Below are 48921 nucleotides of genomic sequence, written 5' to 3' on the forward strand. Positions count from 1 at the left end.
GGAGCGGGGCCAGGCGCGGCGGCGCCACGGTGAGCCACCTCGAGCGCGGCCAGCCGGGGCGATCAGGCGGCCTCGGCGAGGCGGGCGGAGCGGCGCCAGGCGCGGCGGGCGGCGCCGAGCCATCTCGGGTGTGGCGGCGCCGAGCCACCTCGGGCGCAGGGCCCCGGCGATCAGCCGGTCTCGACGAGGCAGGCGGAGCGGCGCCCGGCGTGGCGGCGCCGGGCCACCTCGGGCGCGGTCGGCCCGGGTGATCAGCCCCACCCCGGCCAAGCGGGCCATACCGCCCAATCACCCCGCCCCGCCTCGGCGAGCAGACGCCCCACCCCGGGCCTTCCGATCAACCCCCGGCACTCAGCCCAAACACTCCAGCGCCGCCCGGACGTAAGCCTCCGAGCGGTCCGAGCCGATGACCCCCGCCGCCATCTTGTTCATCGCGTAGCTGATCGTCGTGCGGGTGTCGAGGTCGGCGATCACCAGCGAACCGCCCCAGCCGCCCCAGTAGCAGGCGCGGCCCTGCGGGACGTACGGCACCGTTTCGGTTTCGGGCAGCGCGTACCCGATGCCGAACCGCAGCGGGACGCCCAGCACGAGGTCCACGCCGTGGCTCTGCTCGTCGAAGATGATCGAGATCGTGTCGGGGGACAGCAGCCGCACCCCGTCCACGGTGCCGCCCCGCGCGAGCGCGCTGAGGATCCGCGCCAGCGACCGCGCGTTGCCGTGCCCGTTGAGCGCACCCAGCTCCGCGCGGCGCCACTCCGGGGTGTTCGCCAGCTCGGCGCTGACCGGCGACCGCATCAGGGTCTTGTACGCCGGGCTTTCCCGGTCCACCTGACTGAAATCGAAGTCCAGCGGAGGCGGCGGCGTGACCGGCGCGATGCGGGACAAGTCGGCCTCGTCGGCGCCCAGCCGGAAGTCCGCGCCCAGCGGGCCGGCGATCTCGTCCGCGATGAAGTCCGTCAGCGATTTCCCGCTGCACCGCCGCACCAGCTCGCCCACCAGGTGCCCCTGCGACTGCGCGTGGTACCCCGACGCGGTACCCGGCTCCCACCACGGCGCCTGCGTCGCGAGCCGCCGCGTCGCTTCTGCCCGGTCGTACATGTCTTCCGGCGCGAACGGCTCGTCCCAGCCGGAGACCCCGGCGGTGTGGCTCAGGATGTGCCGGACCTCGACCCGCTCCTTGCCGTTCTCGGCGAACTCGGGCCAGTACTTCGCCACCGGCGCGTACGGGTCGAGCTTCCCCCGGTCCACGAGCACCAGCGCGGCGAGGTTGGTGACCATTTTCGTCGAGGACCAGACGTTGGTGATGGTGTCGCGCGTCCAGGGCTCGTCCGCGGTCCGCCTGCCGCCCCAGATGTCGACGACCGTGCGGCCGTCGACGTCCACCACGATCCCGGCGCCGAGTTCGTTCCCGGAGTCGAGCTGCTCTGAAAGCGCTTGCCGAACCGGCTCGAAAGCGCTGTCGCACTGTCCCTGGACGTTCGCCACGGTCACCGGTCCCTTTCCGACGCCAAGATCACCAAGGCACAGTGTGACCGAACCGGTCGAGGTATTCCAGACCCGGTTTCCCCAGCCGCGACAGCAGGACGTCCACGACCAGGGGAATGGTCTCCTCGATGCTGAACGGCGCTTTCGACGTCCCGAGGTCCGTACGGATCCAGCCCGGAGCCATGAGCACGAACGCGCGGTCCGTCTCGGCCTGCCGGGCCGCGAAACTGCGCATGAACATGTTCAGCGCCGCCTTGCTGCCGCGGTACACCTCCCGCATACCGGTGGTGTTGTTGGTGATGCTGCCCTGCCCCGACGACATCGCCCCGATGAGCCCGTCCGGCGCCACCAGGTCTTCGAGCGCTTCGATGACGCGCATCGGGCTGAGCGCGTTGGTGACCATCACCTCGACGAAATCGGCCGTCGGCACCTGCCCGATGGGCGTCCCCTCGTTGTTCGTGGTCCCCGCGTTGACGAAGAGCATGTCCAGCGGCCCCAGCCGGTCGTGCAGGGGTGCGAGCTGGGCGGGCTCGTTGATGTCCAGGTGTTCGACGGTGACGCGGCCGCCGGAGCGGTCCGCGAGTTCGTGCAGGGGCGTCCGCGCGGTGGTGTCCCGGACCGTGCCGACGACGTTCCACCCCCTGCCGAACAGTTCGGCCACCAGCGCGTGCCCGAGCCCGCGCGACGCGCCGACGATCAATGCTGTTGGTGCTGTCATGGCACAAGTCTGTCCCCGTCATCGCGATCGGAGCACGGATTTCGTACGATTGCCTTCCTCAAGGGAGGCGTCATGGCTGAATCCGGCAGTTTGCACCCGGACGATGTGCGAATCATTCGTGCGCTCCAGATCGCTCCCCGCGCGTCGTTCGCCGCCATCGCGTCCGCGCTCGGGCTCACCGAAAGCGCCGTGAACCGCCGGTACCGCCGGCTGCGGGCGGACGGGGTCATCCGCGTCGTCGGCATCATGATCCCCGGGGCGCTGGGGCAGAGCGAGTGGCTGGTGCGGCTGCGTTGCCGCCCGGGCAGCGGCGTGGCGATCGCGGAAGCGCTCGCGAAACGCGAAGACGTCAGCTGGGTGGCACTGGTCGCCGCGGGCTCGGAGATCACCTGCGCCGTCCGGTCGAGGACTCCGGAGCAGCGCGACGACCTGCTGGGACACCAGCTCCCGCGCACCGCGGCCGTGCTCGACATCAACGCGGCCGCGATGCTCCGCCAGTTCCTCGGCGGCCGGGGCCACTACTGGGCCGCGCTGCAGGGCACGTTGACGCCCGAGCAGGAGGCCGCGCTGGGCAGCGAAGGCGGCCCGTTCACCGAATCCCCGGTGGTCGCCCGGGATCCCGTACCGCTCACGACCGAGGACGAGAAGCTGCTCGCCGCACTCGCCGAGGACGGCCGCGCCGGTCTCGTCGACCTCGCGGCGGCGGCGGACCTCACCCCGGGCCGCGCGTCCCGCCGGCTGCAGACCCTGCTCGCACACGGCGTCGTCCACATCGACGTCGAAATCGTCGCGGCGGCGCTGGGGTACCGCGCCGGGGCAAACCTCTGGCTGCGCGTGCACCCGTCGGCGGTCAAAAGCGTCGGCCGCACGTTGGCGGAGCTACCGGAGATCGGCTTCGCCGCGGCCGTCACGGGGCCCTACAACCTGCACGCCGTCGCGTACTGCCGGGATCTCGACGAGCTGTTCGAGTTCACGTCGGACCGCATCGGTTCACTGCCGGGGTTGCAGAGCATGGAGGTCTCGCCACTGCTGCGGCACGTCAAGCAGGCGGGGACGCTGCTGTCCGGCGGGCGGCTCGCCTAACCACCCGAGGGCCAGTACCGGCGCCAGCCGTCCGCTTCCAATGTGGACGGTTCAACGCCGGCCGCGCGGGCGTTCGCTTCCGCGGCGCGCACATCGGCGGCGAACTGCTTCGCCACGGCGCGGAGTTCGCCCTCCGGGTCCACGCCGGCACGACGTGCCGTCGCGGCCAGGACGAACAGGCGGCTGGCCGCGTCCTGCCCGGCGGGGAACAGGTCCAGCGGGATTCCCGCGCGCCCGCTGCGCTGGCCGAGCTTCCCGGCGAGCGCGGTCGCGGGCTGGCCGAGCGCCACACCGTCCACTATGGACTTGCGCTGCTTCTCGGCCTGCTTGAGCTCCTCCCACTTCACTTCCTGCCGCTCCGCGGTCGCGATGCGCTCCGCGTCGGCGAAGACGTGGGGGTGCCTGCCGACCAGTTTGGCCACCAGCTCCCCCGCGACGGTGTCGATGTCGAACGGGTCCCCCACGTGCTCGGCGGCGACGCGGGCGTGGAAGAGCACCTGCAGCAGCACGTCGCCCAGCTCCTCGCGCATCGCCACGCGGTCCCCGTCCTCGATCGCCTCCAGCAGCTCGTACGTCTCCTCGACGAGGTACTGCCGCAGCGATTCGTGCGTCTGCTCCGCGTCCCACGGGCAGCCGCCCGGCGAACGCAGCCGGTTCATCACCAGAGCGGCGTCGACGAGCTTCGCCCCGGACGGCTGGCCGATCACGACCGCGCCCGGCAGCACCCGCACCGCGGGGTCGTCCGTGGACGCGGCGAACAACACCACCGCGCCTTCGGCCGCTTCGGCGGCGAGCACCGCCGGGTCGGGCGCCGGTTTCGCGCCCAGCAGGTCGGTCACGTCCTCACCCAGCCCGCTCGCGTACACGGCACGGGCACCCCGCAGGTGCGGGAACGCCGCGGGCGGCACCCCCGCGGCGGCGGAGGTCAGGAGGACGACCGTGGCGGTCAAGGCTGGGCCCCCTTCCCTCGGACGACGAAGCCGGTGGTCTCGGCGGCGCTGGGCGCGACGGACATCGCCACCGGGTCCCACACACCGTAACGCGGGTTGACCTTCAGCCCGCCGTCGTCCGCGTACGGCTGCAGCAACCGCATCCCGATCGCGACCAGCTGGTTGGCCGACGGGTCGGAGGACTGGTCCCCCGCCTGCTGCGGGGTGGACAGGTCGCGCTGCCGGACTACCGCGATGATCCACCCGGCCTGCTCGCTGCTGGGCTGGAACGCCACGACGTCACCGGGCAGCGCCCCGAACACGACGGTCGCCGCGAGGTCCGGCGCCTGCACGGCGGGGATGCGCTCGCCCACGTTCGTCTGCGTGCCCGAGGCGGCGTCCTCCCGGATCACGCGCGTGGCGGCGTCCGGTCCCGCGGCCATCCGCTCGGCCTTGGCAAGCGCTTTCTCGCGCATGCTCTTCGGCTGGGCGCCGCCGTCGTCGGACACGACGGAGGTGTAGTCGAGCGTGACGGTCATGCGCGGGAAGTACTTCTGCGCCAGCGCCTGCATCAGCACCTGGTCGGTGATGGCCTCGCGGTGGTCCCGCGCGCGGTACGCGATCTGGCGCGCCAGCTGCGACGGGTCCACACCGGTGGTCGGCACCGGCACGGCGAGCGGGTCCTGCGCGAGCGTCCGCTCGACGAGGGCCTCGTCGACGACCAGCCCCTCCCGCTGCGCGGCCCTGCCGACCAGCTCGTGCAGCACGAGCTGCGTGACGACCTCCCGCCCCAGCAGGTCGAGCTTGTGCTGCTGGGCGAGCTGCTGCGCGGCGGGCTGGTCCCGCACCGCCTTGTCGATCAGCCCCTGCACCCTGTCCTGCGTGACCTCGCGGTCCCCGAGCAGGAACGCGGCGCCGACCTGGCTCGGCCCCGAGCCGCACCCGGCGAGCAGCAGGCAGGCGGCGAGAACGGCGATCAGCGCCCGCGGGCGCCCCATGATCCGCATCACACCCCGTACCCTCTCACAACCGCCGGGCTTCCGGGACCCCGGTCAGCCGACCGCCGCCGGTTCCTTGGTCAGGTTCGTCAGCAGCTTCGCGCACCACTCCAGCAGCGCCTCGTCCCGCAGCGGCGGCGCGCCGATCCGGCCGCCCGCCGGGCCCTCCGTCGGCTTCGGCACCGAGACCGTGTTCGTGACCGCCTTGAACGTCGCCTTCGGGTACAGCCGCTTGAGCCGGACCAGTTTGGACTCGGGCAGCGGCAGCGGCGCGAACCGGATCGTGTTGCCCTGCATGGTCACCTCGGTCACGCCGGCCGCGCGGCACGAGTGCCGGAACGCCGCGACCGCGAGCAGCCGCCGCACGGGCGCGGGCGGCTGGCCGTAGCGGTCGATCAGCTCGTCCTCGACCGCCGCGAGCGCCTCGCCGTCCGGCGCGGACGCGATCTTGCGGTACGCCTCCAGGCGCAGCCGCTCGCCGGGCACGTAGTCGTGCGGGATGTGCGCGTCGATCGGCAGGTCGACGCGGACCTCGCGCAGCTCCTCCTCCTCGGCGGACTCCACACCCGCGTTGCGGCGGAACACGTCCACGGCCTCGCCGACGAGCCGCACGTACAGGTCGAAGCCGACACCCGCGATGTGCCCGGACTGCTCCGCGCCGAGGATGTTGCCGGCGCCGCGGATCTCCAGGTCCTTCATCGCGACCGCCATGCCCGCGCCCAGCTCGGTGTTCTGCGCGATCGTCGCGAGCCGGTCGTGCGCGGTCTCCGTCAGCGGGGACTCCGCCGGGTACAGGAAGTACGCGTACCCGCGCTCGCGGCCACGGCCGACGCGGCCGCGCAGCTGGTGCAGCTGCGCGAGGCCGAGCAGGTCGCCGCGCTCGACGATCAGCGTGTTCGCGTTGGAGATGTCCAGACCGGTCTCGACGATGGTGGTGCAGACCAGGACGTCGTACTCGCGCTCCCAGAAGCCCTGGATGATCTTTTCGAGCTTCTCCTCGTTCATCTGCCCGTGCGCGGTCACGACACGCGCCTCCGGCACCAGCTCCCGCAGCCGCCGCGCGGCCTTCTCGATCGACGAGACCCGGTTGTGCACGTAGAAGACCTGGCCGTCACGCAGCAACTCGCGCCGGATCGCGGCCCCGACCTGCTTGTCGTCGTACGCGCCGACGTAGGTCAGGATCGGGTGCCGGTCCTCGGGCGGGGTGAGGATCGTGGACATCTCGCGGATGCCGGCCAGCGACATCTCCAGCGTGCGCGGGATCGGCGTGGCGGACATCGTGAGCACGTCGACGTGCGTGCGCAGCGCCTTGATGTGCTCCTTGTGCTCGACGCCGAACCGCTGCTCCTCGTCCACGATGACCAGGCCGAGGTCCTTGTACCGCACGCCGGTCTGCAGCAGCCGGTGCGTGCCGATCACGATGTCCACGTCCCCGGAGGCGAGCCCCTCCAGCACGGCGTCCACTTCGGACTTCGCGGTGAACCGCGACAGGCCCTTGATGGTCACCGGGAACGACTGCATGCGCTGGGCGAACGTGTTGAGGTGCTGCTGCGCGAGCAGCGTCGTCGGCACGAGCACGGCGACCTGCTTGCCGTCCTGCACCGCCTTGAACGCCGCGCGCACCGCGATCTCGGTCTTGCCGTAGCCGACGTCACCGCAGATCACGCGGTCCATCGGGACGCCGCGCTCCATGTCCGCCTTGACCTCGTCGATCGCGGCGAGCTGGTCGTTGGTCTCGGTGAACGGGAACGCGTCCTCCAGCTCGCGCTGCCACGGCGTGTCCGGCCCGAACGCGTGACCGGGCGCGGCCTGGCGGGCGGCGTAGAGCTGCACCAGCTCGGCCGCGATCTCCTTGACCGCCTTGCGTGCCTTGGCCTTGGTGTTCTTCCAGTCCGAGCCGCCGAGCTTGTTCAGCGTGGGCAGCTCACCGCCGACGTAGCGGGAGACCTCGTCGAGCTGGTCTGTCGGCACGTACAGCCGGTCCCCCGGCTGGCCCCGCTTGGACGAGGCGTACTCCAGCACGAGGTATTCGCGCGTGGCACCGGAAATCGTGCGCTGCACCATCTCCACGAAGCGCCCGATGCCGTGCTGGTCGTGCACGACGTAGTCGCCCTTCTTCAGGGCCAGCGGGTCCACCGCGTTGCGCCGACGGGACGGCATCTTCGCACCGAGGTCCTTTGTGGACGAACTGGCCGAGGCGCCGCGGCCCGTCAGGTCCGCCTCGGTGAGCACCACGAGACCCAGTTCGGGCGCGACGAAACCCTCCGTCAGCCCACCACACACGACGGTGACGACCCCGGGCGCCGGTGCCTCCCTCAGCCCGTCCCCGGCCAGCGTCGCGGGGACGTCGGCGCCGGACAGCTGTTCCACGGCTCGGCTCGCGGTGCCGTGCCCGGCCACCACCAGCACGCCCGTGCCGCTCGCCGCGAGGTGCGCACGCAGGTCGGTGACGGCGCGCTCCAGGTCACCGCGGTAGGCGGGCGAGGCCTCGATGGCCACCTGGTACACGTCTTCGCTGGTCAGCTGGGACAGCGTCCACCACGGCCGGTTCGTCTCACCCGCGTGCTTCGCCACCTCGGCGAGGTCGCGGTAGGCCGACGCGCCGAGGTCGATGGGCGCCTGCCCGCCACCGGCCGCCGCCATCCACGACGCCTCCAGGAACTCCTGCCCCGTGCGCACCAGGTCGTGCGCACGGGCGCGGATCTTCTCCGGGTCCGCGAGCAGGACGTGCGTACCCTCGGGCATCGCGTCGGTGAGCAGCTCCAGCTCGCCGTCGCACAGCACCGGGATCAGCGCCTCCATGCCCTCGGACGGCACCCCGCCCGCGAGCTTGGTCAGCATCTCCGCCAGCTGCGCGTCCGCCGCGTACTGCTCGGCCAGCTCGCCCGCCCGCGCCTTGACCTCGGGCGTCAGCAGCAGCTCGCGGCACGGCGGGGCGTGCACGGCCTGGATCTCGCCGGGCAGCGACCGCTGGTCCGAGACCGCGAACGCGCGGATCTCGCTGACCTCGTCGCCCCAGAACTCCACGCGGTACGGGTGGCTGGCGGTCGGCGGGAACACGTCCAGGATGCCGCCGCGCACGGCGAACTCCCCGCGCTTCTCCACCATGTCCACGCGCGCGTACGCCAGCTCGACGAGCCTGTCCAACACGCCCTCGAAGTCGTGCTCCTCGCCCACCCGCAGGTCGATCGGGCTCAGCGCGCCGAGCCCCGGCGCCATCGGCTGGATCAGGCTGCGCACCGTCGCGACGACCACGCGCGGCGCGTCCGGCCCGCGCAGCCGGTGCAGCACGTCGAGCCGGCGGCCCACGGTGTCCGCACGCGGGGACAGCCGCTCGTGCGGCAGCGTCTCCCACGACGGGAAGTCCGAGACCAGGTCGGGGCCGAGCAGGCTCGACAGCGCCGACGTCAGCTCCTCCGCCTCACGGCCCGTCGCGGTCACCGCGAGCACCGGGCGCTTGGCCCCCTCGTCGGCGGCGAGCGCCGCGACGACGAGCTGGCGGACGGTGGTCGGGCCCTGGAGATCGAGCAGCGGTGAGCCGGCCCGCTCCACCACCCCGCGCAGCGCGGGATCGGCGAGGACGGACGACAGCAGACCGGACAACACGCCGTCTGTCACGAAAAACTCCCCTGTACGCAGACATGCGGACGGACCCCTGCCCGGGACGAGACCGGCTGCAGAGGCTCTACCCCAGCCTACGTCTCAACACCGACAGAAGTTCCGCGGCCATCTCCAGTTGACCCGCGTAGGTGCCGGGATCGACCGCGGCGATCCGCAGCAGGACATGCCCGGCGCCCGCCTCGGCGAAACGCGCCAGTTGGGTCGCCAGATCGGGTCCGGTGAGCATCGCCTGGATACGACCGACGAAATCGAGCGGCCGCGCGTACACGGCCCGGCAGTACTCGTCGAGCGCCCGCGTGCCGCGCTCGGCGTCGTCGTCCAGGTACACCGTCGCGAACAACGCGGGCGTGACGTCCCGCCCGCCCTCCCGGATGGTCGCCAGGCCCTTCGCGTAGTCCGCGGGATCTGGTGGGTACGGCAACCACCCGTCATAGAGCTGCCCGGTGCGGCGGAGCGCGGCCGGGGTGATCCCGCCCAGCCACACCGGTGGTCCGCCAGGCTGCACGGGCCGCGGCACCTCGGGCAGCCAGTCGTAGTGCAGGACCTTCCCGTCGAACCGGGCCGGGCGCCCGGTCCACAGCTGCCGCCACAGCGTCACCGTGTCGTCGAGGTGCGAGAACCGGGTCTTGAACCGCACGCCGACCAGGTTGAACTCCTGCTCGCTGAACCCGGGGAACCCGGCCCCGACGCCCACCACCAGGCGGCCGCCGGAGAGCACGTCCAGCGAGGAGAGGGTGATCGCGGCCTGCACGGGGTGCCGGTGCGCCGGGATGAGGACGGCGGTGCCGAGCCGGACCCGTTCCGTCGCCTGCGCGACGGCGCTGAGCAGGGTGAGCGGCTCGAGCCGGGCACGCACCATCGAGTCACCGGCCCACACCGAATCGAAGCCGAGCCGTTCCGCGGTGACGGCGGTGTCGACGATCGCGCGGGACGGCACCTGGGCCGAACCCGAGGGGAGGAGCAGTCCGAATTCCATGATCCCCACGTTCGCCGCTGCCGGGTATCGCCTCAATTCCCCGGCGGGAATCGCCCGGGGTGCCAGGATGATCACGTGCACGAGTTCGGCCCGGCACTGCGGGAATGGCGGAGGCGGCGGCGGTTGTCGCAGCTGGAACTGGCGCTGCGCACCGGCACGACGCAGCGGCACGTCAGTTTCCTGGAAAGCGGCCGGTCCGCGCCCGGGCGGGGCATGGTCGTGCGGTTCGCCGAGTCGCTGCAACTGCCGCTGCGCGAACGCAACGCACTGCTGCTCGCCGCCGGGTACGCGCCCAGCTACCCCGAAACCCGGCTCGACGATCCCGCGCTGCGCCCCGTCCTCGACGGCCTCCGCCGCCTGCTCGACGGGCACCGCCCGTACCCGGCGATCGTGGTGGACCGCTTCGGCGACCTCGTCAGCGCCAACGACGGGCTCGGCGTGCTGACCGAGGGTGTCGCGCCGGAGCTGCTCGAACCGCCGGTCAACGTGCTGCGGCTGGCGCTGCACCCCGAGGGCATGGCCCCGCGGATCGTCAACTTCGACGACTGGGCGCGGCACGTGCTCGAACGCCCCCGCCAGGAGCAGGCCCGTGCCCCGCACGAACGGCACACCGAGTTGCTCGCCGAACTGGAGGGCTACCTGCCGCGTCCGGCGTCCCCGTCGGCCGACCACCTCGGCTTCGCGGTACCGCTGCGCCTGCGGTGGCGCGGCGGGGAACTGCGGCTGATCACCGCGATCACCACGTTCGCGACAGCCGTCGACGTGACCGTTTCCGAACTGCGCCTGGAAACGTTCCTGCCCGCCGACGAGGCCACCGCGGAGGCGCTGTCTCGGGCAGACTGACCGCATGCGCCGGATCGGAATCGTCCTGATCGCCCTGTTGCTGACCGCCTGCACCAGTTCGCCCGCCGCCGTGCGGCAGCAACCCGCCCAGCCCGGGAGCCTCCGCGTCGACGTGGTGGCGAGCGGGCTGGAGCACGGCTGGGACGTCGGGTTCCTGCCGGACGGCAAGCTGCTCGTGACGCAGCGCCCCGGCCGGTTGTCGCTGGTGGACGGCTCCGGCGCGCACGACGTGGCCGCGGATCTGTCCGACGTGTACGCCCGCGGTGAAGGCGGGTTGATGGGGCTGGTCGTGCACCCGGATTTCGCGCAGACGCGGCGGTTCACGATGTGCCACACCCACCAGGAGGGCGGCCGCGCGGTGGACATCCGGCTCACGACGTGGACGCTGTCGCCGGACGAGCGCGGTGCGACGCGCGTGCGGGACCTGCTGACCGGGCTGCCCGTGAACCCCAGCGGACGGCACTCCGGCTGCCGCCCCGCGGTGGCGGCTGACGGCGCGCTGCTGGTCGGCACGGGTGACACGGCGCGGGCTTCGGTCTCGCAGGACCGGCACAGCCTCGGCGGGAAGGTGCTGCGGATCGACCTCAACACCGGCGCACCGTTGCCGGACAACCCGTTCATCGCCTCGGCCGACCCGAACGAACAGCGCATCTACACCTACGGCCACCGCAACGTCCAGGGCGTGGCGGTCCGGCCGGGCACGGGCCAGGTGTTCACGGCGGAACACGGCCCGGCGTTCGACGACGAGGTGAACCTGTTGCGGGCGGGCGGGAACTACGGCTGGGACCCGTCGAAGGGTGACACGGAGACATCGTACGACGAGAGCGTCCCGATGACCGACACCGACCGCTTCCCCGACGCCGTCCGTCCACTGTGGACGTCCGGCGACATCACGGAAGCCATCTGCGGCGCGGCTTTCCTCACCGGCCGGCAGTGGGGCGCCCTCGACGGGCGGCTGGCCGTGGTGGCGCTGAAGGGGCAGAAGATGCTGCTGTTCGGCGTGGCCGGTGACGGCACGATCACCGAGACCACGCTGCCCCGGGAGTTCAACGACACCTACGGCCGCCTCCGCGCCGCCCGGACCGCCCCGGACGGCGCCCTGTACGTCACCACTTCGGACGGCAACGACGACAAGGTCCTGCGGATCACGCCGTCCGGTACCTGACGTGCGTCACGAGCGAGGTCGTCCGGCCCGACAGCAGTTCCAGCTCGCGGCTCGGCAGGCCCTCGAAAAGCCGTTCGCCGCCACCGAGCACGACGGGCGCGATGTGCAGGCGCAGCTCTTCGAGCAAGCCGGCCGCGAGGTACTGGTTGATCGTCGAAGCGCCACCGGCGATCGCGATGTTCTTCTCGCCCGCCGCCTCCCGCGCCTGCTTCAGCGCGGACTCGATCCCGTCGGTGACGAACGAGAACGTGGTGCCGCCCTCCATCACGATCGGCTCGCGCGGGTGGGAGGTGAGCACGAAGACGGGCGCGTGGTACGGCGGTTCGTCGCCCCACCAGCCCTGCCAGTCGAGGTCCCACTCGCCGCGGATGGGGCCGAACATGTTGCGCCCCATGATGTAGGCGCCTGATTCGAGGATGCCGTCCACCTCGGCCCTGTTCTCGTCGACCTTCTCGAACTGCCAGCGGTGCAGCAGCTCGCCGCCCTCGCCGAGCGGGTTCTCACGGCTCTGGTTCGGCCCCGCGACGTACCCGTCCGCCGACACCGACACGTCACACACGACCTTGCTCATGACCGGGCTCCTTCCCTGACTGATTGCGACTTGCAACCGGTTGCCGAGAACTGTACGCATCTCAGGACCGGTTGTAAACTGCAATCGGAAAGAAGGTGGGGTTCGCGTGGACGAACGGCGGTCGGGCTGCCCGATCAACCTCGCGGTCGAGGTGCTGGGCGACAAGTGGTCACTGGTGGTGATCAGGGACATGATGTTCGGCAACCGCAGGCACTTCCGCGAGCTGTTGCAGAACTCGGAGGAGGGCATCGCGTCGAACATCCTCGCGGCGCGGCTGCAGCACCTCACCGACCAGGGACTCGTGACGCGCGCGCCCGATCCGGGGCACAAGCAGAAGGTGGTCTACAGCCTCACCGAGCCGGCGATCCAGCTGGTGCCGGTGATCGCGCACCTCGGCGCGTGGGGCCGTCGCCACCTGCCGGTCACGCGGGAGCTGGCCGTGCGGGCGGAGCTGCTGGAGCGCGGCGGCCCGCAGCTGTGGGAGGAGTTCATGGACGAGCTGCGGGAGCAGCACCTGGGCGTGCCCCGCCCGGCGGGCCGCGAATCGGTGTTCGCCCGCCTCCGGGCGGCTTACGAGGCGGAGCTGGCCCGGGTCCCGGAGGAGCAGCTCGACTGACCGGCGAGGCCACCGCGCCCTCACCGGAGTTCGGCGGCCGGGCGGTGGTGGGCAGCCGCGCGAGAACCTCCCGCGATGACAAGCGCCGTGCGGCGGCACACCGGCGGGGCCCGCGCCCGCCTGCGAGGCGGAGCTGCCTCGCCCGGAGAGCAGTTCGACCAAGCCCACCCCCGAAGAAGCCCGCGCTTGGCCGCAAGCCGCCCCAGGGCGATGACAAGCCGGCCCCCGAAGGAGCCCGAGCGGCCTAACGCCCGAGGTGGGCCCCGCCGTTGAGGTGCAGCACCTGCCCGGTCAGGTGTCCCGCGCCGGGGCTCGCCAGGTAACCCACCAGCTCGGCGACGTCGTCCGGCTTGCCCGCCCGCTTCGTCCGGGTGTGCGCGATCAGCGTGCGCCGCCGCTCCTCGGTGAGCGTGCCCTGGAAGAACTCCGTGTCCTCGATCAGCCCCGGCGCGACGACGTTCGCCGTGATGCCGCGCCGCCCCAGCTCGCGCGAAATGCCCGCGGTCCACGACTCGATCGCCGCCTTGGCCGCGCCGTACGAGCCCGAACCGTTGCTCGCCGCGATGGAGCCGATGCTCACGATCCGCGCCCCGTCGGAAAACCGCGGCGTGAGCGCGGTCGTCACCAGCACGGCGGACAGCACGTTCGCCGCGAAGTTGTCCCGCCAGCTTTCCGCCACCGCGGCCAGATCGCCGATTTCCCGGTGCCAGTCGGTGTTCCCGCCCGCGTTGTTCACCAGCACGTCGACGCGTTCCGGCAGTTCGGGCAGCGCGGCCGTCACCGCGGCGGGGTCGCTCGCGTCGAACGGCACGTACCGCGCCCCGAGCAGGGACGCGGCTTCGAGCAGCACCTGCTCGCGCCTGCCGGTGATCGTGACCCGCTCGCCCGCCTTCGCGAACCACGACGCCACGGCGAAACCGATTCCGGTCCCGCCCCCGGTCACCACGACTTCCCTCGCCACAAGCAGATCCTTTACTGTTAAAGTACCTCGCGTGGCCGACGATACCGAGCAGCCGGAAATCCCGTCAAGCGACGGGGCGGACGCCATCCAGCAGGCGTGGGCCCGGGAACGCCCCAGCACGCCGGTCGGCTCGATCGGGGTCATCACGCGGATCTGGTGGATCGCCAAACTGCTCACCGACGACCGGCGCGCCACGATGCTGCGCCTGGACATGGACGCCGGCACGCTCGACCTGCTGTCCACGCTCCGCCGCGCGGGCCCGCCCTACCGATTGCCGCCGAGCGAGCTGGCGCGCCGCACACTCGTCAGCCCTGGCGCGGTTTCGCAGCGCGTGGCCCGCTGCGAGCGGGACGGGCTGGTGCGACGGCTCCGCTCCCCCGAGGACGGACGCGGCGTGCTGGTGGAACTCACCGAAGCGGGGCACGCGGAGATCGAACGCACGGTGGACGACCTGCTGACCCACGAGGAAGGCCTGCTGTCGGCGCTGACCCCGGAACAGCGCGACCAACTGGCGGGGTTGCTGAAGATCCTGCTGGCGGACCTGAACCGCCGCGCGGGGAACTAGTACAGCCGCAGCTTCGGCTTGTGCTCCAAATGCGACAACCCGTTCCACGCGAGGTTCACGAGGTGCGCGGCCACCTCGTCACGCTTGGGCTTGCGGGCGTCGAGCCACCACTGGCCCGTCAGCGCGACCATGCCCACGAGCGCCTGCGCGTACAGCGCCGACAGCTTCTCGTCGTAGCCGCGGGCGGCGAACTGCTGGCCGAGGATGTGCTCGACCTGGCTCGCGATGTCGTTGAGCAGCGTGGAAAAAGTGCCCGTCGAACTCGCGACGGGCGAGTCGCGCACGAGGATGCGAAAGCCGTCGTGCGAATCCTCGACGTAACCCAGCAGCGCGCTCGCCGCCTGTTCCAGCATCGCCCTCGGATGCCCACCGTGCAAAGTGGACACCATGCGGTCGAGCAGCAGCTGGGTCTCCCGGTCGACGACGACGGCGTAGATGCCTTCCTTGCCACCGAAGTGCTCGTACACCACGGGCTTGGAGACGTTGGCGCGGTGCGCGATCTCCTCGATGGAGGTGCCGTCGAAACCCTTTTCCGCGAACAGGGCGCGGGCGACGTTGAGCAGTTGCTGCCGCCGCTCCGCGCCCGTCATGCGGACACGGACGACCGGCTCCGGAGGCCGGGCGCCCGTGACAGCGTCCTTCTTGCGTCGTCTTCCCGCCACTGGGGCAGGCTACTAATAGGTGGTTATTCGGCGGCCAGGCGGGCGAGCCTCGTCGGGGTCGGCCAGCGCACGTCGTGCACCCAGCCGAACTTCTCGAACAGCCAGATCAGCCGCGCGGAGATGTCGATCTGCCCGCGCTTCACGCCGTGCCGCGCGGAGGTCGGGTCCGCGTGGTGCAGGTTGTGCCACGACTCGCCGAAGGACAGGATCGCCAGCGGCCAGAAGTTCGCCGACTTGTCCCGCGCCGCGAAGGGCCGCTCACCGATCATGTGGCAGACCGAGTTCACCGACCACGTCACGTGGTGCAGCACGCACACGCGCACGAGCCCGGCCCAGAAGAACGCCGTCACGCCGCCCCACAGCGACCACGTCACGAGGCCGCCGATGAGGCCCGGCACGACGAGCGTGAGCAGGGTCCACAGCCAGAAGTAGTCGTCGACCTTCTTGATCGCCGGGTCCTTGAGCAGGTCCGGCGCGAAGCGCTCGGCGTTGCTCTGGTCGCGCTCGAACAGCCAGCCCATGTGCGCGTGCCAGAAACCCTTGGCGATCGCGACCGGCGACGTGCCGAACGCCCACGGTGAGTGCGGGTCCCCGTCGCGGTCGGAGAACGCGTGGTGCCGCCGGTGGTCGGCGACCCAGGTGATGACCGGCCCCTGCACGGCGAGGCTGCCCGCGATGGCGAGCGCGACGCGCAGCCAGCGCTTCGCCTTGAACGAGCCGTGCGTGAAGTACCGGTGGTAGGACACGGTGATGCCGAGACCGCTGATGCAGTAGAAGACCACGAAGAGCGCGACGTCCACCCAGCTCAACCCCCACCCCCAGGCGAAGGGGACCGCGGCCAGCAACGCGACCAGCGGGAGGATCACTCCGAGGTACACCGAGAACTGGACGCCGAAGGGGCGTTGTCCACTGATGACCGGTTTCGGGCCTTTGGTGGGAGTGGGCTCAAGGGTAGCCGTCATGCGCAACCACTTCTTCCTGCGAGAACGACCTGTCACAGGGTCGCCTAACCTACGTTTCCGTAAGTTACGGTACAGGAGGTTTACCCCGCTGGGGAGTGCTCAAACGGCCGCCCAACCCCTCGCCCGCGCGGGGTTTCCGGCGTCGGTATTCTGACCAGGCACGATCCGCCGTAGTGTAATTGGCAGCACTTCAGATTTTGGTTCTGACAGTTCAGGTTCGAATCCTGGCGGCGGAGCTGGAGCGTGCCCGACCCCGACGAGCGAGGGGGTGCCCCCCTGCAAGGCGAAAGCGAGACGAGCAGAAGACCGGCTCTGGCCGAAATGTCGGATGCCTGGCTGGTGGGGCGCGCCCGGGAACTGATCGCCGCGGTCCAGCACACGGACCACGAGGAGCAGCTGGACATCGTCCGCACCCTCGACGAACTGCTCGACGAGACCCAGCGCCGCGGCGAACCGGTGCTGGTCGCGCAACTGCTGCGCGCCGCCGCGCTCGCCCGCCTGGTCACGCGGGGCTACGCCGCGGAAGCCGAGCCCCTGCTCGACGAGATGCTCGCGCACACGCGCCGTCACGGGCTGTCGCTGTACCGCGCGGACGCGCACGCGCTGCGGGGCCGCAGGCTCGTGCTCGCCGCGCAGGAGGACGCCGCGCTCACCGAGATCGCCCGCGCGCTGGCGATCCTGGACGACTCCGACCGGCCGGACATGCACATGCCGCGCCGGGAATGGGCGAAGACGCAGTCGAGCGCCTTCATCGACTGCTGGCTCGTGCTGAACCAGCTCGGCGTGTACGAGGCCGCCGAGGAGGTCATCGCGAGGGCGCACCAGGCGGTCCGCGAAACGGCGGGCCCGCACGAGATCACGCTGCAGCTGATCAACCGCGTCAAGATGCTGCTCGGCTGGGGGCTGCGGCTCGAACGCGTCGACCGGCACCGCGAGGCGGCCACGAAGTTCGAGACGGCCGCGTCGATGGCGGTCGCGGTCGAGGCGCCGTTCGCCGAATCCCTGTTCCCGCGCCGGATCGGCGTGCCCGCGGTCGACCAGGTCGGCGTGCTCGCGGCCGCGCTCGCGTTCGCCGGCCCCGACCCGTCGCACGTGGACCGGTTGCAGCGGCTGCTCATCGAGCCCGGCTACCCGCACGAGCAGGTCATCGTGACCATCGCGCTCGCCCGCTGCCTCGACATCGCCGGCCGCCGGGACGACGCGCTGAAGGCGTTGCAGGCCACCAGGTCGAGCCTGGACGAGGACAACTCGCAACCCTCCATGCGGCTCAACCTGATCCGCGAGCTCGCGCGGCTGGACTTCGAGGAGAACGCGGACCGGGACAGGCTGAACTCCGTCGTCGAGTACGCCACCGTGCTGGAGATGGAGCTGTGGTCGCTGCGCGAGTCGCAGATCGCCACGCTCAACACCCGCCGCGAGCACGAGCGGTTGTCGGCCCAGCACGGCGCGATCAGCCAGCAGGCGTTGCAGGACCCGCTCACCGGCCTGCCGAACCGCCGCGCGCTGGACGAGCACCTGCGCACGCTTTCCCAGTCCACCACGGCCCAGCCGCTCGCCGTCGCGCTGATCGACCTCGATGGGTTCAAGGGCGTCAACGACGAGCATTCCCACGCGGAGGGTGACGACGTGCTCCGCGTCGTCGCGAGCACGCTGCGGGACGCGTTGCGCGGGGACGACATCGTGGCGCGCTACGGCGGGGACGAGTTCGTCGCGCTGCTGCCGGGCGCGCCGGTGTCCGCCGCGAAGCAGGCCTTGATGCGTGCGGTCAACGCGGTGTCGTCCCTGCCACACCACCTCTCACACGGGGTAACCCTGTCGGTGGGCCTCGTTTCGCTGCGCCCGCAGGAGCGGGCCGACCAGGTCCTCGCGCGCGCCGATGCCGCCATGTACCAGGCGAAACGCGGCGGCGGTGACCAGGTGGCGACGGCGAACGCGGTGCCGGGGGACGGGGCGGGGCCGTGGGCGGAGACCGACCCGCCGTCGCTTTCCGAAGAGCTTCCGTAGGATCGGAGCGGCCCGGGACTCGCGCCCCGGTGAAGCAACGCCGTCTGCAGTTGGGAGTGCCGTGACCGGCCCCTTGAGCACACTGGTCCTCGCCGCGGGCGAGGGCACCCGGATGCGTTCCGCCACCCCGAAGGTCCTGCACCCCATCGCGGGCAGACCGCTCGTCGAGCACGCGGTGCGGGCCGCGGCCGGGCTGCACCCCGAGCACCTCGTCGTCGTGGTGGGGCACGGGCGCGAAGCCGTTTCCGCGCACCTGGACCAGCTCGGCAAGGCGCTGGGGCGGCCGATCACCACGGCGGTGCAGGAGACCCAGCAGGGCACCGGGCACGCCGTGTCGTGCGCGCTGGCCACGCTGCCGGAGGGGCTGACCGGCACGGTGCTGGTGAGCTACGGCGACGTTCCGCTGCTGGACACCGAAACGCTCGCGGCGCTGCTCGCCGAGCACCGCGACGAGGGCAACGCGATCACCGTGCTGACGGCCGTGCTCGACGACCCGACCGGCTACGGCCGCATCATCCGCGACGCGGACGGGGCCGTGCGCGGCATCGTCGAGCAGCGCGACGCGACCGAGGACCAGCTGGAGATCTCCGAGATCAACTCCGGGGTGTACGCCTTCGACGCGGCGCTGCTGGCCGACGGGCTGACGCGGCTGTCCACCGACAACGCGCAGGGCGAGCTGTACCTGACCGACGTGCTCACCAATGCCTGCGCCGACGGCCGCAAGGTCGGCGCGCTCGTGGTCGACGACCCGTGGCTCACCGAGGGCGTCAACGACCGCGTGCAGCTGTCGGTGCTGGGGGCGGAGCTGAACCGCCGCATCGTGCGCCGCTGGCAGCTGTCCGGCGTGACCGTCGTCGACCCGGCGACCACGTGGCTGGACGCGGGCGTCACGCTCGCCCGCGACGTGCGGATCGAGCCGGGGGTCCAGCTGCACGGCGAAACCAGCATCGGCGAGGGCGCGGTGATCGGCCCCGACACGACGCTGACCGACGTGAAGGTCGCCGCGGGCGCGAGCGTCGTGCGCACGCACGGCTCGGAGTCGGAGATCGGGGAGCGGGCCAGCGTCGGCCCCTTCGCCTACCTGCGCCCCGGCACGGTGCTGGGCGAGTCGGGCAAGATCGGCACGTTCGTCGAGACCAAGAAGGCGAACATCGGCAAGGGCTCGAAGGTCCCGCACCTGACCTACGTCGGGGACGCCACGATCGGCGAGCACAGCAACATCGGTGCCTCCAGCGTGTTCGCCAACTACGACGGCGTCCGCAAGCACCACACCACCATCGGTTCCTACGTCCGGACGGGCTCGGACACCACGTTCGTCGCCCCGGTCGAGGTCGGTGACGGCGCCCACAGCGGGGCCGGCACCGTGATCAGGCGGAACGTCCCGCCGGGGGCGCTCGCGGTCTCCACCGGACCGCAGCGCAACATTGAAGGCTGGGTGTCCCGGCGCAGGCCGGGCACGCCCGCGGCGGAGGCGGCGGAAGCCGCGCTCGCCGCTGAAGGGAAAACGGAAACCGAGCGGGAGTCGTCAGAATGAGTCCTAAGTCCGGCACGCCGAAGAAGAACCTGATGCTCTTCTCCGGCCGCGCACACCGGGAACTCGCGGAAGAGGTCGCCGAGCACCTCAACGTGACGATCACCCCGCAGACCGCGCACACCTTCGCCAACGGCGAGCTGTTCGTGCGGTTCGAGGAGTCGGTGCGCGGTACGGACGCCTTCGTCATCCAGAGCCACACCACGCCCATCAACGAGTGGGTGATGGAGCAGCTGATCATGGTCGACGCGCTCAAGCGCGCGAGCGCCAAGCGGATCACCGTGGTCATGCCGTTCTACCCCTACGCGCGGCAGGACAAGAAGCACAAGGGCCGCGAGCCGATCTCGGCGCGGCTGATCGCGGACCTGTTCAAGACCGCGGGCGCGGACCGGATCATGACGGTCGACCTGCACACCGCGCAGATCCAGGGCTTCTTCGACGGCCCGGTGGACCACCTGTTCGCCCAGAACCTGCTGGCCGACCACATCAAGAAGACCTACGGCGACGCGGACATCGCGGTCGTCTCCCCCGACTCGGGCCGCGTGCGGCTGGCGGAGAAGTGGGCGGCGCAGCTGGGCGACCGGCCGATCGCGTTCATCCACAAGACCCGCGACCCCGACAAGCCCAACCAGGCCGTCGCCAACCGCGTCGTCGGCCAGGTCGAGGGCAAGCTGTGCGTGCTCGTCGACGACATGATCGACACCGGCGGCACGATCGTGAAGGCGTGTGACGCGCTGCTGGCCGAGGGCGCGGCGGACGTCGTCATCGCCACCACGCACGGCATCCTGTCCGACCCGGCCACCGAGCGGCTGTCGGAGTGCAAGGCGCGCGAGGTCATCGTGACGAACTCGCTGCCGATCCCCGAGGAGAAGCGGTTCCCCGGCCTGACGGTGCTGTCCATCGCGCCGATGCTGGCCGAGGCCATCCAGCAGGTGTTCGAGGACGGTTCGGTGACGAGCCTGTTCGACGGCCACGCCTGAGCCTTCCGCCCGCGGCGAACGACCGGTGCGCGCCGGTCGTTCGCCGCGCTAGGTTTCCGGCATGGGCTTCCGGTTCGGGATCGCACTGGGCACGGTGGACGCGGGGTTCGCGGCGAAGTGCCGGCGCGCGGAGGAGCTCGGCTACGACGTCATCTCCATCCCCGACCACCTCGGCGCGCCGGCGCCGTTCCCGTCGGTGGTCGCCGCGGCGGCCGCGACCGAGCGCATGCGGGTCGGGACGTTCGTGCTCAACGTGCCGTTCTACAACCCGGCGCTGCTGGCGCGTGACATCCAGTCCACCAGCACGCTGACCGGCGGCCGGTTCGAGCTCGGCGTGGGCTCGGGCCACATGAAGAGCGAGTTCGACGACGCCGGGCTGCCGTGGTGGCCCTCGAAGATCCGCATCGGGTTCCTCGCGAAGACCCTCGAACAGCTGCGCGAACGCGTCCCCGACCTGCCGCCGCTGCTGATCGGCGGCCACGGCGAGGGGATGCTCTCGCTGGCCGCCCAGCACGCCGACATCGTCGGCTTCTCCGGCATCAAGCAGGTGCCCGGCAAACCGCCCGGCACGTTCGAGCAGGCGGACGCCGACGAGCTCGGGAAGCGCGTGGCGTTCGTGCGGGACAGGGCCGAGCGGGAGCAGGAGTACAACATGCTCATCCAGGGGGTCGTGCCCGAGGACCACCCCTACGCCGGCGCCCCGCAGGTCCTCACCGGCAGCCCGGAACGGATGGCGGAGGAGCTGCTCGCGCGCAGCGAGCGCTACGGCTTCACGTACTACACGGTCCTGGAGCCGTCGATGGAGGCGTTCGCGCCGGTCATCGACCTAGTGCGGCCGCGGCCTCGCGCTTGAGCTCGCCCGGGTCGACGGTCGCCACCGGTTCGGCGGTGACCATGGGCGCCGCGGCGACCTTCGCGGAACCGCCCAGGCGCGGCAGCGAGAACTTCACCGAGCACGACAGCGTCGTGCCGGTGTCGAGCGGAGCCACCAGTTCCTGGCCGCAGTCCTGCTCGCCGAGCTTCGGCGAGGACACCCGTGACCTGAGCACCAGCCGGGCCGAGGCCTTCGGCGCGTTCCCCAGCAGCTTGGTGTCCACGTGCACGGTGTCGGTGCAGGAGCCGGACGCGCCGCAGTCGAGCGTGTGCCCGGTGACCGTCGTCGTGACCACCGGTCCGGCGACGAACGGCTGCCCGAGGCTGTCCACGGCGTCGTCGAACTCGCGCCGCACCGCGCCGAGACCGGCACCCGGGACGGGCCGCACGCCGATCTGCGCCGGCCCGAAGGTCTGGTCCACGGCGGGCGCCAGCAACGCGGACGCGAAGCTCACCACCCGGTACGGCGGGATCGCCGTGACCCGCAGCCCGGACAGGTCGAACACGTCGAGCCCGTCGGCGAGCGTGGTCCGCACCGGCCGCACGACGTCCGGCACCGCCGCCCGCAGCGCCCGCGCCACCGCCGGCGGGGCGAACGTCCAGCCCGGGTCGAAGCCCAGCGCCGAGCGGGCCCACCGCGTCCCGTACTCGACCGCGCGGTCGGCGGCCATGCCCTGCGCCTGCCAGTGCGCGGCGGGCGCCCGGAGGTAGAGGTCGCCCCCGGCGCGCAACGCGCGGACCTGCTGGCCCCGGATCGGCAGCACGCCGCTGACGAGCCCGTTCCCGGTGACCGTGAACGCGGCTTCCCCGCCCGGCTCGTACGTCACGGCCGTCTCGTCGGCCAGCGCCCCAAGCGCGCCGTCCACCGCCGCACGCACGTCGGGCCCGGCGCCCGACGGCGAAGCCTCGCACGCCGCCAGCGTCAGCACCGCGACGAGAGCGAGAAAGGCGGTCACGGTCCAGCGCGACATTCGGACACCCCCTGACTCAAGCTTCCTACTGGGCCCAGCGACCCACCGCAAGCCCTCGGCCGGGGGTTGCTTACACTGAACAGGTTGTCTCGGCGAGGCGGGCACTCCAGGTACCCCCAGGGCCCGACGTGATCGACGCGGCGGCTTGAGTAGAGCCACGCGCTGTGCACGTTCCGGAAAGCTCGCCGCCGCAGACACCACCCGCCTGATCCCCGTGCGACCGAGTTCCACCGTTGAAGGAGTGCAAGACCGTGTCCGAGGTACGTCTGTCCGTCGAGCCGCGCACCGAGTTCGGCAAGGGCGCCGCGCGCCGCACCCGTCGCGCCGGAAAGATCCCCGCCGTGCTGTACGGCCACGGCACCGAGCCCCGGCACCTGGCGCTGCCGGCGCTGGAGTTCGCCCGCGTCGTCCGCGAGAACGGCAGCAACGCCGTGCTCACGCTGGACGTGGAGAACAACACCGAGCTGGCGCTCACCAAGACCATCACCGTGCACCCGCTGAAGAACTACATCGAGCACGTCGACCTGCTCGTGGTCAAGCGCGGCGAGAAGGTCACCGTCGACGTGCCGGTCGTCATCACCGGCGAGCCCGCCCCCGGCGGCCTGGTCAACCAGGACGTCGACACGATCTCGGTCGAGGTCGAGGCGCTGCACATCCCCGAGCAGTTCGAGGTCTCCATCCAGGGCGCCGAGGTCGGCACCCAGATCACCGCGTCGCAGGTGAGCCTGCCGTCGGGCGCCACCCTGCTGACCGACCCCGAGACGCTGGTCGTCGCGGTCACCGAGCCGCAGGCCGAGGCCGCTGACGAGGCCGTCGAGGGCGAAGGCGAAGAGGCCGCCGCGGAGTGACCACCCCCGAGCTGCCCGGGACCGGCGAGCAGGTGCTGCTCGTCGGTCTCGGCAACCCCGGGCCACGTTATGCCGGCAACCGGCACAACGTGGGTTTCATGGTGCTGGACGAGCTCGCGACGCGGGTGGGCGGCAGGTTCAAGGCGCACAAGGGCGGCGCGGAGGTCGTCGAAGGCCGGCTGGCCGGCCGCCGCGTCGTCCTGGCGAAGCCGCGCTCGTTCATGAACCTCTCCGGCGGGCCCGTCGCGGGCACCGCCAAGTTCTACAAGCTGGAGCCGGCGGGCGTCGTCGTCGTGCACGACGAGCTGGACCTGCCGTTCGGCAGCCTCAAGCTGAAGCTCGGCGGCGGCGACAACGGGCACAACGGGCTGCGGTCGATCACCAAGTCCCTCGGGACGAAGGAGTACTACCGGGTGCGCTTCGGCATCGGGCGGCCGCCCGGCCGGATGGACCCCGCCGATTTCGTGCTCAAGGATTTCTCGACGGTCGAGCGCAAGGAGCTCCCGTTCGAGGTCGACCGCTGTGCTGACGCGGTCGAGGCGCTGATCAGCAAAGGGCTGGTCGCGGCCCAGAACACCTTCCACGCTGGGTAGCGGCTCTTCACCCACACGCGTGGGCTGGTTCTCACCATCGAGTTCATGCGCCGGGCGAACCTTCCGACCGCGGCGTGGCGCGGCTAGGACTGTGTGCGGGAAGCGTCCCGTCCTAGCTGAAGGTGGAGAACTCTTCATGTCCCTTACCGCCGAAGACGTGTACCGCGTGGAGTTCGGCAACGCGCCGATCGGCCGCCGCGGTTACGCCAAGAACGAGGTCGACGCGTTCGTCCGGCGCATCGCGAAGACCCTCGAGGACCAGGACGACCTCACCGCGGCCGAGGTGCACCACGTCATGTTCGACAAGCCGCTGCTGGGCAAGCGCGGCTACGACGAACGCGAGGTCGACGAGTTCCTGGAGCGCGCCGAGGAGACGCTCGCCGCCCGCACGGGGCAGGCGCACCCGCTGCCGAAGGCGCGGACCGGGGCGGAGGAGCCCGGGGTGCACACCCCCGCGCCGCCGCCTCAGGGGGCGGAGTTGAGCAAGTTCTGAGGTTTTGAGGAGGCGGAGCAGGGGGCGGGGCGCTGGGGCGTTCCGCCCTCTTTGCTTGTGTCTGGGGGTGGGGTTGGGCTCTCGGCTTGGGGGCTGGGTCTGGAGCTGCGGCTGGAGCTGAGTTCGGGGCCTGGGGCTGGGTCTCGGCTCGGGGGCTGGGCTGGGCTGGTTCGGTTGGGCTGGTTCGGTTGGGCTGGTTCGGTTGGGCTGGTTCGGTTGGGCTCGGGGCCTGGGCTGCGGCTGGAGCTGGGCTCGGCGCCTTGCGACTTGGCCTGGGCTCTGGGCCCGGGCTCGGCTGGCGTTGCGCCTGCGGCTGGGATTGCGTCTGCGGTGGGGCTGCGGCAGGAGCTGGAGCTGCGGCTGGGGCTTGGCCTGGACTCGGCTGGCGTTGCGACTGCGGCTGGGGTCGGCGCTGGTGACCGGGCGTGGCCGCCCTGCTTGGGAGCCCCACCCCCGCCCCGATCCTTGAGTGTTCACGGCCGATCGAGGCGCGTAAAGAGCGCCTTCGGCGTCCCTTCGGGATGGCTTCGCCACTCTTGACACGCCGGATCGGCCGTAAGTGCGGCTGGGGATCGGGGCGGGGGTGGGTGCGGGCGGTGGGGCTTCGGTTGGTGCCTTCGGGAAGCGCATTCTGGGTGCGGTAGGGGCTTAGCCCCCGGCGCAGGTGCTGGTTGGCTCCGAGCAGGCAAGCTTCGCCGGAGTTGGAAAGCGCTTCCCCGCGCCGGAGCCAGGCCAGGCCAGGAGACCCAACCCCCGCCGCTCGGGAAAGCGCTTCCCCGCGCCGGAGCCCCGGCGAAGCCGTAGGAAGGCTCAACCTTCGCCGCGGGAAAGCGCTTCCCGGCCGCCTCACCAGCCCGCCACCGCCCCAGAAAGCGCTTCCCCACAGCTCCGCCTCAGCGCCCGGCCGACTGGTGGATCCGGTCGGCGAACTGCACCGCCGTCGCGGCGCGTTTCACCTTTCCTGAGGGGGTTTTGGGCAGGCTGCCGGTCGGCAGGACGACCACCGCGTACGGGCGCAGGTCCACCGCATCGCGGACGCGCGCCGCGACCTCCTTGGCCAGCGTGCGCTCCGCCTCCGCGTCACCGGCGAGCTTCGATTCCAGCACCACCGCGAACCGCTCGCGCCTGGTGCCCGCGTCGATCCGCACCGCGACCGCGTTCCCCGCCCGCACACCGGACACCGAAGTCGCCGCGCGTTCGATGTCCGTGGGGTAGATGTTGCGGCCGCCCATGATGATGACGTCCTTCTTGCGGCCGCAGATCACGATCTGCCCGTCCACCAGGTACCCGAGATCGCCCGTCGCGAGCCAGCCGTTCTCGTCCTGCGTCGGGACCGGGCCGTCGACCGTCAGGTACCCCGGCGTCACCGCCTCGCCGCGCAGCCGGATCTCACCGACCTCCCGCTCGCCCAGCCGCTTCCCCTCACCGTCGACGATCTCGGCTTCCAGCCCGTCCAGCGGCCTGCCGAGCACGGCGAACGACCGCACCTCGTCGGTCCCGCGGCGCGGGTCGTCCTCCGGCACCGGCACCGCCCGGTTGTCCGCCTCCAGCGCGTCCGCCTCGACGTGGTCCAGCGTCAGCCCGGTGAACAGCGGCGCGAACGACACCGCGAGCGTCGCCTCGGCCATGCCGTACGCGGGGAACACGCACTCCGGCGGCATCTTGAACCGCGCGCCCGCGTCGGTGAACGTCTTCACCGCCGTCTCGTCGATCGGCTCGGCGCCGTTCAGCGCGATGCGCAGCGTGGACAGGTCGTACGCGTCGTCCTCCTCGACCTTCGCCAGACGGCGGCCGACGATGGCGTACGCGAAGTTCGGGGCGGCGGTCGTCGTCGCGCGGTACTTGCTGATCAGCGCGGGCCAGATCAGCGGCCCCGACAGGAACTCGACCGGCGTGATCTTGATCAGCTCGACGCCGAACGTCATCGGCACGGTGAGGAACCCGACCATGCCCATGTCGTGGAACGTCGGCAGCCAGGACACCATGATGTCCTGGTCGAACACGAACTCCGCGCGGTCGACCATCGCCTTGATGTTGGTGTACAGGTTGCCGTGGGTGATCCGCACGGCCTTCGGCTCGGCCGTCGAACCGCTGGTCAGCTGCAGCAGCGCGAGATCGTCCTCGCCCACCGGCACGGGCTCGGCCAGCGGCTCGGCGTCGAGCAGGTCGGTGATCATCCGGAACGCGATGTCGTGCTCGGTCAGCACGGGCGCGAGCGCGTCGAACGGCTCACCCAGCAGCACCAGCCCGGCGCCGATCATGTTCAGCACCTTGACGGTGTCCCCGGCCCATTCGGCGAGGTCGGTGCGCGGCGTCGGCTGGTGCAGCATCGTGACGCTGCCACCCGCGAGCCACACGCCCTGCACGGTCGGCGCGATCAACGCCGGCGCCGCCGCCAGCACCGCGACCGGCGTGCCCGGCCGCAACCCGCCCTCGACGAGCCCGCCCGCCAGGCGCTTGGCCTGCTCGTGGACCTCGGCCCACGTCCGGCGCACCGGCTCCTTGGGCTCCCCCGTGACCATCCCCCGCTGCTGACCGCCCCCGGCCGCGGTGGCGACCAGGGTGTCGACGAACCTGCTCATGGGCAAGACAGTACTGCGACGCGCAGCGTCTCGATGAGGGGTGGCGGTCGGGCGAGGGGCCGGCCGGGACGTACGGCGAGACGGTCAACGAAGACCGAACCGCTCCCGGAAACGGGCGGTGAACAGATCCGCGCCCTTGCGCTGGGAAACCGTCTCGAACGTCGCCGGGGTGACGCCGTGTGCCGCCGGGAGTTGCCCGACTCCGCCACGCGTGCCGAGCGGCAGCAGGATCATCAGTGCCGGCATCGGCCGGTGCACGGCTTCCGCTCGTTCACCCGCGAGCTGCGCCCTGATGTTCCGCACCACCACCGGGGCCTGCGTCTGCGCGTAGGACGCCATCTTCGGGTCGGGGAGATCAGCGAGGTCGCCCAGCGCGTAGACGTGCTCGTACCCCTGGACCTGCAAGCGTTCGGTGACCGGAACCGTGCCACTGCCGGTGAGCGCCACGAGCTTGCCGTCCGCCAGGTAGTCGCTGTTGACCCGGACCCCGAACGCGCGGAACCAGATGTCGGCCGCGAGTTCGCCACCGTCGCCGGTGGTGGCGGTGAACGGACCGAACCGCCCGGGTTCGGTCGGGGGCAGCGCGGTCAGGCCGGTGTCCAGCCGCAGTTCCACCCCGAGTTTGTCGAGCTGGTTGCACAGGTCGTCCCGGACCTCGGGCAGCAGGCGCGGGATCAACCCGCCGGTCGGATCGACGACGGTCACCTGCTTCTCCGGCCAGACCTCCTTGATCTCCCCGGCCAGCTCCACGCCGACCGCCCCGGCGCCGAGGATCAGCACGCGCCCGGCGCGGGACAGCTCCCCGTGGCTCGCCCGGAGATCGGCCAGCGCGTCCACAGTGGACGCCTGCTTCGGCCGGATCGGATAGGGGTAGCTGGAACCCGTGGCGAGCACCAGGTAGTCGGCCTCGACCCGCTCACCCGAAGCGAGCTCCACCCCTCCCGGGTCGACGGAAACGGCTCTGTCGCGCACCACGCGCCCTCTGTCGAGCAATCCGTCGAAGGGGAAGAAGATGTTGGGCGCCCAGTCCGGCCGGGTCAGCGCCCGGAGCCCTCCGGCGACGTTGACGAACGCGTCCCGCGGGTCGACGAGGACGACCTCCGCGTCGGCGTCCAGCTCCTTGGCGACCAGGGCACCTCCGTAGCCCCCGCCGACCACCACGATCCGGCTCATTTCACCCTCCTGGAAGTTCGCACCTCGAACGATCTTAGTTCGCAGGATGAACGATATTAGTTCGTAGGTCGAACATCAAGGAGCAAGTTGGACAAAGCTGGGGCAGAGGTCAGGAACGAGGGGTCTCGGACGGCTCCATGAAGACCACCGACACCTTGTTGTCGGCCACGACCCGGCTGAGCAGCTGGGCGAGCGTGCGGCGTTCGGTCGCCGTCAACGAGATCTGGAGCTCCTCGATCCGCCGGTAGATGTCGGCGAAGAACGCCTCGGCGATCTCACGTCCGTGCTCCGTGAGCGCGACCCGGACCGCCCGCGAATCGCTCGGGTCCGGCTCCCGCCGGACCAGGCCGGGCCTCTCCGTCCGGTCGATCAGCCCCGTGACGGTCGATTTGGCCAGCCCGAGCACCGCGCCGAGCTCACCCATCCCCATCGGCCGCGACCGCAGCACGGACAACAGCTGCCCCTGCTGCGCGGTCAGCCCGTATTCGCGGCTCGTTTCGAGGTACGCCGCGTTCACCAGGAAACCGGTCCTGGCCAGGGCGGTGACGATCCTCAGCTGACCACCTTGCGCGCCCACGCGATCAGCATATCCCCAGCCTGCCGAGCCGCTCAGCCCCAGCGAAGACGTCGATCTCCGTGATCAGCCCGTTCGTGACGGTGAAGCCCATGACCACGACCGGCTTGCCGTCGTGCATGCCGACGACCCCCGCCGCGCCGTTGACCAGCGCCGGGACCGGCGCGCCACCGGCACCCGCCCGCGAGAACAGGAGCGCCTGCCCGGCGACCTGCGCGGCGCCCCGCACCCGGCGGCCGGTGCCGTCGTCGGCACGCAGCGCCACGTCGGGGTGCAGCACCGACACCAGCGCGTCGAAGTCGCCGTTCCGCGCGGCGGCGAGGAAGGCGTTCACCACCTCGCGCTGGCGGGTCAGGTCGGCGTCCGGCTCCGGCGCGCCCCGCACCCGCCGCCGCGCACGGCTGGCGAGCTGGCGCGTCGCGGCGGGTGAGCGGTCCAGGATGCCCGCGATCTCGTCGAACGGCAGGCCGAACATGTCGTGCAGCACGAACGCGAGCCGCTCGGCGGGGTCGAGCGTGTCGAGCACGACGAGCAGCGCCAGGCCGACCGAATTCGCCAGCACCGCCTGCTGTTCCGGGCCGTCGAGCAGCTCCACGACCGGGTCCGGCAGCTCGCCGGTCAGCTCCTCGCGCCGCGACTTGCGCGAGCGGAGCAGGTCGAGGCAGACGCGGCTGGTGACGGTCGTGAGCCAGCCACCCAGGTTCTCGACACCTTCGTCACCGGCTCGCGACAACCGCAGCCAGGCCTCCTGCACCGCGTCCTCGGCCTCGGTCATCGAGCCGAGCATGCGGTACGCGACCGCGCGCAGGTGACCGCGGTGCTCCTCGAAGCGTTCGGCCAGCCAGTCCTGTTCGGTCATCGAGCCCCCTCCGAATCGGTGTCACTCTCCCTGACGGACGGGGCGCCGCCGGTGTGACCGGATCACTCGACGAGTTCGGAGGTTTCCAGCCAGCGGGCCTCGACGTCGTCCTTCTCGGCCAGCACCGCCTTGAGCTCCGAGTTCAGCTCCACGAGCTTGCCGGGGTCGGTGGCGTGCGCGGCCAGCTGCTCGTGCAGCTCGGCCTCCCGCTTGGTCAGCACGTCGAGCCGCCGCTCCAGCCTGCCCAGCTCCTTCATCGCGGCGCGGTGTTCCGCGGCGGACGACGTCTTCGGCGCGGGCGCGGAGGCCGGCGCCGGTGCCACGACCACGGAGCGACGCGAGAGGTACTCGTCGATGCCGCCGGGCAGGTGCGTGATCCCGCCGTCGCCGAACAGGGCGTACACCGCGTCGCACACGCGTTCCACCAGGTACCGGTCGTGCGAGACGACGACCAGCGTGCCCGGCCACGAGTCGAGCAGGTCCTCCAGCTGCTGCAGGGTGTCGATGTCGAGGTCGTTGGTGGGCTCGTCGAGCAGCAGCACGTTCGGCTCGCCCATCAGCAGCCGGGCGAGCTGCAGCCGCCGCCGCTCACCGCCGGAGAGGTCCTCGACGGGCGTCCACTGCCGGGCCGCCGGGAAACCGAGCCGTTCCGCCAGCTGCGAGGCCGACATCTCCTGCTTGCCCAGCACGACGCGGCTGGAGATCTCCTCGACCGCTTCCAGCACGCGCAGCTGCCCCGGCAGCTCCTCCAGCTCCTGCGACAGGTGCGCGAGCCGGACCGTCTTGCCCTGCACGCGCCGTCCGCCCGCGGGCTCCGACTCCCCGGCCAGCAGCTTCAGCAACGTCGTCTTGCCGGACCCGTTGACGCCGACCAGACCGATCCGGTCGCCGGGCCCGATGCGCCACGTGACGTGGTCGAGCACCGGCTTGTCGCCCGCGGTCAGACTGACGTCTTCCAGCTCCAGCACGGTTTTGCCGAGCCGGCGCCGCGCGAAGCTCAGCAGCTCCACCGAATCACGCGGCTGCGGGACGTCGGCGATCAACGCCTCGGCCGCCTCGATCCGGTACCGCGGCTTCGACGTGCGCGCCTTGGCGCCGCGCTGCAGCCACGCCAGTTCCTTGCGCGCCAGGTTCTTCCGCTTCTCCTCGGCACTCGCCGCCAGCCGGGCGCGCTCCGCGCGGGCGAACACCCAGTCCGCGTAGCCGCCTTCGTACTGCTCGACGTTGCCGTTCGCGACCTCCCACGTGCGCCCGCACACCGTGTCGAGGAACCAGCGGTCGTGCGTGACGACGACGAGCGCAGTGCGGCGCGCCAGCAGGTGGTCGGCGAGCCAGCGCACCCCTTCGACGTCGAGGTGGTTGGTGGGCTCGTCGAGCACGACCAGGTCGAGGTCGCCCACCAGCGCGGCGGCCAGCGCGACGCGGCGCCGCTCGCCACCGGAGAGGTTCGCGGTCGGCGATTCCAGGCCCAGCGCGGTCAGCCCGAGGCCGTCCACAATGGACCGCACTCGCGCGTCGGCGGCCCACTCGTGCTCGGCGGCGTAGTGGGACAGCACGGCGTCCCGCACCGTGGTGCCCTCGCCCAGCTCGGTGCGCTGGGTGACCACGGCCATCCGCAGGTCGCGGACGCGGCTCACGCGGCCCGAATCGGGTTCGGCAATCCCGGACAGCACCTCCAGCAGCGTGGTCTTGCCGCCACCGTTGAGGCCGACGACACCGATGCGCTCCCCCTCGGCCACACCGAGGGAAACGTTGTCCAGCAACGGCTTGACGCCGTAGGACTTGCTGACGGACTCGAGGTTGATCAGGTTGGCCATTTATGCGTGCACCTGCGGAGGAGGAGTGGGACGAACGTCGTCACCGGTGACGAAACGGGCACCCGGCACCGGTCCGTGTGCCACCCGCGTCGTGCGGCACACGCCCGCGCCCGCCAGCTCGGCCGCCACCTCCAGCGCGGTTTCCGCGTCGGCGCACAGGAAGGCGCACGTCGGGCCCGAGCCCGAGACGGTGCCGGCGAGCGCACCGGCGTTGACGCCCGCGCGCAGCGTCCGGCGCAGGCCCGGCCGCAGCGAGACCGCCGCGGCCTGGAGGTCGTTGCCGAGCAGCAACGCGAGCTGCCGCGGATCACCGGAGGCCAGCGCCTCGACGACCGGGGCGTGCGAACCGACGCGGGGCGGGTTGCCGTTCTCCCGCAACCGGTCCAGCTCGCCGAACACGCTCGGGGTGGACAGTCCTTCGTGGTCGAACGCGAGCACCCAGTGGAAGGTGTGCCGGGACAGCACGGGCACGAGCTGCTCGCCGCGGCCGGTGCCCAGCGCCGTGCCGCCGTAGAGCGCGAAGGGCACGTCGCTGCCGAGCGTCGCGGCGATCTCGGCCAGCTCGTCGCGCCCGAGGTCCAGCTTCCACAGCGAGGACAACGCGACCAGGGTGGCCGCCGCGTCCGCGCTGCCGCCCGCCATCCCGCCGGCGACCGGAATTCCCTTGCGCACCACGACGCGCACCTTGGGATCGGTCCTGCCGACGTGCGCGGCCAGCGCCTCGACGGCGCGCCACGCCAGGTTGTCGGGACCGGTCGGCACGTCCTCGGCGCCTTCGCCGGAGATCTCCAGGCCCGGCTCCTCGGCGACCGCGACCGTCACCTCGTCCGACAGGGACAGAGCGTGGAACACGGTCGTGAGGTCGTGGAAACCGTCCTCGCGCAGGTCGCCGACGGACAGGTGCAGGTTGATCTTCGAAGGCACCCGCACGGTCACTGGTGGCGGTACGACGGCTAGCACCCGTCAAGACTACGTGGCGTCCCCGGCAGGCCGCCCGCGAGGAGAAACAAGGTCGAGCGCGACCTCCAGCGCGACCTTCCCGGGCTCCTCGACGGGGGTGTCCTCCCACATCTGGGGGGCGTTGCCCATGACGAGCGCGGCCAGCGCGAGCCGCCCGCGCAGCAGCGCCGCCGGATCGCGCTCACCGGCGGTGATGATGGTCATCAGTTCCTTCATCCGCGCGACCAGCGGGTTGCGGTCGTGGAAGTCCTTCAGCGCGGGCTGGTTCTCCTGCCACAGCCGCATCACGGCGCCGTACCGCCCCCCGATGAGCGCGGCCAGCCGCCGGATGAGCTCCTGCCGGGTCCCCGCCGGGTCCTCCTGCGCACGCGCCCACTCCAGCACCTCGTCCACCGAGACGGCGAGGTCGTCCAGGAGGCTCGCGACGATGTCCTCCTTCGTGCGGAAGTGGTAGTACAGCGCGGCCTTGGTGACCTCCAGCCGTTCCGCGATCTCCCGCAGCGACGTCTTCTCGTACCCCTGGTGGACGAACAGGTCGAGCGCGACCTGCTGGATCCGCTCCCTCGTGTCGCTGCGACGCCCCGCCATCGCCCACCCCTTCCTGAGAACTTCTCAAACTGACTTGACGCCCGGCTAGTTTTGAGCTTACCTTACGTCCGGCTAGTTAACTTGTCGGCCGTCAAGTAATGCCGACGCCAGCCTACTGCTTGAGGGGAACTCCATGACAACCACACTCGCGGCCCCCGAGGGGGCCAGAACCGACCAGCGCCGGTGGTGGGCGCTGGTCGCGATCGGACTGGCCCAGCTGCTGGTCATCGTCGACACCACGATCGTCAACATCGCACTGCCGTCCGCCCAGCACGAGCTGGGCATGTCCGACGCCGCCCGGCAGTGGACGATCAGCGCGTACACGCTGGCCTTCGGCGGCCTGCTGCTGCTCGGCGGCCGGCTCGCCGACCGGCTCGGCCGCAAGAACACGCTGATCGTCGGCGCGATCGGGTTCGCGCTCGCGTCGGCCGTCGGGGGCGCGGCGAGCGGACCGGGCATGTTCATCGCGGCCCGCGCGGCGCAGGGGGTCTTCGCCGCGATGCTCGCGCCGTCCACGCTCTCGCTGCTCACCGTCACCTTCACCGAGGCGAAGGAACGCGCGAAGGCCTTCGGCATCTTCAGCGCGATCATGATGTCCGGCGCCGCGCTCGGGCTGCTGGCCGGTGGCGCGCTCGCCGAGTACCTCGACTGGCGCTGGTGCCTGTACGTGAACCTGCCGCTCGCGGCCGTCGCCGCCGTCCTCGGCTGGTTCGTGCTGCCGAAGGTCGAAGGGCACCGCGAGACGAAGCTCGACTGGATCAGCGCGATCCTCGGCAGCGGCGGCATCGTCTCGCTGGTCTACGCGCTGTCCGAGGCCGCGACCCGCGGCTGGGGTTCGGGGCTCGTGCTCGGCTTCCTCGCGGCCGCCGTCGTGTTCGTCGTGGCGTTCGTGGTGCGGCAGACCAGGGTTGCGAACCCGCTGCTGCCGCTGCGGATCCTCGCCGACCGCACCCGCTCGGCCGGCTACCTGACGATCGCCGGTGCTTCGTTCGGCATGTTCGGGATGTTCCTGTTCCTGACCTACCAGCTGCAGGCGATCATGCACTACAGCCCGTTCCAGGCGGGGCTGGCGTTCCTGCCGTTCCTGCTGGGCAACGTGCTCGTCTCGACGCTGCTGTCGCGGCGCCTGCTGCCCAGGACGGGCCCGCGGCCGCTGCTGGTGATCGGGCTGCTGCTGATGGGCGCGGGACTGGTGGTGCTGACCCAGCTGACCCCGGACTCGTCCTACTGGGGCCTGATCCTGCCGGTCGAGCTCGTGGTCGGCGCGGGCGGCGGGTTCGCGATGCCCGTCGTCATGAACACCGCGACCGCGGGGGTCGAGGCGCGGGAATCCGGGGTGGCGTCGGCGTTCATCACCACCTCGCAGCAAGTGGGTGCCTCCCTGGGCACGGCGTCGCTGAACACGATCGCCTCCAGCGCGACGGCGTCGGCCGCCGGACTGGGCACCGTCGGTGCCACCGTGCACGGCTACGCGGTCGCGAACGGCTGGGGTGGGGCGATCGTCGCCGCCGTCGCCATCGGGGTGGGGGTGCTCGTCGGGCCGAAGAAGGCCTGACGAGCAGAAGCCGCCCCACAGGTGGGAGGACCTGTGGGGCGGCTTCGCCTGTCTCAGGCGGCGACGAGGTGCTTCGCCGCGCCGGTCAGGTGGGTGACGTGGGCACCGTGCTCCGCGATCCACGCCAGCGCCGGGTCGGCCTGCTCGCCGCGGACCCCGACGCGGAAGCGCGCGACGGGGGTGTCGCCGATGCGGGTCAGCCCGCCGCCGATGGTCGCCAGCTCGACGTCGAACCGGCTCGCGGCCTCGGGCAGCAGGGCGCCGACCGCGGCGAAGCCGATGAGCACGACGTCCGCGGCCCGCTCGTACGCCGCGAGCTGCGACTGGGGGGTGTCGATGGCGGGCAGCAGGGTGTCGGCGATCCGGCTGCCGGGGTCGGTCAGCAGGCCGAGCAGGTTCCCGTGCTCGACGACGCGGCCCGAGTCCAGCACCGCGACCTGGTCGCACACGCGGCGCACGACCCCGCCGTCCTGGGTGGTGAGCACGACCGTCACGCCCAGTTCGGCGCGGGCCCGGTCGAGCACGGTGAGCACCGAGCCGGCCTCCTCGGGGGCGATCCCGCCGGTCGGGTCGTCGGCGAGCAGCACCGCGGGGCCGGTGGCGAGCGCACGGGCCAGCGCGACGCGGCGGCGCTGCCCCTCGGTCAGTTCACCGGGCTGCAGCGTCGCGCGCTGGGTCAGGCCGACGAGGTCGAGCGCACGGCCGACGCGGTTGCGGCGCTGCGGGCCGTCGACGCCGAGCTGCTCCAGCGGGGCGGCGACGTTGCCTGCGACGGTGCGCTCGGCGTGCAGCGGCGCGGCGCCGTCGAGGACGGCGACCTGGCGGCGCACCTCGCGCAGCCGACGCCCGTCGAGCGCGGCGGTGTTCAGCCCGTCGAGCCGCACCGTGCCGCGGTCCGGTTTCTCTTGCAGGGCAACGACCTTGGCGAGCGTCGACTTACCGGCACCGGCCGGGCCGACGACCCCGTACAGCGAACCGGCCCCGATCTCGAGGCTCACGTCGCGCAGGGCGAGGACGGGGGAACTCTTGCCGGGGAAGGACTTGGTCAGGTTCTCGACAGTGATCAACGAAAGCTCCATGGTGTGTGCGCGCGTCGCGAAGAACCGTCCACAGAGGACGGCGGCGGAAGAGAGGATCGAACTCAGCGAAGAGAACGGTCAGCGACGACACGCACACACGGTGCGACGGCACTCATCGACGACCCGGCGCCTGGTGAGCATTCGCGTGCGGTACACAGGTTCCTCCATCGATCCTGGCGGTAGCACCTGCCCTCTCGGGGGGTGGTTGCTGCGACTTCGGCGAGCCAGGTCTCTCAGTCGCTCGGGATGGATACCCTCAAAGTAGAACGGATGTCCTGTGTTCCGCGCAAGTATCCGGGGTCAGATCACACCGCCGGTTCACACGGACGGCAGAGTCTGGGCCAGCCGCTTCGCCCGACCGCCACCCCCCACGGTGACGCTACGCGACGCTGTGTCGTCGCTCCGCGATTTGCGCAAACTCACGGACGGTCAGCTGCTCGCCGCGAGCACCCGGATCGACGCCAGCCGCTTGGAGCAGCTCCCCCGCGCGAGCGGCGGAACCCGCCCACGAAGCGAGTGCGGCCCGCAACGTCTTGCGCCGCTGGGCGAACGCCGCGTCGACGACGGCGAAGACCGCGTCCCGGTCGGCCGACGTGACCGGCTCGGCGGCGCGCTCGAAGGAGACCAGCGCGGAATCGACGTTCGGCACGGGCCAGAACACCGACCGCGGCACCGCGGCGACCTTGCGCGCCGTGCCGTACCACGCGAGCTTCACGCTCGGCACGCCGTAGATCCGGCTGCCCGGCCCCGCCGCCATCCGGTCGGCGACCTCCGTCTGCACCATCACCAGCGCGCGGGCCAGCGACGGCAGCTCGGCGAGCAGGTGCAGGACGACGGGCACGGCGACGTTGTACGGCAGGTTCGCGACGAGCGTCGAAGGCGGCTCCGGCAGCTCCTCCGCACGTAGCCTGAGCGCGTCCCGCTCCAGCACGGTCAGGCGCGCCGCGTCCCCGGGCGCCCGCTCGGCGACCGTCTCCGGCAGCCGCGCGGCGAGCACGGGGTCGATCTCGACGGCCGACACGCGGGCGCCGGCGGCCAGCAGACCCAGCGTCAGCGAGCCCAGTCCGGGCCCGACCTCCAGGACCGCGTCCTCGCCCGCGACCCCGGCCAGCTCCACGATGCGGCGCACGGTGTTCGGGTCGTGCACGAAGTTCTGCCCGAGCTTCTTCGTCGGCCGCACGTCCAGCTCGGCGGCCAGCCCGCGGATCTCGGCCGGACCGAGCAGTGTCGTCACAGCCGGACAGCGTACCGGCAGGCCCCGGGAACGCCGCCGGGCGCCACCCGCGAGGGGTGGCGCCCGGCGAAGAGGCGAAAGGGAGGGAAGGGGTCAGGCGCGCTGCCCGCAGATCGGCCAGGCGCCGTAGCCGCCGCGGTCGTCGCGGACCTTCTCGGCGATCGCGATCTGCTGCTCGCGGGTCGCCTGGCTCGGCAGCGGCGCGTACGCCGTGCCGCCGTAGGCCGCCCAGGTCTGCTTGTCGAACTGCAGGCCGCCGTAGTAGCCGTTGCCGGTGTTGATCGACCAGTTGCCACCGGACTCGCACTTCGCGATGCGGTCCCACACCGAGCCGTCACCGCTGATCGTCGGCTGCTTGGTGCCGACGCGGACGATCTTCGGCTTGGCCTCGGTCAGCACCTTGACCGACAGCTGCTCGCGCGCGGTCTCCTGGCCGTTGCGCTTGGTGATCCGGTAGGTCACCAGCTGCTTGCCGGGCGTGCCCTGGTCCTGCACGACCTGCTTGCCCGCGTCCAGGGTGTTGTCCTGGACCTGCTGGACCGGCGGGTCGATGTCCTCTTCCTGGTTGATCACGGAGATGCCGGTGCGGCTGATGTGCACCTCGGCCCCGTCGGTGAGCTTGAACTGCAGCCCGCCCTCGACCTGGTCGTCGGGGCCGAGCGACAGGTTCTGGTCCCTGAGGAAGTCCGCCGCCGTGATCGCGGTGGTGGTGACCTGGCGGGGCGCGGCGTCCCCGTCGTAGACCGTGACGTGCTTGAGCGTGTTGATGGTGACCGTCGAGCCCGACAGCGGCAGCTCGGCGGTGGGGGCCATCGAGAAGAACGTGCCCTGGCCGAACTTGCCGCTCAGGCCCAGCTGGTCGAGCGCCTCGGCGAGCGTGTCGGCGCGGACCCAGGACTCCTTGGCCTCGCCGTCGACGACCAGGTTGAGGTGGCGGCCCCGCTCGAGCTTGATGACGCCGCCGTCGCCGACCGGCGCCTGCGGGGACGGGGACAGCGCGTCGTGCTCGCCGACGGTGAGCCCGGCGTCCTCCAGCACCTCGCCGACGGTCTTGCCGAAGCTGTGGACCGTCTGCGTGTGGCCGTCGACGTCGACCGTGACGCTCTTGTTCATCGCCAGCGCGGCCGCGCCGCCACCGGTGATGCTGATCAGGAGGGCCAGGACCGAGCCGCGGAGGAACCGCTTCTTCCAGGTCTTGACCGCGGAGACGAGCGCCTTCTCGGGCTCCGCCTCCGCCGTCGCGGTGCGGTCCTCGGAGGCGAGGTCCGGCAGCGCGAGCGCCGGGAGCATGGTGGTCTCGGCGTTGATGAGCCGGATCAGCTCGTCGACGTCGAGCTCGGCCTCGGCCATCAGGTCGTCGGCGTCGGGGCCCAGCACCGTGCGGACGTCGTGCTCGGTGATCGCGAGGTCGTCCGAGAAGTCCCAGTCGTCCTCGGGGTTCGGCCAGTCCAGCGTGCCGACGCCACCCTGAGCGGACCTGTACCAGTCCATCGTGTCGTCCAAGCGCGCGTGAGCCTGTCTACTACCAGTCACAGCAGGTCGTTCCCTTTCGCACTAGCGGCTCCGCCGTCTCTGTCATCCCCGACCCCGACCTGCACTGACAGAACTGCGGAGGTGCGCAACCGATTAATCGGCCGGCACGATCACGGGACAGTAACGGGTCTGGCGGGGTTGCGCAAACACCCCGCGGAATCTAGTGGCCTTCGTCACTCCTCCGTGTGGCGGGTCCCGCTCCCCGAATGTCGCAATCCGTCAAAGCCGTTGTGACGGAAGGCAACCGGAACACGTCCTCGGCGTTCCGGCAAGCCGCCGAAGCGATCTCTTCGACGGGCTGTTGCCGCAGTTCAGCGAGGTACCGGACGGTGTAGGCCGTGCAGTAGGGCTCGTTGGGCCTGCCGCGGAACGGGTGCGGTGTGAGGAAGGGTGCGTCCGTTTCGACCAGGAACTGCTCCGAAGGGACCAATTTCGCGGCCTCCTGGAGCGCGGTGGCGTTCTTGAACGTCACGGTGCCCGCGAAGGACAGCACGTACCCCGCGTCGACGCAGCGGCGCGCGAAGTCCGCGTCACCGGAGAAGCAGTGGAACACGACCCGCTCCGGCGCGCCCTCCTCGGCCAGGATCCGCAGGACGTCCTCGTGGGCGTCCCTGTCGTGGATCATGAGCGGCTTCCCCAGCCGCTTGGCGAGGTCGATGTGCCACCGGAACGCGTCCTGCTGGGCGTCGTGCGGGGCGTAGTCCCAGTAGTAGTCCAAACCGGTCTCACCGATCGCCACGACGCGCTCGGCGGCCGCCAGACGCTCTATTTCGGACCGCTCGGCATCGCCGAAGTCCTTGGTGCGCGTGGGATGGATCGCCACGGCGGCGAACACCCGGGAGTCCCACGTGGACGCGTCGGTGACCCACCGCGCCGAGGCGAGGTCGTCCGCGACGGTCACCACGCGGGTGACCCCGGCGGCCTCCGCACGGTCCACCATCGCCGCCACGTCCGCCGCGGTCTGCGCGCCGCAGGCGTCCAGGTGCGTGTGTGCGTCGACCACCGGCGCCGGAAGGCGCTCCGGCACCGGCGGCCGCTCCTTCTTATTCGGCACGCTCGATCGGCGCCCACTCCGGGCCGGTCTCGCCGAGCTTCGGGTCCAGCTTCGCGAACAGCGGGGTCGGCTTGGCCAGCGGACGGCCGACCTCGACCGGCGTGGACTCCCAGCGCGCCTGCTCGCCCGCGTAGTTCCCGGTGAGGATCGGGTTGACGCGGCCGGGGATGTCGAGGTCCTCGACGTCCTTCAGCTCCGGCTGCGCCGCCCACACGCCCGTGCCGCCCAGCGCCTCGTGCACCTTCTGCGCGGCGTGCGGCAGGAACGGCGTCAGCAGCGTGTTGGCGTCCGAAACGACCTGCAGCGCGGTGTGCAACACCGCGTCACGGCGCTCCGGGTCGTCCTTCAGCTTCCACGGCTCCTGGTCCGACAGGTACCGGTTGGCGGCGCTGACGACCCGCATGGCCTCCGTGGCCGCGAGCTTGAACCGCGAGCGGCTCAGGTGCCCGCCCACGGTCTCGAACGCCCGCCGGGACACGGCCTTCAGCTCCTCGTCGGCCGGCGCCGGCTTCGTCGGCGCCGGGATCGCACCGTTGTTCTTGTGCGCCATCGAGATGGACCGGTTGACCAGGTTGCCCCACTCGTTGGCCAGCTCGAAGTTGGTGCGCCGGACGAACTCGTCCCACGTGAAGTCGGTGTCCTGCGTCTCCGGGCCCGCCACCGAGATGAAGTAGCGCAGCGAGTCCGGCCCGAACTCACGCAGGAAGTCGTGCACGTAGATGACCGTGCCGCGCGAGGTGGAGAACTTCGAGCCGCTCATGGTGAGGAACTCGCTGGAGACGATCTCGTCCGGCAGGTTCAGCGTGCCGTACTTGCCGATCTCCCCGCCGCGGTCGCCCGCGCCGTTGTGCCCCAGCAGCAGGGCCGGCCAGATCTGGGCGTGGAAGGTGATGTTGTCCTTGCCCATGAAGTAGTAGCCGCGGGCGTCCGGGTTGGTCCACCACTGCTGCCACGCGTCCGCGTCACCCGAGCGGCGCGCCCACTCCACGCTCGCGGAGAAGTAGCCGATGACCGCGTCGAACCAGACGTAGAAGCGCTTGAGCGGCTGGTCGCGCCAGCCGTCCAGCGGAACCTTCACGCCCCAGTCCAGGTCACGCGTGATCGGCCGGGGCCGCATGTCGTCGACGAGGTTCTTGGTGAACTTCAGGACGTTCGGCCGCCAGTCGGTGCGGGTGGACAGCCACTTGCCCAGCGTCTCGGTGAACGCGGGCAGGTCGAGGAACAGGTGCTCGGTCTCGACGAACTTCGGCGTCTCGCCGTTGATGCGCGAGCGCGGGTTGATCAGGTCGGTCGGGTCGAGCTGGTTGCCGCAGTTGTCGCACTGGTCGCCGCGCGCACCGTCGTACCCGCAGATGGGGCACGTGCCCTCGATGTAGCGGTCGGGCAGGGTGCGGCCGGTGGACGGGCTGATCGCGCCGGTCGTGGTCTTGGGCACGACGTAGCCGTTGCGGTGCAGCGCCAGGAAGATCTGCTGCGTGACCTCGGCGTGGTTGCCGGTGGTGGTGCGGGTGAACAGGTCGTAGCTCAGGCCCAGCCCCTGCAGGTCGGAGCCGATCTGGCGGGTGTACTTGTCCGCCGTCTGCTGCGGGGTCAGCCCCTCCTTGTCCGCCTGGACGGTGATGGGGGTGCCGTGCTCGTCCGTCCCGGACACCATGAGCACCCGGTTGCCGGCCATTCGCTGGTAGCGCGAGAAGACGTCCGACGGGACGCCGAAGCCGGACACGTGGCCGATGTGGCGGGGGCCGTTGGCGTACGGCCAGGCCACCGCCGTCAACACTGGGGTGCTCATGCTTTATTAGCGTACGGGGACTGTCGCGTCCGTTATTGGGAGGTGCTGGTGTCGGCGACCCGGCTGCTCGTGCTCGGCGTGGTCCGGATGCACGGCAGCGCCCACGGCTACCAGGTCCGCCGCGAACTGCTCACGTGGTCGGCGGACAAGTGGGCCAACGTGCAGCCCGGCTCGATCTACCACGCGCTGAAGAAGATGACGGCCGAGAAGCTGCTGGAGCAGGTCGAGACGGAGAGCGGCACGGGCCCGGACCGCACCGCGTACCGGCTCACCGAGGACGGCGAGACCGAGTTCCAGCTGCTGCTCGCGAAGTACCTCTCGCAGTCCGGCGAGCCCGACTCCTCCCAGGACGCCTACCGCCTCGGCGCGGCGCTCACCTTCCTGCCCGCGCTCCCCCGCGCGCGGGCCATCTCGTTGCTGCGGCAGCGGGCGACGCAGATGGAAGCGCAGCGGGCGACGGTCGCGGGGGTGCTGGAGCACGGCACGGACTGGGGACAGCCCGCGCACGTCAGTGAGCTGTACCGGCTGTGGGGTGCGCAGGTCGGGGTCACCGTGGAGTGGGCCCGTGACCTCATCGCCCGCCTTGAAGCGGGCGAGTACGTCATGGCGGACGATCCCGGACAGTCATTCGGCCAGCGCCCGGCGTAATCAAGTTTGACCAGCTCCCCATGCTGATGGGTAGAGTGCTGCGCACTTGCTAGTCAAATTTGACTACCGGAAGGGGAGACCATGATCAGGGCACGCGGTCTCGCGCGGCGGTTCACCGCGCGCGGCCGCACCGTCGACGCCGTCAGGGGTGTCGACCTCGACGTGGCCACGGGGGAACTGGTCGGCTTCCTCGGCCCGAACGGCGCCGGGAAGACGACGACGCTGCGGATGCTCACGACCCTGCTGCGCCCGACCGCCGGGGAGGCCACGGTCGGCGGCTGCGACCTGCTGACCGACCCGGCCGGGGTGCGGCGGCGGATCGGGTACGTCGCGCAGAGCGGCGGCACCGCGGCCGAATGCCGGGTGGGCGAGGAGATCGAGCTGCAGGGCCGGCTGTACGGGCTCACGAAGGCCGACGCGCGGAGCCGCGGGGCGGAGCTGACCGAGCAGCTGGACCTCGCGGGGCTCGACCAGCGGCTGACCAAGACGCTGTCGGGCGGGCAGCGGCGGCGGCTGGACATCGCGCTCAGCCTCGTCCACGACCCCAAGCTGCTGTTCTTCGACGAACCGACCACGGGCCTGGACCCGCAGAGCCGGGCCAACCTGTGGCAGCACATCCGGCGGCTGCGCGACGAGCACGGCGTGACGTTGTTCCTCACCACGCACTACCTGGACGAGGCGGACGCGCTGTGCGACCGGATCCTCGTGATCGACAACGGCGAGATCGTCGCGGAGGGCACGCCGGACTCGCTGAAGGCCCGCGTGTCCGGCGACGGCGTGACCGTCGGGGTGGCCGAGGAGCAGGTGGCCGGTGCCGCGGAGGTCGCGGCCAGGCTGCCCGGCGCCCACGAAGTGACCACAGTGGACTCCGCGGTGTCCTTCCGGGTGCCGCGCGGGGACACCGCCATGCCGGAACTGCTGCGGGCGCTGGACGCGGCGGGGATCGCGATGACCTCGGTGCGGGTGCAGCGGCCGACGCTCGACGACGTGTTCCTCACGCTCACGGGCCGCAGCCTGCGGGACGCCGAGCAGGGCACCCCGGCGGGGCAGGAGGCCGTCCATGCGTGAGACGTGGTTGATCTTCCGGCGGGACCTGCTGCTGTCGCTGCGCAACCCCGCCTGGCTGATGATCGGGATCATGCAGCCGGTGCTGTACCTGGTGCTGTTCGGGCCGCTCATGGAAAAGGTCGTCGGGAGCACGCCCGGTTTCCCGCCGGGCAGCAGCTGGACCATCCTGACCCCGGCGCTGATCGTGCAGCTGGCGTTGTTCAGCTCGTCGTTCGCGGGGTTCGCGTTGCTGGCCGACTACCGCAGCGGCGTGCTGGAACGGCTGCGGGTCACGCCAGCGAGCCGGATCGGCCTGCTGCTGGGCAAGGTGCTGAACAACGCGGTGCAGGCGGTGGTGCAGGCGATCCTGATCACGGTGCTGGCGTACGTGGCCTTCGGGCTGGACGCCCCGCTCGGCGGGGTGCTGCTCAGCCTCGTGATCGTGGCGCTGGTCGCGGTCACCCTCGCTTCGGCGTCGTACGCGGTCGCGCTGACCGTCAAGAGCGAGGAGGCGTTCCCGGCGCTGCTGAACGCGGTGCTGATGCCGGTGCTGCTGTTGTCGGGCATCCTGCTGCCGATCACCAGCATCCTGGCGCCGGACTGGCTGTACTGGCTGTCGCGGGTCAACCCGTTCACGCACGTCGTGGACGCCGAGCGCGCCACCTTCCGCGGCGATTTCACGTTCGACGCGCTGTACTTCGGCGGACTCGTGCTGCTGGTGATGGCGGTGCTCGCCGTGTGGTGGGGCGCCCGCACCTTCCAGCGGGAGAACGCGTAGGAACCGCGGGCGGCGGCCGGTTTTCCGGTCGCCGCCCGCGGTGTGAGGTGAATCGGTTCCGGGTGCGTCGGTCCCGCGCCCCGGCGTTTTCGCACCTAGAGTGGCTGCACGACGCCACGGGGAGTGCGAAGGTGGAGGTTTGACCGAGGACGAGACGGCGCGTGGGATCAACCTGTCGCTGCACGCGACCGTGGCCGACTGGGACACGGTCCGTTCTGCCGCGGTCGTTTTCGCCTCGATCACGGTGACGGAGAACGTGAACTGGGCCGACACCGGTGCGCAACGGCAGATCGCGGCCGCGCAGGAGGCCGGCGTGCGCGCGGGGATCCGGCACTACGCCCGGCCCGGTGCCCCGCACGACCAGGCCGAGCACTGCGTGCGGCTGGGCAAGCAGCTCGGCGTGTTCGGCCCCGGTTCGCTCGCCCCCGCGCTGGACGTGGACGCCGTCGGGGTCGACGACCGGTTCGTCAAGGCGTGGATCAAGGGGGTGCGGCAGGCCGCGGGCATCCGGCGCGTGCTCGTCTACGCGCCCTACGACTCGTGGCTGCACCACCTGAACCCGGACAAGTGGGCCGACTCGGACGTGGTGCTGTGGGTGCGGCGGCACAACGGCATCCCCGGCCGCCCCGGCTGGTTCCACCCGCGGCTGGGCGTGCACCAGCACCGCGCGGCGCCCATCGCCCCCGGCCTGTCCGGCCCGATCGGGCTGGACGCGCTCGTCTACCCGTTCACGCTGGCGGACATCCTGTTGTGAGGCGCTCAGCCCGCCAGCCGTGACCGCATCAGGAACACGTTGTACGGCCCCCACTGCGACATGAGGTAGTAGATGTCGGGACCGTCGAGGGCCCACGGGTGCAGGTAGCCGCCGTAGAGGCCCGGGTACTGTGCGCCGGGCACGGCGACCTCGCCAGGAGACCACGGACCGGTGAGCCGGTCGGCGGTGCGGAGGAGGATCGCCCCGCGCGGGTCGTCCAGGTGCAGGGCGAGCCACCGTCCGAAGTGGACATGGTACGCGATGGACAGTTCCCCCACCGGTCCGCTCAGCACCGGGACGGCGGCGAACTCGTCACGGCTCCAGCCGGCGCCCGTGTAGTACTCGTACGCGGAGGCGTCCAGCACCTCGGGCACCCGCGCGCGAGCGAGGTAGGCGTCGCCGTGGCGGCCGTTGGTGGTGCCGAACAGGTACACGTGGTCGCCCTCGCGGGCGAAGGCGCACATCTGGAACGGGTCGTCGCGGCGGCTGGCGCGGTTGATCCAGCGGGCGCCCTCCGGCTTGTGCCAGGTGACCCCGCCGTCCGGCGAGACGGCGATGCCGCCGTAGTTGGTGTGCCAGTGCCCGGGCGGCCCCCACTCGCGGACGGACATGTACTGCACGTACTGCACCCCGTCGATCGCGATGCCCGAATTCGGGATCACGGTCACCTCGTCACGACGCGGGTCGCGCGGGATGACCTGTGCCGCGGTGCCGTCGGCCCGGGGGACGAAGCCGTCGAGGACGAGACCGCGGGAAAGGTCCCTGGTGCGGGAGAAGCCGAGGGCGTTGCACCGCCAGTCCGCGCTGTTCGGGCCTCCCCCGTCCCCGCCCCAGCCCTCGCCGAAGGTGTCACCGAACAACACGAACACGCGCCCGTCGCCGCCGTCCCACAGGATCCCGAGATCGGTCCCGTGCACGGCGAAGCGCTCGTCGGTGTGCCCAGGCCCGGTCACCTTCGCGACCAGCTCCGTCCCCTCGACCTCCATGCGCTCCAGGCTAGGTGCCCCGCCGGTCTGCCACAGCGAGGAATTTCGTGCGCGCTGTCCTTCCTCCCCCGTTCGCGGTAGGGGCGAAGAATCACGCGAAGAACCCCCGCCTGGCGATCGCATTACCCACCGTCCGCAGCGGAGTTCCGTGGGGACTTCCGCCTCCTTGAGGCACGCACGGGCGGGGTGTGTGCTGGCTCCTATGACTCCTTCGACGGTCGAGGCCCTGCGTGAGCGGATGCGCGGTGAGGTCATCACGCGCGACGACGAGAACTACGACGAGGCGCGGAAGGTCTACAACGCGATGATCGACCGCTACCCGCGTGTGGTCGTCCGGCCGGTGAACGCGGGGGACGTCATGGTGGCCGTGGACTTCGCGCGGGACACCGGCGCGGACCTCGCCGTGCGCGGCGGCGGGCACAGCGTGCCCGGCTTCGGCACCTGCGACGACGGCGTCGTGATCGACCTGTCCGCCATGCGCGGCGTCCGCGTCGACCCGGAAAACCGCGTCGCGTGGGCGGAAGGCGGTGCCACGTGGGGCGACTTCAACGCCGCCACGCACGCCTTCGGCCTCGCCACCACCGGCGGAATCATCTCCACCACCGGTGTTTCCGGTCTCACGCTCGGCGGCGGCATCGGCTACCTCGACCGCGGCGCCGGGCTTTCCTGCGACAACCTCGTGTCCGCGGACGTGGTCACCGCCGACGGCCGGTTCCGCACGGCGAGCGAGCACGAGAACGAGGACCTGTTCTGGGCGCTGCGCGGTGGCGGCGGCAACTTCGGGGTCGTGGTGTCGCTGGCGTTCCGGCTGCACCCGGTGCGCGACGTCTACGGCGGGCCCATGCTGTTCGAGCTCGAGCACGCGGCGGACCTGCTGCGGTTCTACCGCGAGTTCATCGTCGACGCGCCCGAGCAGTTCGGCGGTTTCCCTGCGTTCCAGATCGCGCCGCCGCTGCCGTTCATCCCCGAGGAGCGCCAGGGCGAGCCGTTCGCGTTGTTCGTGGCCTGCTGGTCCGGTCCGGTGGAAGAGGGCGAGCAGGCGCTCAAGCCGCTGCGCGAAGTCGCGCCGACCGTGGCCGAGCACGTCGGCCCGATGCCGTACCCGGCGCTCAACAGCGCCTTCGACGGGCTCGTCCCGCCGGGCCTGCAGCACTACTGGAAGGCCAACTTCGTCACGGAGCTGGCCGACGACGCGATCGCCGCGCACGTGGCCCACGGTCCCCGGCTCCCCGCGCTCAACTCCACCATGCACATCTACCCGATCAACGGCGCCTGCCACCGGGTCTCCCCGGACGAGACGGCCTTCGCCTACCGCGACGCGAACTTCGCCGCGGTCATCGCGGGGATGTGGCCGGACCCGGCGCGCAACGACGAAGGCATCCGCTGGGTGCGGGACTACTACGCCGCGATAGCCCCCCACTCGGAGGAGGGTGGCTACGTCAACTTCATGGCGGGCGACGACCAGGACCGCGTGCGCGCGAACTACCGCGGCAACTACGACCGGCTGGCCGAGGTGAAGAAACGGTACGACCCGGACAACCTGTTCCACCTCAACCAGAACATCCTGCCGTAGGCCGCCACGCCTAGGCGCCGCGCGTCTTCGCGTACCGGCCCGGCGACACGCCGGTCACGCGGCGGAAGGCGTTGCTGAACGCGCTCGCCGAGCCGTACCCGAGTTCGTGCGCGATGCCGTCGATGGTCCGGTCCCCGCGGACCAAGGCTTCCCTGGCCAGCGCCATCCGCCAGGCGAGGAGGTACTCGATCGGGGTGACGCCGACGCGTTCGGCGAAGCGTTCCGCGAACACCGACCGCGACAACCGGGCCGTGGCCGCCAGTTGCGCCACCGTCCACGGGCGGCGGACGTCGGCGTGCAGGGCACGCAGCGCGGCCGCGATCGGCGGGTCGGCCAGCCCGCGCAGCAGCCCTTCCGGCGGGGTGCCCGAGGAGCCGGAACTGCGCACGGCTTCGACGAGCAGGACCTCGGCCAGCCGCGGCAGGATGTACGCGCCCCCAGGACGGTCCGAAGTGGACTCGTCTCCGATCAGGCCGAGCAGCTGGGCGATGCGCCGCGTGCCGGGGTCCCCGTCGCGGAGGTGCACCCGGCCCGGCATCAGCTTGGTCAGCATGCCCGCGTTCGCCGGATCCACGAGGAAGTCGCCGCCCACCAGCGTGACCGGCTCCCCGTCACCGGAGCCGAGCACGACCTGCCTGCCGGGCGCCTCGGCCAGCAGCCGCTCCCCGTCCACGGGCGCGGCGTCCGGCTCGCTGGCGAACACGAAGGGACCCGAGCCGGCCAGCAGGAGGAAGTCACCCTGGGCGAGTTCGAGCGCGGACCCGCCTTCGAGGAGCAGGCAGCGGCCGCGTACCACGGTGCCGAAGACGATCTCGCTGTGCGCGGGGAAGCCGATGGCCCACCGCCCCGCGCCTTCGATCCGCTTCCACAGCACGGCGTGCGGGCGCGTGAGGCCGATCAGGTCGGCCAGGGGATCAGTCATCCGGACGCTCTCTCATCTTTTTCGGTCTCTCAATCATAGACAGTCCGAACCCTGGGCCGGAAGCTGGAGGCATGACTGAGCGAGCACCGAAAACGGTCCTGGTGACCGGCAGTTCCTCCGGTTTCGGCAAGGCCGCGGTCACGGCGTTCCTGGCCCAGGGCTGGCGCGTCGCGGCCACCGCCCGGCGCCCCGACGCGGAGCAGGACACCGAAAACCTCTTCACGTGCAGGCTGGACCTGCACGACCCCGATTCCATCGAGAGCGCGGTCGCGGCCACCGTGGAGCGGTTCGGCACGCTGGACTGCGTCGTCAACAACGCGGGCGCCGGGCTGTTGTCGGTGTTCGAGACCACGCCGATGGAAACCGTGCGTGAGCTGTTCGAGACCAACGTCTTCGGCGCGATGCGGGTGATCCAGGCCGCCCTGCCCCGGTTCGCCGACCAGGGCGGCGGGCGGATCGTGAACGTCTCCTCCACCGCCGGTCTCGTGCCCGAGCCGTTCATGTCGGTCTACGCCGCGACGAAGTCCGCCGTCGAAGCCCTCACCGAAGGACTGCGCTACGAACTGGCGGCCCGCGACGTGGTGGTCAAGCTGGTCGAACCGGGGCTGGTGCGGGACACGAACTTCGTCCAGGCCACCGCTGAAGCCTCACTGGCGCTGCCCGTCCCGGACGCGTACCGGGCCGCGGTGGACAAGGTCATCGCCGGTTACCAGGCGGAGTACCCGCACCGGCTGGCCACCGAGGCCGAGGTCGCCGACGCGATCGTCGCCGCGGCAACGGACTCCGGTACGCGGCTCCGCTACCTCGTCGGCGAGGACAGCGAAGCAGCGGCCCACATGCGGTGGTCGACGAGCGAGGAGCAGTACAACGCCTGGGCGCTGGAGCGGTACTCGATCCACTCCTGACCGGGCTAGACGAGTAATGCGTAACTCGGTCAGTGGTCGTAGGCGGTGAGGGATCGGGTGACG

At 71.3% G+C, this 48921-nt stretch carries 44 protein-coding genes, 1 tRNA gene and 1 riboswitch; of the genes, 20 read left to right on the forward strand and 25 right to left on the reverse strand.

Translation table 11 applies throughout. The features are described 5' to 3' along the window. Positions 1 to 351: 351 nt before the first annotated feature. Both ABFX51_RS38675 and ABFX51_RS38680 read right to left on the reverse strand, forming a co-directional pair. Positions 352 to 1485, reverse strand: coding sequence for a serine hydrolase domain-containing protein (locus ABFX51_RS38675; protein WP_346056808.1), 1134 nt, complete (start codon positions 1483 to 1485; stop codon positions 352 to 354). A gap of 28 nt (positions 1486 to 1513) precedes the next feature. Continuing rightward, positions 1514 to 2203 (reverse strand): SDR family NAD(P)-dependent oxidoreductase, encoded by a 690-nt coding sequence (locus ABFX51_RS38680; RefSeq protein WP_346056809.1) that lies wholly within the window; start codon positions 2201 to 2203, stop codon positions 1514 to 1516. A gap of 105 nt (positions 2204 to 2308) precedes the next feature. On the opposite strand from ABFX51_RS38680, the gene ABFX51_RS38685 reads away from it, so the two are divergent. Continuing rightward, entirely contained in the window at positions 2309 to 3286 is a 978-nt protein-coding gene (locus ABFX51_RS38685; RefSeq protein ID WP_346056811.1) for an Lrp/AsnC family transcriptional regulator, read from the forward strand. Here the strand turns inward: ABFX51_RS38685 and ABFX51_RS38690 are convergent. From ABFX51_RS38690 to ABFX51_RS38705, 4 genes are all read right to left on the reverse strand, one after another. Further along, the gene (locus ABFX51_RS38690; protein ID WP_091511118.1) at positions 3283 to 4236 is read right to left on the reverse strand and encodes a nucleoside triphosphate pyrophosphohydrolase; all 954 of its coding nucleotides are present in this window, start codon (positions 4234 to 4236) and stop codon (positions 3283 to 3285) included. The genes ABFX51_RS38685 and ABFX51_RS38690 overlap by 4 nt on opposite strands. Next, entirely contained in the window at positions 4233 to 5213 is a 981-nt protein-coding gene (locus ABFX51_RS38695) for a hypothetical protein (protein WP_342743515.1), read from the reverse strand. Before ABFX51_RS38695 ends, ABFX51_RS38690 begins: the two co-directional genes overlap by 4 nt. Before the next feature lie 54 nt (positions 5214 to 5267). Continuing rightward, the gene (gene mfd / locus ABFX51_RS38700; RefSeq protein ID WP_091511209.1) at positions 5268 to 8816 is read right to left on the reverse strand and encodes a transcription-repair coupling factor; all 3549 of its coding nucleotides are present in this window, start codon (positions 8814 to 8816) and stop codon (positions 5268 to 5270) included. Positions 8817 to 8898: 82 nt separating this feature from the next. Further along, positions 8899 to 9810, reverse strand: coding sequence for an LLM class flavin-dependent oxidoreductase (locus ABFX51_RS38705; protein WP_091511206.1), 912 nt, complete (start codon positions 9808 to 9810; stop codon positions 8899 to 8901). Between the two features lie 75 nt (positions 9811 to 9885). Here ABFX51_RS38705 and ABFX51_RS38710 point away from each other — a divergent pair, with 75 nt between their 5' ends. Then, positions 9886 to 10653, forward strand: coding sequence for a helix-turn-helix domain-containing protein (locus ABFX51_RS38710; RefSeq protein WP_091511112.1), 768 nt, complete (start codon positions 9886 to 9888; stop codon positions 10651 to 10653). A gap of 4 nt (positions 10654 to 10657) precedes the next feature. Next, the gene (locus ABFX51_RS38715; RefSeq protein ID WP_091511111.1) at positions 10658 to 11818 is read left to right on the forward strand and encodes a PQQ-dependent sugar dehydrogenase; all 1161 of its coding nucleotides are present in this window, start codon (positions 10658 to 10660) and stop codon (positions 11816 to 11818) included. On the opposite strand, the gene ABFX51_RS38720 is transcribed toward ABFX51_RS38715, so the two are convergent. Then, positions 11799 to 12389 carry a dihydrofolate reductase family protein gene (locus ABFX51_RS38720; RefSeq protein WP_091511108.1) on the reverse strand — a complete coding sequence of 197 codons (591 nt, stop codon included), beginning with the start codon at positions 12387 to 12389 and terminating at the stop codon, positions 11799 to 11801. The two genes, ABFX51_RS38715 and ABFX51_RS38720, sit on opposite strands and share 20 nt — an antisense overlap. 106 nt (positions 12390 to 12495) lie before the next feature. On the opposite strand from ABFX51_RS38720, the gene ABFX51_RS38725 reads away from it, so the two are divergent. Next, positions 12496 to 13005, forward strand: coding sequence for a winged helix-turn-helix transcriptional regulator (locus tag ABFX51_RS38725; protein WP_091511105.1), 510 nt, complete (start codon positions 12496 to 12498; stop codon positions 13003 to 13005). Between the two features lie 244 nt (positions 13006 to 13249). Here the strand turns inward: ABFX51_RS38725 and ABFX51_RS38730 are convergent, their stop codons facing one another. Further along, on the reverse strand, positions 13250 to 13972 hold the full coding sequence (locus ABFX51_RS38730) for an SDR family NAD(P)-dependent oxidoreductase (RefSeq protein ID WP_177228827.1): 723 nt from the start codon (positions 13970 to 13972) through the stop codon (positions 13250 to 13252). Positions 13973 to 13997: 25 nt separating this feature from the next. Here ABFX51_RS38730 and ABFX51_RS38735 point away from each other — a divergent pair, with 25 nt between their 5' ends. Then, entirely contained in the window at positions 13998 to 14531 is a 534-nt protein-coding gene (locus tag ABFX51_RS38735; RefSeq protein WP_091511203.1) for a MarR family winged helix-turn-helix transcriptional regulator, read from the forward strand. Here the strand turns inward: ABFX51_RS38735 and ABFX51_RS38740 are convergent. After that, on the reverse strand, positions 14528 to 15121 hold the full coding sequence (locus ABFX51_RS38740; protein ID WP_091511103.1) for a TetR/AcrR family transcriptional regulator: 594 nt from the start codon (positions 15119 to 15121) through the stop codon (positions 14528 to 14530). The two genes, ABFX51_RS38735 and ABFX51_RS38740, sit on opposite strands and share 4 nt — an antisense overlap. A 95-nt stretch (positions 15122 to 15216) precedes the next feature. Continuing rightward, entirely contained in the window at positions 15217 to 16155 is a 939-nt protein-coding gene (locus ABFX51_RS38745; protein ID WP_091511101.1) for an acyl-CoA desaturase, read from the reverse strand. Between the two features lie 164 nt (positions 16156 to 16319). On the opposite strand from ABFX51_RS38745, the gene ABFX51_RS38750 reads away from it, so the two are divergent. The 5 genes from ABFX51_RS38750 to ABFX51_RS38770 all read left to right on the forward strand — a co-directional run bounded on the left by ABFX51_RS38750 (position 16320) and on the right by ABFX51_RS38770 (position 21523). Continuing rightward, positions 16320 to 16391: transfer RNA gene (locus ABFX51_RS38750), tRNA-Gln, on the forward strand. Between the two features lie 85 nt (positions 16392 to 16476). Continuing rightward, the gene (locus tag ABFX51_RS38755) at positions 16477 to 18159 is read left to right on the forward strand and encodes a GGDEF domain-containing protein (RefSeq protein WP_091511099.1); all 1683 of its coding nucleotides are present in this window, start codon (positions 16477 to 16479) and stop codon (positions 18157 to 18159) included. Positions 18160 to 18220: 61 nt separating this feature from the next. Beyond that, positions 18221 to 19693 (forward strand): bifunctional UDP-N-acetylglucosamine diphosphorylase/glucosamine-1-phosphate N-acetyltransferase GlmU, encoded by a 1473-nt coding sequence (glmU, locus tag ABFX51_RS38760; RefSeq protein WP_346056815.1) that lies wholly within the window; start codon positions 18221 to 18223, stop codon positions 19691 to 19693. Beyond that, complete coding sequence (locus ABFX51_RS38765; protein WP_091511093.1) at positions 19690 to 20670, forward strand: ribose-phosphate diphosphokinase; 981 nt, start codon at positions 19690 to 19692, stop codon at positions 20668 to 20670. The genes glmU and ABFX51_RS38765 overlap by 4 nt, the downstream gene beginning before the upstream one ends. Before the next feature lie 61 nt (positions 20671 to 20731). Beyond that, on the forward strand, positions 20732 to 21523 hold the full coding sequence (locus ABFX51_RS38770; RefSeq protein WP_346056817.1) for a TIGR03621 family F420-dependent LLM class oxidoreductase: 792 nt from the start codon (positions 20732 to 20734) through the stop codon (positions 21521 to 21523). Here the strand turns inward: ABFX51_RS38770 and ABFX51_RS38775 are convergent. Continuing rightward, the gene (locus ABFX51_RS38775) at positions 21489 to 22514 is read right to left on the reverse strand and encodes a hypothetical protein (RefSeq protein ID WP_346056819.1); all 1026 of its coding nucleotides are present in this window, start codon (positions 22512 to 22514) and stop codon (positions 21489 to 21491) included. The genes ABFX51_RS38770 and ABFX51_RS38775 overlap by 35 nt on opposite strands. 251 nt (positions 22515 to 22765) lie before the next feature. Between ABFX51_RS38775 and ABFX51_RS38780 the strand changes: the two genes are divergently transcribed. The 3 genes from ABFX51_RS38780 (at position 22766) to ABFX51_RS38790 (ending at position 24448) form a co-directional block, all read left to right on the forward strand. Then, on the forward strand, positions 22766 to 23362 hold the full coding sequence (locus tag ABFX51_RS38780) for a 50S ribosomal protein L25/general stress protein Ctc (protein ID WP_346056821.1): 597 nt from the start codon (positions 22766 to 22768) through the stop codon (positions 23360 to 23362). Further along, entirely contained in the window at positions 23359 to 23955 is a 597-nt protein-coding gene (gene pth, locus ABFX51_RS38785) for an aminoacyl-tRNA hydrolase (protein ID WP_346056823.1), read from the forward strand. Before ABFX51_RS38780 ends, pth begins: the two co-directional genes overlap by 4 nt. 136 nt (positions 23956 to 24091) lie before the next feature. Then, positions 24092 to 24448, forward strand: a complete 357-nt coding sequence (locus tag ABFX51_RS38790; RefSeq protein ID WP_091511084.1) for a DivIVA domain-containing protein — start codon at positions 24092 to 24094, stop codon at positions 24446 to 24448. A gap of 893 nt (positions 24449 to 25341) precedes the next feature. On the opposite strand, the gene ABFX51_RS38795 is transcribed toward ABFX51_RS38790, so the two are convergent. From ABFX51_RS38795 to ABFX51_RS38825, 7 genes are all read right to left on the reverse strand, one after another. Further along, the gene (locus ABFX51_RS38795; RefSeq protein ID WP_346056825.1) at positions 25342 to 27030 is read right to left on the reverse strand and encodes a fatty acyl-AMP ligase; all 1689 of its coding nucleotides are present in this window, start codon (positions 27028 to 27030) and stop codon (positions 25342 to 25344) included. A gap of 84 nt (positions 27031 to 27114) precedes the next feature. Further along, on the reverse strand, positions 27115 to 28203 hold the full coding sequence (locus tag ABFX51_RS38800; protein WP_346056827.1) for an NAD(P)/FAD-dependent oxidoreductase: 1089 nt from the start codon (positions 28201 to 28203) through the stop codon (positions 27115 to 27117). 109 nt (positions 28204 to 28312) lie between these two features. Beyond that, on the reverse strand, positions 28313 to 28780 hold the full coding sequence (locus tag ABFX51_RS38805) for a MarR family winged helix-turn-helix transcriptional regulator (protein ID WP_346056829.1): 468 nt from the start codon (positions 28778 to 28780) through the stop codon (positions 28313 to 28315). 4 nt (positions 28781 to 28784) lie between these two features. After that, positions 28785 to 29636, reverse strand: coding sequence for a sigma-70 family RNA polymerase sigma factor (locus ABFX51_RS38810; RefSeq protein ID WP_091511075.1), 852 nt, complete (start codon positions 29634 to 29636; stop codon positions 28785 to 28787). 62 nt (positions 29637 to 29698) lie between these two features. Further along, positions 29699 to 31453 carry an ABC-F family ATP-binding cassette domain-containing protein gene (locus ABFX51_RS38815; RefSeq protein ID WP_091511072.1) on the reverse strand — a complete coding sequence of 585 codons (1755 nt, stop codon included), beginning with the start codon at positions 31451 to 31453 and terminating at the stop codon, positions 29699 to 29701. Then, on the reverse strand, positions 31454 to 32413 hold the full coding sequence (locus tag ABFX51_RS38820) for a 4-(cytidine 5'-diphospho)-2-C-methyl-D-erythritol kinase (protein ID WP_091511070.1): 960 nt from the start codon (positions 32411 to 32413) through the stop codon (positions 31454 to 31456). 9 nt (positions 32414 to 32422) lie between these two features. Beyond that, positions 32423 to 33001, reverse strand: a complete 579-nt coding sequence (locus ABFX51_RS38825; RefSeq protein ID WP_091511068.1) for a TetR/AcrR family transcriptional regulator — start codon at positions 32999 to 33001, stop codon at positions 32423 to 32425. Positions 33002 to 33134: 133 nt separating this feature from the next. Between ABFX51_RS38825 and ABFX51_RS38830 the strand changes: the two genes are divergently transcribed. Then, positions 33135 to 34556, forward strand: a complete 1422-nt coding sequence (locus tag ABFX51_RS38830) for an MFS transporter (RefSeq protein ID WP_091511066.1) — start codon at positions 33135 to 33137, stop codon at positions 34554 to 34556. A 53-nt stretch (positions 34557 to 34609) separates the two neighbouring features. Here ABFX51_RS38830 and ABFX51_RS38835 read toward each other — a convergent pair whose 3' ends face one another. The 5 genes from ABFX51_RS38835 to metG form a co-directional block, all read right to left on the reverse strand. Continuing rightward, positions 34610 to 35623 carry a methionine ABC transporter ATP-binding protein gene (locus tag ABFX51_RS38835; RefSeq protein WP_346056832.1) on the reverse strand — a complete coding sequence of 338 codons (1014 nt, stop codon included), beginning with the start codon at positions 35621 to 35623 and terminating at the stop codon, positions 34610 to 34612. Positions 35624 to 35796: 173 nt separating this feature from the next. Next, a riboswitch (SAM riboswitch) is annotated at positions 35797 to 35888 on the reverse strand. A gap of 126 nt (positions 35889 to 36014) precedes the next feature. Further along, on the reverse strand, positions 36015 to 36869 hold the full coding sequence (rsmA, locus tag ABFX51_RS38840) for a 16S rRNA (adenine(1518)-N(6)/adenine(1519)-N(6))-dimethyltransferase RsmA (protein WP_091511063.1): 855 nt from the start codon (positions 36867 to 36869) through the stop codon (positions 36015 to 36017). Positions 36870 to 36962: 93 nt separating this feature from the next. Further along, positions 36963 to 38360: a resuscitation-promoting factor gene (locus tag ABFX51_RS38845; protein WP_346056834.1), complete on the reverse strand. Its 1398-nt coding sequence runs from the start codon at positions 38358 to 38360 to the stop codon at positions 36963 to 36965. A 202-nt stretch (positions 38361 to 38562) separates the two neighbouring features. After that, positions 38563 to 39429 (reverse strand): TatD family hydrolase, encoded by an 867-nt coding sequence (locus ABFX51_RS38850; RefSeq protein ID WP_177228824.1) that lies wholly within the window; start codon positions 39427 to 39429, stop codon positions 38563 to 38565. A gap of 16 nt (positions 39430 to 39445) precedes the next feature. Next, the gene (gene metG, locus ABFX51_RS38855) at positions 39446 to 41245 is read right to left on the reverse strand and encodes a methionine--tRNA ligase (protein ID WP_091511056.1); all 1800 of its coding nucleotides are present in this window, start codon (positions 41243 to 41245) and stop codon (positions 39446 to 39448) included. Positions 41246 to 41293: 48 nt separating this feature from the next. On the opposite strand from metG, the gene ABFX51_RS38860 reads away from it, so the two are divergent. From ABFX51_RS38860 to ABFX51_RS38875, 4 genes are all read left to right on the forward strand, one after another. Then, on the forward strand, positions 41294 to 41893 hold the full coding sequence (locus ABFX51_RS38860) for a PadR family transcriptional regulator (RefSeq protein WP_091511054.1): 600 nt from the start codon (positions 41294 to 41296) through the stop codon (positions 41891 to 41893). A gap of 81 nt (positions 41894 to 41974) precedes the next feature. Continuing rightward, the gene (locus ABFX51_RS38865; protein WP_091511052.1) at positions 41975 to 42961 is read left to right on the forward strand and encodes an ATP-binding cassette domain-containing protein; all 987 of its coding nucleotides are present in this window, start codon (positions 41975 to 41977) and stop codon (positions 42959 to 42961) included. Further along, on the forward strand, positions 42954 to 43718 hold the full coding sequence (locus ABFX51_RS38870; RefSeq protein WP_091511049.1) for an ABC transporter permease: 765 nt from the start codon (positions 42954 to 42956) through the stop codon (positions 43716 to 43718). The genes ABFX51_RS38865 and ABFX51_RS38870 overlap by 8 nt, the downstream gene beginning before the upstream one ends. Before the next feature lie 139 nt (positions 43719 to 43857). After that, positions 43858 to 44472: a GH25 family lysozyme gene (locus ABFX51_RS38875; protein WP_346056837.1), complete on the forward strand. Its 615-nt coding sequence runs from the start codon at positions 43858 to 43860 to the stop codon at positions 44470 to 44472. Between the two features lie 5 nt (positions 44473 to 44477). Here the strand turns inward: ABFX51_RS38875 and ABFX51_RS38880 are convergent, their stop codons facing one another. Continuing rightward, positions 44478 to 45458, reverse strand: coding sequence for a glycoside hydrolase family 183 protein (locus ABFX51_RS38880; protein WP_091511044.1), 981 nt, complete (start codon positions 45456 to 45458; stop codon positions 44478 to 44480). A 202-nt stretch (positions 45459 to 45660) separates the two neighbouring features. Between ABFX51_RS38880 and ABFX51_RS38885 the strand changes: the two genes are divergently transcribed. Further along, positions 45661 to 47031: an FAD-binding oxidoreductase gene (locus ABFX51_RS38885; RefSeq protein ID WP_091511042.1), complete on the forward strand. Its 1371-nt coding sequence runs from the start codon at positions 45661 to 45663 to the stop codon at positions 47029 to 47031. 10 nt (positions 47032 to 47041) lie between these two features. Here the strand turns inward: ABFX51_RS38885 and ABFX51_RS38890 are convergent, their stop codons facing one another. After that, complete coding sequence (locus tag ABFX51_RS38890; protein WP_091511039.1) at positions 47042 to 47953, reverse strand: AraC family transcriptional regulator; 912 nt, start codon at positions 47951 to 47953, stop codon at positions 47042 to 47044. A gap of 71 nt (positions 47954 to 48024) precedes the next feature. Between ABFX51_RS38890 and ABFX51_RS38895 the strand changes: the two genes are divergently transcribed. Next, a complete protein-coding gene (locus ABFX51_RS38895; protein ID WP_091511037.1) occupies positions 48025 to 48858 on the forward strand; it encodes an SDR family oxidoreductase in 834 nt (277 codons plus the stop codon). The last annotated feature ends 63 nt before the right edge of the window (positions 48859 to 48921 follow it).

This window comes from Amycolatopsis dongchuanensis (genome assembly GCF_039542405.1).
Taxonomy (GTDB): Bacteria; Actinomycetota; Actinomycetes; order Mycobacteriales; family Pseudonocardiaceae; genus Amycolatopsis_E; species Amycolatopsis_E sacchari.

Bases quoted from the DNA above. Each gene is read 5' to 3' on its own strand.
- ABFX51_RS38680 (WP_346056809.1), bottom strand. From the start codon at position 2,203: ATGACAGCACCAACAGCATTGATCGTCGGCGCGTCGCGCGGGCTCGGG.
- ABFX51_RS38695 (WP_342743515.1), bottom strand. From the start codon at position 5,213: ATGGGGCGCCCGCGGGCGCTGATCGCCGTTCTCGCCGCCTGCCTGCTG.
- ABFX51_RS38705 (WP_091511206.1), bottom strand. From the start codon at position 9,810: ATGGAATTCGGACTGCTCCTCCCCTCGGGTTCGGCCCAGGTGCCGTCC.
- ABFX51_RS38715 (WP_091511111.1), top strand. From the start codon at position 10,658: ATGCGCCGGATCGGAATCGTCCTGATCGCCCTGTTGCTGACCGCCTGC.
- ABFX51_RS38720 (WP_091511108.1), bottom strand. From the start codon at position 12,389: ATGAGCAAGGTCGTGTGTGACGTGTCGGTGTCGGCGGACGGGTACGTC.
- ABFX51_RS38740 (WP_091511103.1), bottom strand. From the start codon at position 15,121: ATGACGGGCGCGGAGCGGCGGCAGCAACTGCTCAACGTCGCCCGCGCC.
- ABFX51_RS38745 (WP_091511101.1), bottom strand. From the start codon at position 16,155: ATGACGGCTACCCTTGAGCCCACTCCCACCAAAGGCCCGAAACCGGTC.
- ABFX51_RS38755 (WP_091511099.1), top strand. From the start codon at position 16,477: ATGTCGGATGCCTGGCTGGTGGGGCGCGCCCGGGAACTGATCGCCGCG.
- ABFX51_RS38765 (WP_091511093.1), top strand. From the start codon at position 19,690: ATGAGTCCTAAGTCCGGCACGCCGAAGAAGAACCTGATGCTCTTCTCC.
- ABFX51_RS38770 (WP_346056817.1), top strand. From the start codon at position 20,732: ATGGGCTTCCGGTTCGGGATCGCACTGGGCACGGTGGACGCGGGGTTC.
- ABFX51_RS38775 (WP_346056819.1), bottom strand. From the start codon at position 22,514: ATGTCGCGCTGGACCGTGACCGCCTTTCTCGCTCTCGTCGCGGTGCTG.
- ABFX51_RS38790 (WP_091511084.1), top strand. From the start codon at position 24,092: ATGTCCCTTACCGCCGAAGACGTGTACCGCGTGGAGTTCGGCAACGCG.
- ABFX51_RS38795 (WP_346056825.1), bottom strand. From the start codon at position 27,030: ATGAGCAGGTTCGTCGACACCCTGGTCGCCACCGCGGCCGGGGGCGGT.
- ABFX51_RS38800 (WP_346056827.1), bottom strand. From the start codon at position 28,203: ATGAGCCGGATCGTGGTGGTCGGCGGGGGCTACGGAGGTGCCCTGGTC.
- ABFX51_RS38810 (WP_091511075.1), bottom strand. From the start codon at position 29,636: ATGACCGAACAGGACTGGCTGGCCGAACGCTTCGAGGAGCACCGCGGT.
- ABFX51_RS38815 (WP_091511072.1), bottom strand. From the start codon at position 31,453: ATGGCCAACCTGATCAACCTCGAGTCCGTCAGCAAGTCCTACGGCGTC.
- ABFX51_RS38825 (WP_091511068.1), bottom strand. From the start codon at position 33,001: ATGGCGGGGCGTCGCAGCGACACGAGGGAGCGGATCCAGCAGGTCGCG.
- ABFX51_RS38830 (WP_091511066.1), top strand. From the start codon at position 33,135: ATGACAACCACACTCGCGGCCCCCGAGGGGGCCAGAACCGACCAGCGC.
- ABFX51_RS38845 (WP_346056834.1), bottom strand. From the start codon at position 38,360: ATGGACTGGTACAGGTCCGCTCAGGGTGGCGTCGGCACGCTGGACTGG.
- metG (WP_091511056.1), bottom strand. From the start codon at position 41,245: ATGAGCACCCCAGTGTTGACGGCGGTGGCCTGGCCGTACGCCAACGGC.
- ABFX51_RS38865 (WP_091511052.1), top strand. From the start codon at position 41,975: ATGATCAGGGCACGCGGTCTCGCGCGGCGGTTCACCGCGCGCGGCCGC.
- ABFX51_RS38870 (WP_091511049.1), top strand. From the start codon at position 42,954: ATGCGTGAGACGTGGTTGATCTTCCGGCGGGACCTGCTGCTGTCGCTG.
- ABFX51_RS38880 (WP_091511044.1), bottom strand. From the start codon at position 45,458: ATGGAGGTCGAGGGGACGGAGCTGGTCGCGAAGGTGACCGGGCCTGGG.
- ABFX51_RS38885 (WP_091511042.1), top strand. From the start codon at position 45,661: ATGACTCCTTCGACGGTCGAGGCCCTGCGTGAGCGGATGCGCGGTGAG.
- ABFX51_RS38890 (WP_091511039.1), bottom strand. From the start codon at position 47,953: ATGACTGATCCCCTGGCCGACCTGATCGGCCTCACGCGCCCGCACGCC.
- ABFX51_RS38895 (WP_091511037.1), top strand. From the start codon at position 48,025: ATGACTGAGCGAGCACCGAAAACGGTCCTGGTGACCGGCAGTTCCTCC.